At 67.9% G+C, this 56,554-nt stretch carries 56 protein-coding genes (2 of these 56 cut by a window edge); 39 read left to right on the plus strand and 17 right to left on the minus strand.

Annotated features, from left to right (window positions below):
• A protein-coding gene (locus ACGFI6_RS37220; RefSeq protein WP_393127202.1) for a LysR family transcriptional regulator crosses the window boundary here: on the plus strand, window positions 1-65 show its 3' portion. Its footprint begins 841 nt before the window's first position; the window shows 65 of its 906 coding nt (coding positions 842-906); the start codon falls outside the window, past its left edge; the stop codon is at window positions 63-65.
• Between the two features lie 32 nt (window positions 66-97).
• Here the strand turns inward: ACGFI6_RS37220 and ACGFI6_RS37225 are convergent, their stop codons facing one another.
• Window positions 98-649, minus strand: coding sequence for a dihydrofolate reductase family protein (locus ACGFI6_RS37225; RefSeq protein WP_393127204.1), 552 nt, complete (start codon window positions 647-649; stop codon window positions 98-100).
• Between the two features lie 275 nt (window positions 650-924).
• On the opposite strand from ACGFI6_RS37225, the gene ACGFI6_RS37230 reads away from it, so the two are divergent.
• Window positions 925-2,283, plus strand: coding sequence for an FAD-binding oxidoreductase (locus ACGFI6_RS37230; protein WP_393127206.1), 1,359 nt, complete (start codon window positions 925-927; stop codon window positions 2,281-2,283).
• 18 nt (window positions 2,284-2,301) lie between these two features.
• Here ACGFI6_RS37230 and ACGFI6_RS37235 read toward each other — a convergent pair whose 3' ends face one another.
• Genes ACGFI6_RS37235 through ACGFI6_RS37245 form a run of 3 tightly spaced genes read right to left on the minus strand, consistent with a single transcriptional unit; the run spans window position 2,302 to window position 4,222 of the window.
• Window positions 2,302-3,096, minus strand: a complete 795-nt coding sequence (locus ACGFI6_RS37235; protein ID WP_393127208.1) for a maleylpyruvate isomerase family mycothiol-dependent enzyme — start codon at window positions 3,094-3,096, stop codon at window positions 2,302-2,304.
• Window positions 3,097-3,106: 10 nt separating this feature from the next.
• Window positions 3,107-3,646 (minus strand): dihydrofolate reductase family protein, encoded by a 540-nt coding sequence (locus ACGFI6_RS37240; protein WP_393127210.1) that lies wholly within the window; start codon window positions 3,644-3,646, stop codon window positions 3,107-3,109.
• A 12-nt stretch (window positions 3,647-3,658) separates the two neighbouring features.
• Window positions 3,659-4,222 carry an NADPH-dependent FMN reductase gene (locus ACGFI6_RS37245; protein ID WP_393127212.1) on the minus strand — a complete coding sequence of 188 codons (564 nt, stop codon included), beginning with the start codon at window positions 4,220-4,222 and terminating at the stop codon, window positions 3,659-3,661.
• A 93-nt stretch (window positions 4,223-4,315) separates the two neighbouring features.
• Between ACGFI6_RS37245 and ACGFI6_RS37250 the strand changes: the two genes are divergently transcribed.
• On the plus strand, window positions 4,316-7,345 hold the full coding sequence (locus ACGFI6_RS37250; protein WP_393127214.1) for a BTAD domain-containing putative transcriptional regulator: 3,030 nt from the start codon (window positions 4,316-4,318) through the stop codon (window positions 7,343-7,345).
• A 76-nt stretch (window positions 7,346-7,421) separates the two neighbouring features.
• On the plus strand, window positions 7,422-8,933 hold the full coding sequence (locus ACGFI6_RS37255) for an LLM class flavin-dependent oxidoreductase (protein WP_393127216.1): 1,512 nt from the start codon (window positions 7,422-7,424) through the stop codon (window positions 8,931-8,933).
• 20 nt (window positions 8,934-8,953) lie between these two features.
• Here the strand turns inward: ACGFI6_RS37255 and ACGFI6_RS37260 are convergent, their stop codons facing one another.
• Window positions 8,954-9,580 carry a DUF6308 family protein gene (locus ACGFI6_RS37260; RefSeq protein WP_393127218.1) on the minus strand — a complete coding sequence of 209 codons (627 nt, stop codon included), beginning with the start codon at window positions 9,578-9,580 and terminating at the stop codon, window positions 8,954-8,956.
• Window positions 9,581-9,794: 214 nt separating this feature from the next.
• On the opposite strand from ACGFI6_RS37260, the gene ACGFI6_RS37265 reads away from it, so the two are divergent.
• From ACGFI6_RS37265 to ACGFI6_RS37295, 7 genes are all read left to right on the plus strand, one after another.
• Window positions 9,795-13,931, plus strand: coding sequence for a DUF6531 domain-containing protein (locus ACGFI6_RS37265; RefSeq protein WP_393127220.1), 4,137 nt, complete (start codon window positions 9,795-9,797; stop codon window positions 13,929-13,931).
• 545 nt (window positions 13,932-14,476) lie between these two features.
• Window positions 14,477-14,830, plus strand: a complete 354-nt coding sequence (locus ACGFI6_RS37270) for a hypothetical protein (RefSeq protein ID WP_393127222.1) — start codon at window positions 14,477-14,479, stop codon at window positions 14,828-14,830.
• Between the two features lie 59 nt (window positions 14,831-14,889).
• Entirely contained in the window at window positions 14,890-15,150 is a 261-nt protein-coding gene (locus ACGFI6_RS37275; RefSeq protein ID WP_393127224.1) for a MafI family immunity protein, read from the plus strand.
• Between the two features lie 16 nt (window positions 15,151-15,166).
• Window positions 15,167-15,622 (plus strand): hypothetical protein, encoded by a 456-nt coding sequence (locus ACGFI6_RS37280; RefSeq protein ID WP_393127226.1) that lies wholly within the window; start codon window positions 15,167-15,169, stop codon window positions 15,620-15,622.
• A 254-nt stretch (window positions 15,623-15,876) separates the two neighbouring features.
• Entirely contained in the window at window positions 15,877-16,200 is a 324-nt protein-coding gene (locus tag ACGFI6_RS37285) for a barstar family protein (protein ID WP_393127228.1), read from the plus strand.
• Window positions 16,201-16,577: 377 nt separating this feature from the next.
• Entirely contained in the window at window positions 16,578-17,186 is a 609-nt protein-coding gene (locus ACGFI6_RS37290) for a DUF4291 domain-containing protein (protein WP_393127552.1), read from the plus strand.
• 274 nt (window positions 17,187-17,460) lie between these two features.
• The gene (locus ACGFI6_RS37295) at window positions 17,461-18,030 is read left to right on the plus strand and encodes a LysE family transporter (RefSeq protein ID WP_393127230.1); all 570 of its coding nucleotides are present in this window, start codon (window positions 17,461-17,463) and stop codon (window positions 18,028-18,030) included.
• Between the two features lie 17 nt (window positions 18,031-18,047).
• On the opposite strand, the gene ACGFI6_RS37300 is transcribed toward ACGFI6_RS37295, so the two are convergent.
• Together ACGFI6_RS37300 and ACGFI6_RS37305 are read right to left on the minus strand one after the other, a co-directional pair.
• Window positions 18,048-21,566 carry a UvrD-helicase domain-containing protein gene (locus tag ACGFI6_RS37300; RefSeq protein WP_393127232.1) on the minus strand — a complete coding sequence of 1,173 codons (3,519 nt, stop codon included), beginning with the start codon at window positions 21,564-21,566 and terminating at the stop codon, window positions 18,048-18,050.
• A 45-nt stretch (window positions 21,567-21,611) separates the two neighbouring features.
• Window positions 21,612-24,683: a PD-(D/E)XK nuclease family protein gene (locus tag ACGFI6_RS37305; RefSeq protein WP_393127234.1), complete on the minus strand. Its 3,072-nt coding sequence runs from the start codon at window positions 24,681-24,683 to the stop codon at window positions 21,612-21,614.
• 123 nt (window positions 24,684-24,806) lie between these two features.
• Here ACGFI6_RS37305 and ACGFI6_RS37310 point away from each other — a divergent pair, with 123 nt between their 5' ends.
• From ACGFI6_RS37310 to ACGFI6_RS37340, 7 genes are all read left to right on the plus strand, one after another.
• Entirely contained in the window at window positions 24,807-25,223 is a 417-nt protein-coding gene (locus ACGFI6_RS37310) for a VOC family protein (RefSeq protein ID WP_393127236.1), read from the plus strand.
• Window positions 25,224-25,321: 98 nt separating this feature from the next.
• Window positions 25,322-28,054, plus strand: a complete 2,733-nt coding sequence (locus ACGFI6_RS37315; protein WP_393127238.1) for an FtsK/SpoIIIE domain-containing protein — start codon at window positions 25,322-25,324, stop codon at window positions 28,052-28,054.
• Window positions 28,051-28,728, plus strand: a complete 678-nt coding sequence (locus ACGFI6_RS37320; protein ID WP_393127240.1) for a hypothetical protein — start codon at window positions 28,051-28,053, stop codon at window positions 28,726-28,728. Before ACGFI6_RS37315 ends, ACGFI6_RS37320 begins: the two co-directional genes overlap by 4 nt.
• Before the next feature lie 17 nt (window positions 28,729-28,745).
• Entirely contained in the window at window positions 28,746-29,006 is a 261-nt protein-coding gene (locus tag ACGFI6_RS37325; protein WP_134114190.1) for a hypothetical protein, read from the plus strand.
• 19 nt (window positions 29,007-29,025) lie between these two features.
• A complete protein-coding gene (locus ACGFI6_RS37330; RefSeq protein WP_393127243.1) occupies window positions 29,026-30,162 on the plus strand; it encodes a hypothetical protein in 1,137 nt (378 codons plus the stop codon).
• 1,185 nt (window positions 30,163-31,347) lie between these two features.
• Window positions 31,348-31,593: a hypothetical protein gene (locus tag ACGFI6_RS37335; RefSeq protein ID WP_393127245.1), complete on the plus strand. Its 246-nt coding sequence runs from the start codon at window positions 31,348-31,350 to the stop codon at window positions 31,591-31,593.
• Window positions 31,590-31,985 (plus strand): hypothetical protein, encoded by a 396-nt coding sequence (locus ACGFI6_RS37340; protein ID WP_393127247.1) that lies wholly within the window; start codon window positions 31,590-31,592, stop codon window positions 31,983-31,985. Before ACGFI6_RS37335 ends, ACGFI6_RS37340 begins: the two co-directional genes overlap by 4 nt.
• 104 nt (window positions 31,986-32,089) lie before the next feature.
• Here ACGFI6_RS37340 and ACGFI6_RS37345 read toward each other — a convergent pair whose 3' ends face one another.
• Window positions 32,090-32,401: a hypothetical protein gene (locus tag ACGFI6_RS37345; protein WP_393127249.1), complete on the minus strand. Its 312-nt coding sequence runs from the start codon at window positions 32,399-32,401 to the stop codon at window positions 32,090-32,092.
• A gap of 188 nt (window positions 32,402-32,589) precedes the next feature.
• On the opposite strand from ACGFI6_RS37345, the gene ACGFI6_RS37350 reads away from it, so the two are divergent.
• Together ACGFI6_RS37350 and ACGFI6_RS37355 are read left to right on the plus strand one after the other, a co-directional pair.
• Window positions 32,590-33,579, plus strand: a complete 990-nt coding sequence (locus ACGFI6_RS37350) for an NAD-dependent epimerase/dehydratase family protein (protein WP_393127251.1) — start codon at window positions 32,590-32,592, stop codon at window positions 33,577-33,579.
• A gap of 11 nt (window positions 33,580-33,590) precedes the next feature.
• Window positions 33,591-34,082, plus strand: a complete 492-nt coding sequence (locus ACGFI6_RS37355; protein ID WP_393127253.1) for a metallophosphoesterase family protein — start codon at window positions 33,591-33,593, stop codon at window positions 34,080-34,082.
• Between the two features lie 112 nt (window positions 34,083-34,194).
• Here the strand turns inward: ACGFI6_RS37355 and ACGFI6_RS37360 are convergent, their stop codons facing one another.
• Window positions 34,195-34,350, minus strand: a complete 156-nt coding sequence (locus ACGFI6_RS37360) for a hypothetical protein (protein ID WP_166677970.1) — start codon at window positions 34,348-34,350, stop codon at window positions 34,195-34,197.
• Between the two features lie 18 nt (window positions 34,351-34,368).
• Between ACGFI6_RS37360 and ACGFI6_RS37365 the strand changes: the two genes are divergently transcribed.
• Window positions 34,369-35,001: a hypothetical protein gene (locus ACGFI6_RS37365; RefSeq protein ID WP_393127256.1), complete on the plus strand. Its 633-nt coding sequence runs from the start codon at window positions 34,369-34,371 to the stop codon at window positions 34,999-35,001.
• A 105-nt stretch (window positions 35,002-35,106) separates the two neighbouring features.
• Window positions 35,107-36,372 (plus strand): exonuclease domain-containing protein, encoded by a 1,266-nt coding sequence (locus ACGFI6_RS37370; RefSeq protein ID WP_393127258.1) that lies wholly within the window; start codon window positions 35,107-35,109, stop codon window positions 36,370-36,372.
• A 50-nt stretch (window positions 36,373-36,422) separates the two neighbouring features.
• Here ACGFI6_RS37370 and ACGFI6_RS37375 read toward each other — a convergent pair whose 3' ends face one another.
• From ACGFI6_RS37375 to ACGFI6_RS37390, 4 genes are all read right to left on the minus strand, one after another.
• Window positions 36,423-36,947 (minus strand): orotate phosphoribosyltransferase, encoded by a 525-nt coding sequence (locus tag ACGFI6_RS37375; RefSeq protein WP_393127260.1) that lies wholly within the window; start codon window positions 36,945-36,947, stop codon window positions 36,423-36,425.
• Between the two features lie 23 nt (window positions 36,948-36,970).
• Window positions 36,971-37,225 (minus strand): hypothetical protein, encoded by a 255-nt coding sequence (locus ACGFI6_RS37380; protein ID WP_393127262.1) that lies wholly within the window; start codon window positions 37,223-37,225, stop codon window positions 36,971-36,973.
• A 196-nt stretch (window positions 37,226-37,421) separates the two neighbouring features.
• Window positions 37,422-37,910: an FBP domain-containing protein gene (locus ACGFI6_RS37385; RefSeq protein ID WP_393127264.1), complete on the minus strand. Its 489-nt coding sequence runs from the start codon at window positions 37,908-37,910 to the stop codon at window positions 37,422-37,424.
• A gap of 92 nt (window positions 37,911-38,002) precedes the next feature.
• On the minus strand, window positions 38,003-38,521 hold the full coding sequence (locus ACGFI6_RS37390) for a hypothetical protein (protein WP_393127266.1): 519 nt from the start codon (window positions 38,519-38,521) through the stop codon (window positions 38,003-38,005).
• Window positions 38,522-38,699: 178 nt separating this feature from the next.
• Between ACGFI6_RS37390 and ACGFI6_RS37395 the strand changes: the two genes are divergently transcribed.
• The gene (locus ACGFI6_RS37395) at window positions 38,700-39,251 is read left to right on the plus strand and encodes a YceI family protein (protein ID WP_393127268.1); all 552 of its coding nucleotides are present in this window, start codon (window positions 38,700-38,702) and stop codon (window positions 39,249-39,251) included.
• A 77-nt stretch (window positions 39,252-39,328) separates the two neighbouring features.
• Here ACGFI6_RS37395 and ACGFI6_RS37400 read toward each other — a convergent pair whose 3' ends face one another.
• Complete coding sequence (locus ACGFI6_RS37400; RefSeq protein ID WP_393127270.1) at window positions 39,329-39,820, minus strand: hypothetical protein; 492 nt, start codon at window positions 39,818-39,820, stop codon at window positions 39,329-39,331.
• A 129-nt stretch (window positions 39,821-39,949) separates the two neighbouring features.
• Window positions 39,950-40,486, minus strand: coding sequence for a hypothetical protein (locus tag ACGFI6_RS37405; RefSeq protein ID WP_393127272.1), 537 nt, complete (start codon window positions 40,484-40,486; stop codon window positions 39,950-39,952).
• Window positions 40,487-40,715: 229 nt separating this feature from the next.
• Between ACGFI6_RS37405 and ACGFI6_RS37410 the strand changes: the two genes are divergently transcribed.
• Genes ACGFI6_RS37410 through pgm form a run of 5 tightly spaced genes read left to right on the plus strand, consistent with a single transcriptional unit; the run spans window position 40,716 to window position 46,274 of the window.
• Window positions 40,716-41,270 (plus strand): hypothetical protein, encoded by a 555-nt coding sequence (locus ACGFI6_RS37410; RefSeq protein ID WP_393127274.1) that lies wholly within the window; start codon window positions 40,716-40,718, stop codon window positions 41,268-41,270.
• Between the two features lie 20 nt (window positions 41,271-41,290).
• Window positions 41,291-42,490, plus strand: a complete 1,200-nt coding sequence (locus tag ACGFI6_RS37415; RefSeq protein WP_393127276.1) for a sensor histidine kinase — start codon at window positions 41,291-41,293, stop codon at window positions 42,488-42,490.
• Window positions 42,465-43,130 carry a response regulator gene (locus ACGFI6_RS37420; RefSeq protein ID WP_393127278.1) on the plus strand — a complete coding sequence of 222 codons (666 nt, stop codon included), beginning with the start codon at window positions 42,465-42,467 and terminating at the stop codon, window positions 43,128-43,130. The genes ACGFI6_RS37415 and ACGFI6_RS37420 overlap by 26 nt, the downstream gene beginning before the upstream one ends.
• A 34-nt stretch (window positions 43,131-43,164) precedes the next feature.
• A complete protein-coding gene (locus ACGFI6_RS37425) occupies window positions 43,165-44,628 on the plus strand; it encodes a fused MFS/spermidine synthase (RefSeq protein WP_393127280.1) in 1,464 nt (487 codons plus the stop codon).
• Between the two features lie 23 nt (window positions 44,629-44,651).
• On the plus strand, window positions 44,652-46,274 hold the full coding sequence (gene pgm, locus ACGFI6_RS37430) for a phosphoglucomutase (alpha-D-glucose-1,6-bisphosphate-dependent) (RefSeq protein ID WP_393127282.1): 1,623 nt from the start codon (window positions 44,652-44,654) through the stop codon (window positions 46,272-46,274).
• Here the strand turns inward: pgm and ACGFI6_RS37435 are convergent.
• A complete protein-coding gene (locus ACGFI6_RS37435) occupies window positions 46,271-46,645 on the minus strand; it encodes a DUF3037 domain-containing protein (protein WP_393127284.1) in 375 nt (124 codons plus the stop codon). The genes pgm and ACGFI6_RS37435 overlap by 4 nt on opposite strands.
• Complete coding sequence (locus ACGFI6_RS37440) at window positions 46,642-47,379, minus strand: HipA family kinase (RefSeq protein ID WP_393127285.1); 738 nt, start codon at window positions 47,377-47,379, stop codon at window positions 46,642-46,644. The genes ACGFI6_RS37435 and ACGFI6_RS37440 overlap by 4 nt, the downstream gene beginning before the upstream one ends.
• 41 nt (window positions 47,380-47,420) lie before the next feature.
• Here ACGFI6_RS37440 and ACGFI6_RS37445 point away from each other — a divergent pair, with 41 nt between their 5' ends.
• The 11 genes from ACGFI6_RS37445 to ACGFI6_RS37495 all read left to right on the plus strand — a co-directional run.
• Window positions 47,421-48,479 carry a glutamate--cysteine ligase gene (locus ACGFI6_RS37445; RefSeq protein ID WP_393127287.1) on the plus strand — a complete coding sequence of 353 codons (1,059 nt, stop codon included), beginning with the start codon at window positions 47,421-47,423 and terminating at the stop codon, window positions 48,477-48,479.
• A gap of 70 nt (window positions 48,480-48,549) precedes the next feature.
• Window positions 48,550-49,326, plus strand: coding sequence for a DUF1932 domain-containing protein (locus ACGFI6_RS37450; protein WP_393127288.1), 777 nt, complete (start codon window positions 48,550-48,552; stop codon window positions 49,324-49,326).
• Window positions 49,327-49,331: 5 nt separating this feature from the next.
• On the plus strand, window positions 49,332-50,426 hold the full coding sequence (locus ACGFI6_RS37455; protein WP_393127290.1) for a mandelate racemase/muconate lactonizing enzyme family protein: 1,095 nt from the start codon (window positions 49,332-49,334) through the stop codon (window positions 50,424-50,426).
• Between the two features lie 122 nt (window positions 50,427-50,548).
• Window positions 50,549-51,412 (plus strand): DUF6282 family protein, encoded by an 864-nt coding sequence (locus ACGFI6_RS37460; protein WP_393127291.1) that lies wholly within the window; start codon window positions 50,549-50,551, stop codon window positions 51,410-51,412.
• A gap of 37 nt (window positions 51,413-51,449) precedes the next feature.
• On the plus strand, window positions 51,450-52,451 hold the full coding sequence (locus ACGFI6_RS37465) for an ABC transporter substrate-binding protein (RefSeq protein ID WP_393127293.1): 1,002 nt from the start codon (window positions 51,450-51,452) through the stop codon (window positions 52,449-52,451).
• Entirely contained in the window at window positions 52,448-53,278 is an 831-nt protein-coding gene (locus ACGFI6_RS37470) for an ABC transporter ATP-binding protein (RefSeq protein ID WP_393127295.1), read from the plus strand. The genes ACGFI6_RS37465 and ACGFI6_RS37470 overlap by 4 nt, the downstream gene beginning before the upstream one ends.
• The gene (locus ACGFI6_RS37475; protein WP_393127297.1) at window positions 53,275-54,069 is read left to right on the plus strand and encodes an ABC transporter permease; all 795 of its coding nucleotides are present in this window, start codon (window positions 53,275-53,277) and stop codon (window positions 54,067-54,069) included. The genes ACGFI6_RS37470 and ACGFI6_RS37475 overlap by 4 nt, the downstream gene beginning before the upstream one ends.
• 53 nt (window positions 54,070-54,122) lie before the next feature.
• Entirely contained in the window at window positions 54,123-55,061 is a 939-nt protein-coding gene (locus ACGFI6_RS37480) for a DUF6282 family protein (RefSeq protein WP_393127299.1), read from the plus strand.
• Window positions 55,058-55,774 (plus strand): PIG-L deacetylase family protein, encoded by a 717-nt coding sequence (locus ACGFI6_RS37485; protein ID WP_393127301.1) that lies wholly within the window; start codon window positions 55,058-55,060, stop codon window positions 55,772-55,774. The genes ACGFI6_RS37480 and ACGFI6_RS37485 overlap by 4 nt, the downstream gene beginning before the upstream one ends.
• Window positions 55,771-56,409, plus strand: a complete 639-nt coding sequence (locus tag ACGFI6_RS37490) for an RraA family protein (protein WP_393127303.1) — start codon at window positions 55,771-55,773, stop codon at window positions 56,407-56,409. Before ACGFI6_RS37485 ends, ACGFI6_RS37490 begins: the two co-directional genes overlap by 4 nt.
• 2 nt (window positions 56,410-56,411) lie before the next feature.
• Window positions 56,412-56,554, plus strand: partial view of an ABC transporter ATP-binding protein gene (locus ACGFI6_RS37495; protein ID WP_393127305.1) — the 5' portion only. Its footprint extends 649 nt past the window's final position; 143 of the gene's 792 nt are visible here — the first part of the coding sequence; its start codon is at window positions 56,412-56,414; the stop codon falls past the right edge of the window.

Genomic DNA, 56,554 nt, shown 5'->3' on the forward strand with positions numbered 1-56,554 from the left:
CCCGAACGCCCGCCGTCGCCGCCGTCGCCGACGCACTCCGCGCCGCAGGCACCGGCCCCGCCTGAACCACCAACTCTGATTCTGGCGCGCGGACTGGTCAGACCAGGTCGTGGCGGAGGAGGACTGTCCGATTGTCGAATGTCTGCGAGTCGACCAGTCGAAGTGTCTGCCGTCCGGTCGGCTGGTAGACGGGCTTGCCGCCGCCGAGGACCACCGGGTGCACGATCACGTGGTACTCGTCGAGCAGCCCCCGCGAGGTCAGCGCCGCCGCGACGCTCGAGCTGCCGGTCAGCAGGATGTCCTTGCCCGGCTCGTTCTTGATCGCCTTGAGCTCGTCGGCGGAGCGGATGATCCGGGTGTTCCACTCGGCGGATTGAAGGGTTGTCGACAATACGATCTTCGACGTTCGCCGCCAGACCGGTGCGAACTCGATCGCGTGCTGGTCCGGGTTCATCGCCTCGGCGTTCGGCCAGTACGACGACATCATGTTCCAGACGGTCCGCCCGTACAGGAACAGATCGGCGCGCTCGGTCAGACCCATCGAGTAGGCGCCCAGTTCCGGACCGAGTTCGGCCCAGTCGAATTCGCCGTTCGGGCCCTCGATGAAGCCGTCGAGCGACTGGTGCACGTAGTACATGATCTTCCGCATGATGTCCTCCGGATGCTGGTTGCCTGTGCCCCTTGGTCGGAGCCGTCCGGCTCGGTTTGACATCGGTTATTGACGAATCCCGTCGGGCTTGGGAGATTCGGGGTGAACGGGCGGGTCTGGGGGAGGGCCGGCCGCCCGCCGGGGGTTCAGCCGCTCTCTGAGCTGATGTCTGGGGTAAAGGTTCTCGCGCTGCGCTGGACGGCGACGACCGGTCTGCGCGGTGTGCGTCACGTGCGTACGCCGATCTGCGACGGGACTTTCAGGGGAGCAGTCAGATGATCGACAACCTGCGGGAACGCACGCGCGGGCAGATCTTCACGGTGGGCGACGAGGGGTACGACGCGGCGCGCCGCGTCAACAACTGGATGCACGACAAGCGGCCGCAGGTGATCGTCCGGTGCGAGAACGCCGGCGACGTGATGGCGGCGATCGACTACGCGCGTACGAACGACCTGGAGATCGCGGTCCGCGGTGGCGGCCACAGCGTGCCCGGGTTCGGAACGGTCGACGACGGTCTGGTGATCGACCTGAGCGGGATGCGCAACGTCCGCGTCGACCCGGTGAACCGGACGGCGCGGGCCGGCGGCGGAGCGACCTGGGGCGACTTCAACGCGGCGACGCACGCGTTCGGGCTGGCGACGACCGGCGGCATCATCTCGACCACCGGTGTCGGTGGGCTGACGCTCGGCGGCGGGATCGGGTACCTCGCCCGCGGGCTGGGGCTGTCCTGCGACAACCTGGTCTCGGCCGACGTCGTGACAGCCGACGGGCAGTTCCTGATCGCGAGCGAGAAGGAGAACGAGGATCTGTTCTGGGGGCTGCGCGGCGGTGGTGGCAACTTCGGCGTGGTAACCGCGCTCGAGTTCCGGCTGGCACCATTGTCGACAATCTACGGCGGTCCGATGTTCTTCGAGCTGTCCGACGCGACCGCCGTACTGGCCGGGTTCCGGGAACTGATCAAGGACGCACCCGAGCAGCTCGGCGGGTTCCCGGCGTTCCAGATCGCGCCGCCGCTGCCGTTCATCCCGGAGAACCGGCACGGTGAGCCGTTCGCGGCGATCGTCGGCTGCTGGGCGGGTGATCTCGACGAGGGCGAGACCCAGATCTCGAAGTTCCGCGAGTTCGCGCCGGTGATGGCCGAGCACGTCGGCCCGATGCCGTACCCGGCGCTCAACGGCGCGTTCGACGCGTTGGTGCCGCCCGGCCTGCAGCACTACTGGAAGGCGAACTTCGTCACCGAACTCACCGACGAGGCGATCCAGGCGCACCTGCGGCACGCGCCCGGCCTCCCGTCGGTGAACTCGACCGTTCACATCTATCCGATCAACGGAGCCTGCCACCGGGTCACCCCGGATGCAACGGCGTTCGCGTACCGGGATGCGAACTTCGCGACCGTGATCGCCGGCATGTGGCCGGATCCGGCCGACAACGACGCCGGGACCGAGTGGGTCCGTTCGTACTACGACGACGTCGCGCCGCACTCCGAGGCCGGCGGGTACATCAACTTCATGGCCGGCGACGACCAGGGCCGGATCCGGGAGAACTACCGGCAGAACTACGACCGGCTGGCGGAGGTGAAGCGCAAGTACGACCCGGCCAACGTTTTCCACCTCAACCAGAACATCGTGCCGTAAAGAGCTGGTACGGCGGTGTCAGCCGGCGTCATGGGCCGTGTTGTCGAGCCAGTGCTCGGCAAGGCCGATGTCGCCGTTGACACTGATGCCGGTGGCCTCGCGATCGGTGAGCGAGACCCTCCGGGTCATGGTGAGCAGTAGCGAGGCAGCCGGCCCGCTGACCGTCACGTCGGCAGGCCGGGTGCCGCGCTGCCACATAGCTCCGTCCGGCCGGCGCTCGACGTGCCAGGCACCCGCCCCGTCCGCGGCAACCCACTGCAGGGTCTCCCCGGTGCCGCGGATGGCGTGGGCGGACTCGGACCGCATCAGCTCCCACGTGGGCGACGTGAGCATCGCGAGATGGTTGGTGATGAGTGCGGCAGCGATGTCCGCGTCGAGCTCGACTGCACGGCCGGCCACGCTCGCTGCGTCGTAGCCGTGCACAACTGCCTCGTTGAGTGCGCTCGACAACCAGAACTGCCCCCCGGTGCGCTCGTCGCCCGACGGGTTGAACACCGGCGCCGTGAGCGCGTCGTCCGAGAACGCGCTCGCCTGACGCTCCGCGGACTCCGACAGCCACGCCGGCCACGCACCCGGGTCGGCAGGGAGCACAGCCATCTCCGTAGGCAGCTGCGTGGGATCGGTGATGCGCCGCTCCACGATCTCAGCGACCCAGTGCTGGGTCTGGCCGATGTGTTCGACGAGGTCGGCGACTGTCCACGCGGGGGCTGTCGGCACAGTGGCGTCAGGGCGGGCCGCGACGGCCGACTCCGCCAGCCGGCGGGTGTGCTCGACAATCGCCTGCCGAGCACGCTCGGGGTGCAGTTCTGTCATCGGTCTGTCCTCAGGCCTTCGGGGCGAGCTTGTGGACGACGATGCCGGACTTGAACGTCGTCGTGCCGAGCAGCTCGAGGTGGGTCGGCTCGATGCCGGTGCCGTGGAACATGTTCACGCCCTCGGCGACCACCGGGAAGACCCAGAAGTGGTACTCGTCGACGAGCTTGTTCTCCAGCAGCGTCTTCGAGAACGACCCGGTGCCGTACTTGATCAGGTCGCCGCCCTCGGACTCCTTGAGCCGGCGGACCGCGTCGGCAGCGTCGCCCTCGAGCGGCTGCGCGTTCCACTTCCACTCGGTGACGGTGCGGGAGGCGACCCACTTCGGCATCGCGTTGAAGATGTCGGCGACCGGGTCGCCGGCCCGCGACAGCCAGGCGTCGGCGAAGCCCTCGTAGGTGACGCGGCCGAGTACCTGTCCCTCCACGCCTTCCATCAGGCTCTGGTTGTAGGCCATGTGCTCGTCGTCCCAGTACGGCGGGCTCCAGTTCTGCGGTTCCTCGATGACGCCGTTCAGGGTGACGAACGTGGACTCGATCAGCTTCCTCATGGGTCTTTCCTCTCAGGGTTGGTACGGACGCCGCTTGCGGGCGTCCTGTAGCGCTTCGGCCCACCAGACGAGCTGGTCGAGCATGAGTTTGGCTGCTGCCTCGTAGCCGGCGGAAGGTTTGGGCCAACCGCCGTCGGCCGTGAACTGCTCCCAGTAGCAGGGCAGTGCGACGGTATTGCGGATGGTGACGGCCTGGAGCTCGCTGAAGACCTGCCGCAGCTGGGCGGTGGCGTGGCAGCCACCGTGCTCCCGGCCGTAGCTGACGATCGCGACGGGCTTGGCGTGCCACTCTTCGTAGTACCAGTCCAGTGCGGTCTTCAGCGGAGCCGGGAAGCTGCAGTTGATCTCCGGTGTGACTACGGCGAACGCGTCTGCGGTTGCCAGCCTGCTGCCGAGTGCGTCGACCTCTGCGGGCCGCTCGTCGTCCGGGTCAGGCAGGCCGTCCGGCAGGCCGGCTGTCTTGAGGTCGAGGACGTCGACCTCGAACTGCTTGACTGCCTGCTGCGTGAGCCAGTCGGCCACTGTCGGTCCGAACCGGCCACGCCGGGTGCTCCCGATGATCACTGCCAGTCGCATCTGCCGTCCTCCTTCCGTCTGGCTCAGACTCTGCCCGATGGCGTTTACGGTTTCTTTCCGGTTCTTTGCCTGCGGCCGGAATAGGGTGCCGTCATGCGTTTCGGGGTGCTCGGACCGGTGACGGCGTGGACGGACGCGGGAACGCCCGTGGTCATCCAGGGGCTGAAGGTGCGCGCGCTGCTGGCCGACCTGCTGGTGCACGAGGGGCGTCCGGTGCCTGCTGACCGCCTCATCGACCACCTGTGGGGATCGGAGCTGCCTGGGAACCCGTCTGGGACGCTGTCAGCGAAGGTGTCCCAGCTGCGGCGCGCTTTCGAAGACGCTGAGCCCGGTAGCCGGTCTCTGGTGCAGTCAGGCCCGGCCGGCTACGCCCTGGCCGTTTCTGGTGCTTCGTACGACGTGCTGCGCTTCCGCGAGCTCCTCGATGCGGGAGCGGTGGACGAGGCGCTGGCGTTGTGGCGTGGCCCGGCGTACGCGGACTTCGCGGACGAGGCGTTTGTCGAGACCACGGTGGCGCGGCTGACTGACCAGCGGCTGGGTGCTTGCGAGCGGGCTGAGCTGTCGGTGACGGACCTGTCCGAGCTTGTCCGCGAGCACCCGCTCCGTGAGGGTCTCCGTGCTGCGCAGATGAAGGCCCTGTACCGGGCGGGTCGGCAGAGTGAGGCACTCGAGAGTTTTGACGAGCTACGTGAGCTGCTGCTGGAGGACCTCGGTCTAGATCCGAGCCCGTCGCTGGTTGCGCTGCAGCAGTCGATCCTGACGCAGGACCTGCCCCATGCGCGTAGCAACCTGCCTGCACAGATGACCGAGTTGATCGGCCGGTCCGATGCGCTGACTGACATTCAGTCGTGTTTGACCTCGTCGCGCCTCGTCACGCTCACTGGTCCAGGCGGAGTCGGTAAGACGCGGCTGGCGCTCGCTGCCGGCACATCCAGCGCTGATCGCTTCGCTGATGGCGTGGTGCTGGTTGAGCTGGCTGCCATCACACCCGACGCCCTGTCAGTTGCCAACGCACTCACCGACGCAGTGCAGGCCGCATTGGATCTCCGAGACACGGGCGAGACAGGTGCGGTCGTGGACCGGCTGGCAGCGGTGATGGGCTCCCGGTTGCTGGTGTTCGACAACTGCGAGCAGGTTGTCGAGGAGGTCGCCGTACTGACGGATCGCTTGCTGGCTGCAGCGCCGGGCCTACGAGTGTTGGCTACGAGTCGTGAGCCGCTGGGCCTTGCTGGCGAAGTGGTGTGGAGCGTGCCGCCGCTGTCGGTACCTCCACTGACAGCTGGCGTCGAAGCTGTTGGTGAATGCAGCGCAGCGCAGCTGTTCGTCACCCGCGCAGCTGCGGCCGCAAGGGGCTTCTCCCTGACGGAGGAGATCGTTGCTGACGTCGCAGTGTTGTGCCGGCGGCTGGACGGGATTCCACTGGCGCTGGAGCTTGCAGCTACTCGAGTGCGTGCCTTGGGAGTCCGTGGACTGGTAGCGCGGCTCGACGACCGCTTCCGATTGCTGGCGACGGGGCATCGTGGCGCTGCACCACGGCAGCAGACGTTGCACGCGATGATCGACTGGAGTTGGGAGCTGCTCGACGGGACAGAGCAGTCCGTTCTGCAGCGTCTCGCCGTACATGCAGATGGATGTACGGCCGAAGCTGCGGCAGCTGTTTGCGGCGAGGACGATGTACTGGATGTGCTTGTACGGCTGGTCGACCGGTCGCTCGTCGTACCTGTGGACGGCACTCGTTTCCGGCTGCTGGAGTCGGTGGCTGCGTACTGCGTCGACAAGCTGCGGGCCGCTGACGAGCTGGAGTCGTCACGTCAACGGCACCTGGAGTACTACGTGTCGCTGGCTGAGGCGGCGCGGCCTGAGCTCTTCGGTGCGGAGCAGAGCCGGTGGTTGCCGTTGCTGGACGAGGACACGGCCAACTTCCGGGTTGCGCTGGATCGCGCAGTGACCACAGGTCAGCTGGACTTGGCTGAACGGCTCGTGGACGCGCTGGGGTGGTACTGGTTCCTGCGAGGGCGCCACCTGGAGGCGCTGCGGTCGCTGGAGGCAGTTCCGGGGTCTGCACGCGCCGGCGCGTGGCGGGCCGGGTACATGTACCTGCTCGGGCAGCCTGATGCTGCGGCCGAGCGAGACCGCTGGATCGACACAGCCGATGCCATGGGGCTCTGGTGGATCGGGCACGCGGCCAGCGACGCCGGTGATCTCCCGACGTGCCTGTCATTGCTGGAGGCGGCCCTGAAGCGGTTTGAGGCCGACGGCAACCAGTGGGGCGTCGGAGCGGTGCTGGCTGCGCGCGCGAAGCATGCACACGTACGGGCGGACCTGCCTGCCCTGTACGACGACGCGTGCCAGAGCATCGCGATCTTCCGTGCGCTGGGGGATCGCTGGGGCGTACTGCAGGCAACGGGCTGGTTCGGCGCGCACGCGGAGCTCGTTGGTGATTTCGATGAGGCGGAGCGGCTGCACCTGGAGGGTGTGGAGGCCGCCGAGGAGATCGGGATGTGGCCCGAGGTCGCGGGCGCGCTCGGCATGCTCGGCTGGACGTCGATCCGTCAAGGGCACTACGAGTCGGCGCACATGTACGGCGAACGCGCGGTGCGGCTGGCAACGGAACAAGGACAGCGCTCCACCCAGGCGCTCGCGGAGATCGTGCTGGCGTTCGCAGCTCGGCGCAGCGGGAATCTGGACGAGGCGTCGACGCGGCTGCAGGAGCTGATCGACGCTGCGCGCCGGCAGAAGGAGGCCGTGCTCTACCTGACCCTCGTGCTGGACGAGCTCGGGGTCGTCAAGGAGCTCCAGGGCCGGCCGGCTGACGGCCTGGAGCTGCATCTGGAGGCGTTCCGGGTGTCGGAGGAGTTCGAGTCGCTGCGTGGCATGTGCTGGGCTCTGGAGGGTGTTGCCGCCTGTCACCCGGACAAGAGGCTTGCTGCCGTGTTGCAGGGGTGCGTGGCCGCCACACGGGCCACCGAGAACTACCTGATGGCGGCCAGCGAGACCGAGGACCTCGACCGCGCTGTTGCCGCGGCAACAGCTGCCCTGGGTGAGGCCGGGTACGAGGCAGCACATGCACGCGGCGCGGAGCTGAGTCCTGCAGAGGCGTACGCGCTGCTCGTCCGGCAGTAGATGTTCTGTAGTTGAGATTATTGGCGTAGCGAAGTAGTTTGGCTCGCGACGCTCTCTCAACAGGTGAAGGTGAACCATGGACTACGGCCACGAGCTGGTCTTCGGCACGTTCCTGACTCCCGCGGTCGAGACTCCGGACCGCGTGATCGCGCTGGCGCAGCTGACCGAGCAGGTCGGGCTGGACCTGGTGACCTTCCAGGACCACCCGTACCAGCCTCGCCTGATGGACGCGTGGACGCTGCTGTCCGTCGTTGCTGCCCAGACCCAGCGCGTGAAGGTCAGCACTAACGTGGCCAACCTCCCGCTGCGCCACCCTGTCGTGCTGGCGCGCAGCGTCGCGACACTTGACCTGATCACTGGCGGCCGGGTTGAGCTCGGTCTGGGTGCGGGCGGGTTCCTGGACGCGGTTGCGGCCAACGCCGGGCCGCGGCTGACAACCGGGCAGAGCATCACCGCTCTGGAGGAGGCCATCGCGATCATGCGCGAGGTCTGGACGCCCGGTGCCGGCGGCATCCGGCTGTCCGGCAAGCACTACACGGTGGCGGGGGCCAAGCGCGGTCCCGTGCCTGCGCATGACGTGTCCATTTGGCTCGGTGCGTACAAGCCGCGGATGCTCGCATTGACCGGACGGCTTGCGGACGGCTGGCTGCCGAGCAGCGGGTACGCAGGGCCTGAGGAGCTGGCCGCTATGAACAAGCTGATCGACGAGGCGGCTGTCGACGCAGGCCGGGACCCTGCCGCGGTACGGCGGCTCTACAACATCTCTGGCCAGTTCAACGGCAGTGGCGGGTTCTTGCAGGGGCCTGAGGAGCTGTGGATCGACCAGCTGACCGAGCTGACGCTGGGGGAGGGCATGAGCACGTACATCCTTGCCTCCGACAACCCTGACGACATCAGGCGGTTCGCTGAGGTCGCAGCTGGGGTGCGTGAGGCGGTTGAGGTGGCACGGTCTGGTGCTGCCGTTGCTGCCGCTCCCGCTTCTGTGGCCGGGGGCTTCGGGGTCGTACCGACACCACCACCTGCTGTACGGCGTAGCGCAGTACAGCTCCTGGACGAGTCGGAGCGGCCGACCGGTCCGACGCAGGATCCGTCACGGACCTACACCCCGTACCAGCTACAGTCCGGCCAGCATCTGGTCGACGTACACGACCACCTGCGTGCTGAGCTCGACCAGGTGCGTGATCTGGTGGAGCAGGTCGCGGCCGGGACGCTCGGAGTTGGGGCGGCGCGGTCGCACATCAACACGATGACGATGCGGCAGAACAACTGGACGCTGGGCACGTACTGCGAGTCGTACTGCCGGCTCGTCACGACGCACCACTCGCTGGAGGACGCGTCGCTCTTCCCGCACCTCCGCCGTGCTGACCCGGAGCTGGTCCCAGTCGTGGACCGGCTGCAGGAGGAGCACAAGATCATCCACGAGGTGCTGGAAGGCGTCGACAAGGCACTCGTCGCACTGGTTGACGGCTCAGGCAGCATCGACGGTCTGCGAGCAGCTGTGGATCTGCTCGACGACACGTTGCTCTCGCATCTGTCCTACGAGGAGCGCGAACTGGTCGAGCCGCTCGCGCGGCTCGGAGTCCTCTAGGGCTACTTGGCCTCTGGGGCCTACTTCGCCTCGCCCAGCAGCGAGGCGAGGATGTCGAGGAGACGGAGCGTCGGCACCTCGCCGAGCAGGCGGGCGGCCGACGTGGCCGGCTCCGCGATCAGGCGGACCTGGAGCAGCTTGAAGTCCCGGACGTTCGCCGGGTTCACCAAGTCGTCGCGGACCGCGGACAGGAAGTCGGCGCCGGCCGACGCCGTGCCGTAGGTCATCCGGATGAAGCTGTCGGTCACCGGGTAGAGGTACGGCCGCTTGAGGTGCAGCAGCTTCGACTTCTTCGCGTGCCCGAACCCGCGGTGTCCGGTGAACAGGTCGTCGAGCGCCATCGCCGCCGTGAACAGGTCGCTCCCCGCGCCGGCGTCCTCGAGGCGCGCGTCCACCGGGATCGCCGCGAGCGCCTTCTCAGCCTCCACCTCGAGCAGCCACGGAATGTCCAGCGCCCGCAGGTCGGAGCCGATCACCATCGTTCGGGCCAGATCCTCGAGCGTGATCCGGTTCGGGTCGGAGCCACCGACGGTGGTCAGCCCCGGCAACCCGTCGTAGTACTGCAGCACGGCGCCGTTCGTTTCGGCGTACAGCCGCAGCTGCGCGATCGCCTCGTCGACGACGATCTTCCGGGTACCGATGTTCATGAGCCACACCCTCACACTCGTGGTGGCAAACCCGCCAGCGGGCGGACCATCATTCGAACGTTCCTCACACTGTTTCCGCAGATCGTAGCGAGTCCGCGGCCCCCGCGACGCCTGGGTCACTGCCCGTTATCCACAACCTGTAATCATCCGCTCCGTTGACGGCCCGATCTCCGTAAACTCTCTGTCACAGGCCATCAACCGAGCGGAGGCGATCATGCGGCACCGGCTGCTCGCGCTCGTCCTCGCAGTCCTCCTCCTCGTCCCCTTCACACCCGCTTCCTACGCCACACCGCCGGACGCCTACACCTGTCTGCATCCCGATGTTGCGGTCTCCGCCGGCGGCGAGCTGCTGAGCGAAGGCGACGAAATCGCTCTCGACGGCGGCATGGCACACGCCGGCACCGGGCTCACCTTCAGCTTCCAGGCCCGGACGTTCAATCCGACCATCGACCTGTGCAACCTCAAGATCACCGACGCCCGCACCTGGCAGGTCAGCCACTGGCCGTGTGACAACCATCCGAAGCCCAAGCCGGCGCGCACCCAGTCGCTCGCATGGTCCGTCGCAGTGCCCCTCGACTGCAAGTTCATCGGCTCACCCAACCTCCTGACCGTTTCCTTGACAAACGGCAAGGGTTCCGCGGTCGCGAACGTGATGATCTATGCCGGTGCGCCCGGGTTCGTGTTCCCGGACAAACAGGCGCGCGCCTTCTTCGGGCCGTTCGCGATGCAGTCCGACCCGGTCAACTCGCTCACGGGTGCGCTGGCTGCCGTTGAGACCGACGCGTCGGTGACAGCTCTCGGGGTGCCGCTCTCCGTGACCCGGACGTACAACTCGAATGACGCATCGACCGGTCCGCTCGGCGTCGGCTGGCGTTCGTCGTACTCCGACCGGCTGGCGCTATCGCCGACCGGCGCCCGGTATCTGGCCTCGGACGGGCGAGAGATCGGGTTCACGCGGACGGGAACCGCCTTCGCGGTGGAGCCCGGCAGTGCTCGATTCACGCTCACGCAATCAGGGTCTACCTATGTGCTGACGAGCGTCGACCAGATGCGGATGCAGTTCTCCGCGGCGGGTGAGCTGCAGTCGATCCGCGACCGCAACGGTCAAGGCGTGACGATCGAGCAGGTCTCGGGCCGCGTCCGGACCGTCACGAACGGGCGACGCTCGCTGTCCTACGACTACAACGAGCAGGGCCAGATCGCGTCGGTGCGGTTGTCAGGTCCGGCCGAGCCTCGGACAGTGCGGTACTCGTACGCCGACGGTCGGTTGACGGAGGTGACGTCGGCCGGCGGGATCCGGACGCGGTACTCGTACGTCGATGGACGGCTCAAGTCTGAGTCGGTGGGAGACGCTGCGCCGGCGTACGTGACCGAGTACGACTCAACCGGGCGCGTCGTCGCGCAGACCGACGCGAAGGGCGGCCGATCCAGTTGGTCGTGGGACTCCGAGGGCATCCGCGGGACGTCCACGATGACGGACCCAACGGGCGGGAAGTGGATCAACGAGTACGAGCGGAACTGGCTCATCCGCCAGACCGACCCCACCGGCGCGACCGCGACGTTCCACTACGATGCCGACGGCAACCTCATCCGGGTCTTCGACAACCTCGGCCATGGCGCCCGGCACTCGTACGACGCGTTCGGCCGCGACATCGCCTCGACCGATGCCGTTGGCGCGGTGACTCGGCGGACGTACAACGGCCGCAACGACGTCGTGACCTCTACCGACCCGCTCGGGCGGCGAACGACGTACATGTACGACACCCGCGGCAACCTGACTGCTACGTCGTACGGCGGTCGTACGTCAGCGGTGACCTACGACGCGCGCGGGCTTGTGACGGCGTCCCGCGATCCGCTCGGACGAACGACGCAGTACGCGTACTCCGTCGACGGCGATCTGGTACGGGTCACGGGTCCGCTGCGCCAGGTGACGCAGATCGGGTACGACGGCTGGGGACGACCGGCGAAGGTGACCTCCCCGCGTGGTGCGGTCAGCACCGTCACGTACAACGACGACGATCAGCCGCTGACGCAGCACGGCCCGTTGGATGTCTCCACGAGCCAGACCTACGACGCGCAGGGCCGCGTGTCGACGTTGGTCGATGCCCGCGGCGGCACCACCAAGCTGCGGTACGACGACACCAGCGCAGTGGTCGGGGTCACCAGACCATCGTTGCCCGAGGCCACCATGACCTACGACGGGTCGGACCGCGTTACCAAGACTGTCGACGCGAGTGGTCGTGAGCAGACCTTCACGTACGACGGTGCAGGCCGGACGACCGCTACGACCTACGGCGGCCGCACCTGGCGGTTCACGTACGACAAGGCCGGTCGCCTGATCCGAACCACGCTCCCGTCGGGCAAGACCGCCTCGTTCACGCTCGACCCACGCGGCGCGCCGCTGCGGATCGCGTACTCCGACAAGACTCCTGCGGTCAGTTACACCTGGGACGCTGCGGGCCGGCGTACGTCGATGACTGACGGCCTAGGTGTGACCCGCTTCGCTTACGACGCCTTCGACGAGTTGACCTCGTCCACCGGGCCAGCCGGCGCGGTCAGCTACCGCTGGGATGCCAACGGCAACCTCGCCGGCCGGACCGCGGTCGGCCACACGGAGTCCTACACCTGGGATGCCGTCGGCCGCCTGGCATCAGCGGTGGCTGACGGAAAACCGCTGGCGTCGTACGGCTACGACCTCGCCCACGGCACGATCACGACGACGCAGCCCGGCGGATTGGTCAAGACCGAGAAGGTGGATGTCCGCGGTCGCACCACCTCGCTGTCCGTCACGCGGGGCGCGCACGCTCTCCGCACGATCACCTCTGCTTACGACCCAGCCGACAATGTGGTTCGTTCGGACGACTCAGTTGCCGGTAAGACGTCGTACAACTACGACCCACTGAACCGGCTCACCGCGGCCTGCTACGGCGTCGATCAATGCACGGACGATGCGCGCGACTACATCCGCTACAACTACGACGCCAACGGCAACCGCATCTGGGAGCAGCGCCCGACCGGCAGCACCTGGTCCTTGTACGGCTCGGGCAACGAACTCCAGGCGTCCATCACGTCTCCACCGGACTACCCGCTCGACGTACCGAGCGCTCGCACCTACAGGTACGACGCCGACGGCAACCTGACCTCCGACGGTACAACCACCTACACCTGGTCCGCCGCAGGGAAACCCATCACGTCGACGGCGGCTGGTGCCACCACCACATACACGCACTCAGGCGACGGTCGCCGAACCTCCGCAACCAGGGGCCGCAGCACCACCCGTTATCTCTGGGATCCGCTCTCACCCCAAGTCCTCAACACCACCAAGGACTCGAAACCGACGCGCTACCTGTACGGCGCCGGCATCCTCGCCCAGCAAACGCCCAGCGCGCTGACCCCGCTCACCACCTCGCCGAACGGCTCGATCCTCGCAACGTCCACCGCCAAGCCAACCCAGCACGCCTACGAGCCCTACGGCCAGACCCGAGTCGGCCCCGCAGCCCAGACCCCCTCCGACAAGCCGGCCGCCGACCCGTCGAGCGCACCCGCACCCGGCTACATCGGCGGCCTCCAGCTCCCCAACGGCAACTACCTGCTCGGCCAACGCGAATACAACCCCACCACCGGAACCTTCCTCACCCCCGACCAAGCCGGCTCCGCCAACCCCTACGCCTACACGACCGGCAATCCTCTCAAGACCACAGACCTCCAAGGCCTCGACGACGTCGAAGGCACCCTCACCGACGTCTCCCACATCTCCGGCTACATCTCCACAGCCGCCCTGGTAGGCGCCGTAGTCTGCACCCTCGCCCGCCCCTGCGCCCCCGCCGTCCCCATCTTCCTAGAAGTCTCATCAGCCACCGGCGTAATCTCCGCCGGCGCCGCCGGCATCCTGGACTCCCAAGCCTGCATCCTAAAAGGCAACTGCTCCCAACTGGCCGCCGACGTAGCAGTAGGCCTCGTCGCCAGCCGCTTCCCGGCCATCGGCCGAGCACGTGCTGCGACAGAAGGTGCTGTCCCGGCGCTTGGTTATGCAGAAGGCACGGGCATCAGTGCCTTGACACCGAACCGTCTGCAGCATGGAACTAAGCATCTGGTGACGGCGGGGCTCCTGCCGCAGTGGTCCGGCAAGAAGAGCCCTGAAATCATCAGACGCGAACTGGTTCCGATTTTGGAGCACCCAGATGCGACAGTTAACCACCAATTGGGCGACTATCAGGTCAAGGGGTTCCTTGGTGTGATCGACTCGAAGCTAGTCGCGGTCTTTGTCTACAAGGACGGGCCGTACGCGGGACAATTGGCCTCGTCTTCGGAACCGACGCTGAACCAACTGAAGAAGTGGGGGATCGGATGAGTTCGCGACTCGCCCGGGAATCGCTCGTGGTTGTCGTCGATGGCGATGAGGTACCTGGTATCACGATCTACGGGCTCGCCGGACTCGGCGGGTCGCGGCGGGCGGTCTTTCCCGCTGACGCGTGGATTGGGGCACCGCTTGTTGACGAGTTCATCTTGCGGGGAGACTCGTGGGAGATCGTTACGTGGGATGTCCCGATCCTTGTCTGGCCAAGAGTTGAAGAGATGCGGACTGCCGTTCGCGTCTCACTCGCTGCGCTCGTCGATGCGGGTTGTTCTGTTTCGTGGATCGGGGCTGAGGGCCTTCCATTCTGCGATCCTCCGCAGTTGTTCGACCCTGACTGCATGTCGGGGGGAGTGTTGGCTTGGATGACTGCGCAACGCGGGTTCGACTGCGCCTTGAACCCGGACGATCCGATAACGCCAATCTCAGACCAGCACCTGTCGATGCTGAGGCAGTACGCGCGCGGGCTTGCCGATGCCACTTAACCTCTGCAGTTCACGATCCGGCGAGGAATGGTGCTGGCTAGATGCACGGAACAACTGATGTACGGGCTCCCTAGTGCGGATGTTCCGGACGGATTCTGGTATCCGGCTTCGTTCGTTCGCGTGGTCGAGCTTGGACTGGTCGATCTCGAGCCGTGGCGAATCCTGGAAGGTGACTTGCTGTCCGCGCGGTTCCGTGGGTTGGCGGCGCGATATCCGGGGCGGCGGTTGGTGCCGTTCGCGCGGCGGCAGGACAACGATGACGTTGCTTGTTGGCAGGTTGGTGGCCGTGAGGTCTTGATCATCCACGACTTCGACTCCTCCGGTGGTGAGCTTCGCGAGACGCTCCCGTCGTTCTACGACTGGCTGCGACGCGCGATCGACGACCTGATCGAGTTCGAACCTGATGACTGACGACTCGCCCCTCGGGCGGCCAGGCGACGACGGGTCCTACCTTGTTCTGGGAAGATCAAATGAATCAAGATGAGCTGAATTTCCAGCTGCGCGCGGTTGTGCTGGAGTTGCAGAGACACATACGGACCGCGGGAGTAGAAGATATTCTTGACTACGTCGATCACAATGAGGCGGGCATGGCATTTGAGATGTTATGCAGTCAACTGGATGAGTACGACGTAGAACTTAGCTCTCATTTAGTGGAGCGGATCGCGGAGTTGGGGTCGGTAATGAGTCTGCCGGCTCGAAAGTGGAAGGTTCTTCGGGTTGCCAACGGATGATCGCGTCCCGGGTGCCTTGGAGATCGAGAGTGCCGACCGGTCGGACGAGACTGATACGCGGGAGTTCCTTGAGGCGTATCGGGATGTGATGGATTCGATGGGGCGTGGGCGGCCGCTGTCGCCGATGGCTCTCGTCGACCAATGGAGGTCGTTCGTCCAGTGGTGTGAAGAAGGATATGGCCAGGACATCTACGAATACGAGAACGACCTGAGCGTCAGGGAGACAGTGGAGCGAGTCCTCCGGTCCGAGCGGCTGCAGCGCTTCGACCAGATGGTGTGGGTTCGCGAACAGGTCGCCGAGGCCGATGAGCGCTTCCGTCGGTTGCTGTCCGATGAGAAGGTGCGTTCGCAGGGTCCTTGGTGGAAGGTTCGTCTGCCACGGATTGCCGGCGCGGTGCTGGCCGCAGATGTGCGGGACAACTACAACGTCGACATCCCGCTTCCCGGAGAGGACACCGCCACAGATGAGTGATGGCTGGCGCGGTCGGCGGACAGACGGGCCGTACTTCTAGTTGGACAGTTTGATCGGTGTTGTCCGGATGTGGAGGTACGAGGTGACCGCAATCGCTGGGTATGGGCGGCGCTGGGAGTGTGATGAGTCGCGACGGCGACCTGACTGGTCCTGATGGTCCATGGGTTCATGAGATCGGGCGGCTGGGCTTGAGTCGGTTGTTGTCTTCGACTTCTGCGAGCGATGGCGTGCGGATGCTTATGGATGGTAGGCGGATGCGTACGGTTGACGATCTCTTCCAGCAGTACGTCAGGGAGTTCAGGTTGCCTGAGTACTTCGGGTGGAACTGGGCGGCGTTCGATGAATGCATGACTGACCTGGCGTGGATGCCTGCGAATGGGTACCTGACGGTTATTGACTCCGCGGACCAGGTGCTGGCGGACGAGTTGGATGATCGGGCAACGTCTCTGCGGCATTTGCGGGGCATTGGCAGGTACTGGTCGCGCGCGTTCGCACTCGGTCCGGCCTGGGGTCGAGGCGAGGTGGCCTTTCACACGGTGCTCGTCGATTCCGACGACGTAGGTACGGTCGGCGACTGATCGCTCGTTCCGCGTGCACGGATGGCTTTGTCGTGGCTGGACCGAGGTCATCCTGCGGGTCCGTACCCGTCGAGTCGTGAGTTGTGGTTGCGGATCTCAGCCCTTATCCACGACTCGGCGAACACCTTGGGAGCCATTCGCCACGACTCGGCGTGGTGCGGGCCGGATCCGGGGGAAGCTGCGGGCCGGTTCCGAGCGGGTGAAGGTGTCAGGCCGTCGGTGGTGCGAGCGGCAGCGCGCGCACGACACCGTCCGCGCGGCATCAGATCCGGCGCACAGGATGGGCTTCGAATAGGGTTCGATGTGTTGTTGAGGTGGGGGAGTGGCGGGGGGGCGTTCTGGTCGGTGGGCTTTAGGATCCGGGTGTGGATGCTGGGGTGTTTCGGCAGGTTCGGGCTTTGTATGACGGGGCTTCGGTGGCGGTCTATCAGGCGTACTCGCCGGAGATTGCGGAGGCGGCGTTGCGGGCGGGGACGTTTGTGGAGCCGTTCGGGATGGCGAGGATGACCTGGATCAAGCCTTCGTTCTTGTGGATGGCTTATCGGTCGGGGTGGGGGACGAAGCCGGGGCAGACTCGGGTGTTGCGGGTTCATCTCGCGCGGGACGGGTTCGAGTGGGCGTTGGCGCGTGGGGTGCTTTCGCATTATCAGGCTGGGTTTCATGAGTCCGAGGCGGCTTGGAAGCAGTCGTTGGTGGGGGCGCCGGTGCGGATCCAGTGGGATCCGGAGCAGACGGTGACCATGACGGCGCGGCCTCAGGTGCGGTCGATCCAGATCGGGTTGTCGGGGGATGCGGTGCGGCGGTACGTGAACGAGTGGATCGTGCGGCTCGAGGACGTCACTGCGGAGATGCAGCACGTGCGGGATCTGGCGCGGACATCGGTGGAAGCGGCGGAAGCGGAGTTGCCAGTCGAGCGCCCGTACCCGATCTCCGACGAACTGGCGGCGAAGATCGCCACAACCCCAGGCGTCCATCCACCGCGCTAAGGCGGGAGTGCGGTGGTCGTGGGTCGGTGGCGGGCGGGTTGTGGGGGACTGTGGTGATCCCCCGGGTGGATGGTCGCGGGGGTAATTGGGTTGAGGGGGTCTGGTGGTTTGTTGATGATGGGTTTATGACTACGACTATTGGACTGTTGCTGATCGAACCTGTGGCCTTGGCGGCTCGGGTTCAGCAGCAGGCCGGTCGGTGGTGGGGGTCGATGCTCGGTCCGTTGTGATCGGGGTGGTGGTCGCGGGGCTCTTGGCTGGGTATGGCGTTGCTGTGCCGGTTGGGCCTGTCGGGACCTATCTGGTTGCGTTGACTGCTCGGAGTTCGTTGCGGATCGGGGCGTTCGCGGCGCTCGGGGTTGCCACAGCTGATGGTGCGTATGCCGCGGTGGCAGCCGGAGCGGGTACGGCGTTGGCTCCGCTGCTGGTGCCGATTGTCGGACCGTTGCGCTGGGCATCGGTTGCCGTACTGATCGGGCTCGCGGTGATGGGTACGGGCAAGGCGGTACGGCGCTATCGCGAGCGGCGGATCGATGCGTTGCAGCAGGAGACTCCGGTGGCGGCGCGGACTGCGTTCCTCGGGATGCTCGGGATGACGATGCTCAACCCGTGGACGGTGATCTACTTCGCTGCGCTGATTCTCGGGGGATCGGGTGTCGCGGGCGTTGGGGAGCGGATCGTGTTCGTCACTGCGGCGTTCGTGGCGTCGGCGAGTTGGCAACTGCTGCTTGCGGGCGGTGGTGCTCTGCTCGGGCGGATCCTGACCGGGCCGCGTGGCCGGCTTGGTACCACGCTGGCCTCGAGCGCACTGATCGTCGTACTCGCGATCCGATTGGTTGCCTAAGGCACCAGCTGCCGGGATCAGCTCGTCGGTACGAGGCGCTCGACGGCTGCGGCCGGGTTGAGGAAGAGCAGTACCGGCGGGCCGGTGTTCGGGAGAATCTCTGCGTACGCGCGGAGTTGTGGCGCGTAGTACGCGACGCGGCTGTCCAACGCTGCGGTGGGGATCGCGTCGGTCTTGTAGTCGAGGATCGTCAGGCGGCCGTCGTCCTCGCGGTAGATCAGGTCGACGAAACCTTCGAGTACGGTGCCGTCGGGCTGGACGGTGCCGACGTACGACTCGCGCCAGTGTTCGCGAGCGGCGGCGCGCCGCACCACGTCGGACGCCAGCGCCGAGCGCACCAGCGCGGTGACGACGTCGGTGTATTCGAGGACGCCCTCGGCCAAGCATTGGGTCGACACAGCGGACTCGAGGCCGGCGCCGGTGGAGAGGTCGACGACCTGGAGTACGGCATGGACGGCGCGACCGATCGCGGTGCCGTACCGGCCCTTGGACCACGGTGGGAGCTCGAGGTCCCGGGCGGCCTTCGCGGTGCCGGGGTCGATGCGGTCGGCCGATCCGGTGTCATTGTCTGCCTCAAGGGCAAACTCAGGGCCGGTGCCTTCCAAGCCGGAGGCTGACTGGGCTGACGGCGTTCGGCTGGCGGTCCGGGCGGCGTCGGCACGGGATTCCCATTCGGTGCGGGAGATGGGCGGGGTGACGTCGGGCACTGCGGTGGGCTCGCGGTCGGGGACCGGCAGGCCGGTGAAAAGGGTCGAGTGTGGTGCCTCGACGCCGCCCGCGGTGGCGAGGAGCTCCGCGTTGCTGGTGTGGCGGCGGTTGCCGGAGCGATGCAGCGACACGATCAGGTGGTCGCGGGCGCGGGTCGCGGCGACGTACAGCAGGCGGCGGCGTTCGTAATCGTCCATCTGCTCGTCGACGGGCTGCACCAGGTCGAAGTCCTCGGTCTGCACGGAGGACTTGAGCTTCACGGCGTACCCGCCGGACTGCGGCCACAGGACCTGGACGCCGCGTTGCCGGTTCGGCGAGGCGGTCATGCCGGACAGGATCACGATCGGGAACTCGAGGCCCTTCGCGGCGTGGATCGTCATCACCCGGACCGCGTCGGCGTCGGTCTCGGGAAGAACAGCCTCGGCGACGCGGGAGGTTTCCTCGCCCTGGTGTGCGGCCCAGGCGAGGTACGAACGCAGGCCGCCGTGCTCGACCTCGGACCAGGCGCGGGCCTGGTCGACGACGAACCGGATCCGCCGCCAGGCGTCGCGGGCGCGCGGGCCGATCGCGGCGACCTCGAGCATCCGGCGGTCGGCGACGATCTTCGCGAGCACCTCGCTCGGGGTCAGCCAGCGGGCGGCGTAGTACGTCCGGCGGAGCCACTCCATCGCGTCGCCGACCGGGTGGGTGAGGAGCTGGTCGGGCACCTTTGCGGTCAGGGTGAACGAGCCGCCGTTGCGCTTCCAGGTGTAAAGGTCGTCGTCGCCGCAACCGAACAGTGGGGAGCGGAGGGTGGTGACGAGCGCGAGTTGGTCGCTGGGGTCGCCGAGCGCGCGGGCGCAGGCGAGCAGGTCGCGGACCTCGGCGGTTTGGTAGACGAGAGAGCTCGCTTCGGCGCGGTACGGGATGTCGGCGCGGTCGAGGGCGTCCTCGAGGAACGGGAGCGAGGTGCGGGCCGGGACGAGTACGGCGATGTCGCCGGCTTCCGCGGGGCGCCAGGATTCCGAGCGGTCGTCGTACACCAGCCAGCCGTCGCGCAGCGCTTCCTCGATGACGGATGCGACGTCGGTGGCTTCGCGTTCGCGGAGGACGGAGGCTTGGGCGCGGGGGAGGTCGTCATGCGGGACCGCGCCGAGGATGGTGACGGCGGGGCCGGCTGCTGGATCCTCGGGCTCGTCGGATGGTGGTTCGATCGGCCCAGGATCCGCGCTGCCCGCATCGTCGCGCCGCCGGAACGGAAGGACGGAGGCCAGATCGTTGACCTGCTCGCTCGTGTCGGATTCGTCGTCGGTGTCGAAGAGCGTCGGCTCGTCGAACATCGAGAGCTGATCGCCCTCGACCGAAGTCGGTTCATCGGCCGGCGGTGCACTGCGGCGCTTCGGTGCGAGCCCGCCGGCAACGGCTCCAGCGGAGGCGCTGGCTGCCGTTGGGTTGGTGCGGTGCGGGGCGAGGGCTTGGTACGACGGTTGTGCGGCTTCTTGAGGTTGGATCAGCGTCGCGAAGACCGTGTTGATCCAGGTGAGGATGGGCGGCACGGTACGGAAGTTCGTCGTGAGGGCAACCGTCTCGCCGAGCAGGTCCTGAGCGGTCAGGTACGTTGCGATGTTCGCGCGACGGAACCGGTAGATCGACTGCTTCGGATCGCCGACCACGAACAGCCGGCCCTCCGGCACCTCGACGTCATGCCAGTCCGGGGCGAAGGCTTCAGCGCCGCCCGCGATCCGGACCGCGAGCTCGATCTGGATCGGATCCGTGTCCTGGAACTCGTCCAGCAGCAGCCGCTCGTATCGCTCCTGCAGATCGTCACGTACGTCGGCGTCGCGGCGCAGCAGGTCCCGCGCGAGCACCAGCAGGTCGTGGAACTCGAGCCGCCCGTCGGCGCGTCGCAGCTCGGCCGACTCCAGAACCCGCTCCGCGATCCAGTGCGAAAGGTGCCGAAGGCAAGCATCGAGCAGCAGCTCGACGAGCGAGCCGGCCACCTCGACGACCTCGGTGCAGTCCGCGCGGACGGAGCCGATGTCCGGCCAGTTCTCCTTGCGGCCGATCCGGCCGATCTTCAGCCCGCGGAACGTCTGCAGGATCGCGAGCTGCGTCTCCTGGTCCGACGCCGCCTCCAACATCAGACCGAGTTCGCGGAGCTGTACGACCTTCGGCAGCAGGCGGTCCTCGGGGTCGCGGCAGCTGTCCGCCGCGCCACCGATCTGTGCCGCCGCAGCGATCAGCCCGGTGAGATCCGGCATCGCGACCAGGTCCGGTGGGTCGACGAGCACGCGGTCGGCGATCAGGTCCCAGTCGTTGCCGAACAACCGCGCCAGCGAGCGGAGATGTTTCAGCTCGACACCGACCGCCATCGCGAGCAGCAGCGGCTCGGCGATCGAATCGTCGTCGAGCAGTTGCTGTTGCAGCTCGGCCCAGCGTTCCTCGAAGGCGACCGACGAACCGACCTCGTCGAGTACGTCGATGAGCGGCGGCAACCCCGCCTCGATCGGATGCGCGAGCAGGATCTGTTGCGCGAACGCGTGCAGTGTCCCGATCGACGCCGAGTCCAGATCGTCCAGCGCCGCGTCCGCGAGCTGCCGGTCGTCGCCCTTGCGTGCCTTCTCGAACTCGACGCGCAGCCGGTCGCGCAGCTCGGCGCCGGCCTTCTCGGTGAACGTCACGGCGGCGATGGTGCGCAGCGGCACCCCGTCGCGCAGGACCAGCGTCGTGACGCGATCGACGAGCGCGTGTGTCTTCCCGGAGCCGGCCCCCGCCTCCACGAAGAGCGTGGTGTCGGTGTCGGTCCGGATCCGCTCCCGGGCCGCTCCGTCGAGCAACTGCTCACTCATCAGCAGCTCCCCTCGATCGCAGACAGCACCGTAGACGGGATGCGCCTACTCATCCGCAACCTCCAACGCCGTGGGGTCGATGAGCCGGACCAAACGCTCAAGCATTGGGTCATGGCGTTTGCGGTCCCAGCGAGCGCGCACCTCGCTGTGCCCCAGACCGTCGGGATTGCAGTAGTGGCATTGCACCCACAGGAAGTCGGGGACCTCGGGCGCCTTCGGCGGGAAGTATCCGGAGGCGATCGAGGAGACGATCACGTCGAGCGTGTCGACGTACCGGGCCTCGACCTCCGGGGTCAGTGGGACGGGGATCCGCTTCCCGCCGCGGCGGACGAACCAGTACGACGCCTCGACCGGAGTAGCGGTCTCGCCGAGTCGTGCGCGGGCAGCGTACGCATAAACGGGGAGTTGCAGCTTCGTCCCGCCGGCGACCGGGTCGGACTCGATGCCTTCGTACCGCGAGAAGCCGCCGGTCTTCACGTCGGTGACGTAGATCGTGCCGTCCGCACCGAGGTCGACCTTGTCCGCGGAGCCGCGCAGCAGCACCCGCCCGGACGGGACCGGGATCTCCACCGGAGGCTCGCCGTCGAACCCGAACCGCAGCTCGCTTGCGACCACCGAGGCGGATCGTGATGCGCGCCACCGGTCGTCGTCGGTGAGCAGCACCATCAGATCGCCGAGGATCCGCAGCCGCTCGCGCTGCCACAACCGCGGATGCCCGGTCAGGCCCTCGGCCTCGAACTGCTCCGCGAGATCCGCCCCGATCGCGAGCAGCAGCGACCGCTGCTCCGCCGTCCACGGCTCGCCGTACCCGGGGAGCGAACCGGACAGCCGCGAAACGAACGCGTCCAGACTGTTGTGGATCAGGTTCCCGATCTGAATCGGTGAGATGACGAGCAGGTCCTCCGGCGCCTCGAGCGGCTCCACCTGAAGCAGCCGCTCGACGAAGTACGCATGCGGACAGGTCGCGTACGACTCGAGGGACGTCGGCGACGCGATCCGGTCCTCGACCGCGAACTCGGGCAGCCCCGGCACCCCCGACAAGTCGCCGTCGAACCGCGTGAACGCCATCGACGCCCGCCCGCGCAGCAGCTCCCGAGCCTTGACCAGTACGCCGTCGTGCACCCACAAACGCGCCGCGGCGGCCCGTGTCTGCCACTCCTGCTCGGTCGCCGGCATCGTTGCTGTCGTCAACGAACCGGCGAACGACGCGGAGGTCTGCAGGACCTGCTCGTACCTGTCCCACTGGGTCGCCGGCAGCGCATGATCACCGGTCAGCTCACGCAGCGAACCGAGCAGCCACCGCGTCGGCAACCGTCGCGACGACCGCCGCAGATCGCCGCGCGGGAACGACGCCACGACGCGCGCACCCGCCGAGAACGCGACCAGCAGATGCCGCTGCTTCTCATCCAGCCGATCCCGGAACGACGCCAGCTCCGGCGCGGCCGCCTCACGCACCCGATGCGGGAGCAGCGCGTCCTCATGCACCCGCCCGGGATACAGGTCCTCCGACAGCCCCACGACATAGACGATTTCCGCGGACAGCCCGATGCTCGCGGAGAGCGGTGCCACGAGCACACCGGTACCGAACGTCCCGACGCGCGGCAGCGACTGCTGCAGCTCGAGGTCCAGAACGTCACGCAGCACCGCGAGGCTGGCCGGCGTGCCGAGCTCGTCAAGCGTCGACAGGCCCTTCAACGACCCCTCGACGGCCGCAGCGGCGTACTGCTCCTCGATGGGCAGGGCGGAATAGTCACCGAGCAGATCGTGGAACAGTTGCAGCACGCCCTCCGACAGCGATGTCCAGGTCTCCAACTCGGCAAGGGCCTTCAGCCGGCGGCGCAACGTGGACGCGAACGCGTGCAGCCGCTCGGCCTTGGAGGCGTTGTACTGCGCGCGCCGTACCGCAGCAGGTCGTGGATCCTCGGCGGCCTCCTCCTGGTCGGCCGTCCGCCGCTCGGACTCCGCGTACCGCGCCAGCCGGGTGTCCCAGTCGTCTCCGCGCACCACGCCGGCCACGCGCGACATCCGCTCCCACTGCGGCACCGGGATGCGATCGCCCGCGAAGTCACGCGTCGGAGCATTCGCCAGCGCGCGGAACACGTCCGCACGCGGCAGATCCTGGTCGATCAGCGCCAGCACCTCGAGCAGCGTCCGCGCGATCGCCCGCTCGTGCACGGGACGCGTCCCGGGACCGTTCACCTCGATGCGCGCCGCGGACAGGTGCTCGTGGAGCAAGCGCGCGTACGGCGAGGCGGCTGCGTACAGCACCGCGATCCGATGCGCGGGTGTGTGCTCCAGCGCCGCCACGACGTCGCGGACCACGCACCGCACCTCGTCGTCGGCGTCCGATGCATTCAGGATCTCGGTCGCGACCGGGTAGTTCTTGGAGATCGAGGTCGGCAGGTCGATACCGATCCGCTCGAGCGAACGCCGGACGGCGCGGTCGGCGCGACGCACATCGGTCAGGCCGACGATCACGGTGAGATCGGCGGAGGCATCACCGAGCGCGGCCACGAACGCCGCCTCGGACTGGGTCAGCTCCTGCGGCAGGTACAGCACCAGGGCGCCCAGCTCCTGCACCGTTGACGGCACAGCGGCGATCCGGGATGCGGCAGCACGCAGCAGGTCGGTCTCGTCGTACCAATCGGCGGCGAGCTCCGTTGTGACGTGACGATGCAGGCGGATCAGATCGGGACCGAGCGCGGACGCCTCCGCGACCTTGCCGAGCGCGGGCTCGCTCAGGTCGCGGAGCTCGTTGTGCGCGGAGGCAAGCGCTTGGATGGTCGACGGGTGCTCGGCCACCTCGTCGAAGATCCCGGGCGCCTTCGCGAGCGCCGTCCGCCAGGTCGCCGCCACGATCGGCCGGGTCGCGGGCCGGCGCGGGGCGAGCTCGCCCGCGGCGATCTGCTCGGCGAGTCGTTCCAGGGTCGCCAGGTACAGACCGCCGATGGACGTACGGGCGAGGTGGCGGCGCGCGACGACGCCGGACAGGTTGTTCGGCAGGAGGAGCGTGACGGGGCTCATCGGGTCGTCGGCCTTGAGCTGCGTGACGACGGCCTGCAGACGCTCCAGAGCCGCGGCGCCGTACGCCGTGCTCTCGATCCGCGTGCTGCTCATCAGGAAACTCCCGCCGTTCGACTGTCATCGAAGACGGTAGACCCTGCCACGGACAGAAAGCTGAAGGGGCGCGAAACGCCAAGGTTTCTGCGGTGCCGGCGGCGGCTCTCGCACAATATAGAAATGGCGAGCACCGATAATGCTCCGATGGCTGCCGCGGTGCATCACGTCGAGATCTGGGTCCCGGACCTGTCCCGGGCCGTTGCGTGTTGGGGCTGGGTCCTCGACCGGCTGGGCTGGAAGGACGGTGACGGCTGGCCGGGTGGCATGACCTGGATTGCTCCTGATGGCTCCTATGTCGTGGTCGAGCAGAGCCCGGCGATGTCGGCGTCCGAGCACGACCGGATGCGGCCCGGGATGAACCACCTCGCGCTGAACGCCGGCAGCCGCGCGGAGCTGGACAGCATCGTCCTCGAGGCCGCCGACCACGGCTGGACGCTGATGTTCGCCGACCGGCACCCGTACGCCGGCGGGCCGCAGCATTACGCCGCCTTCCTGCACAACACCGACGGCTACGAGCTGGAGCTCGTCGCCCCTTGAGACGACTGATACCTGGAGTGACCACTGGGACCACTGGTGTGACACGATTGCACCAGGCGTAAACGTAGTCGCGGGGCAAGTGTGGAAGGACGATGCTCGTGCCGGAGAAGTCTGGCGGAGATCCGGCCGCACCGGAGCTCCTGGAAGCGCGGATCCGCGGCTTGCAGCACGCGCTCGGGCAGCTGCTGGACAACGCGCGGCGGCTGACGTACGGCGAGCATCAGCGCGCCGTCAAGCTGCATCGTCAACTGCAGGAACAGACCGCGGCGGCCCGTCGTGAGTCGCGTTCGCTGGTCGACGCGAAGACCGCCGAGGCGTTGTCCGCGGCCGAGCCCCAGGCACGGCTGCTCGCGGATCGCCTCGCACCCGGTCTGGCAGCCGTCCCGCCGAACGACGCCCGCTGGCGGTCGCGTCAACTCGTCGGCGCCGGCGTCCCGTCGTACGTGCGGGTCGGCGAGCTCGATTCCGGTACGCCGGTGGTCGCGCCCCTGCTCCGTACGAACGGCTGGAAGGTGACCGGCGACCGCAACGAGACTGCGCGCCGACTGCTCCAGAGCGTTGCCCTGAGACTCGTCGCGGCCGCCGAGCCGTTCCGTCTGCGCGTCGATGCGTTCGACCCGAAACTGACCGGGACGATGGGGCTGCTCGGGCACCTGACCACGAAGTACCCGCAATTGGTGCCCAGGGCAACGCATACCGCGGAGCAGTTGCACACAGTGTTGTCCGGGTTGGTCGACGTGTCGTCGCTGCGGGCCAGCAGGCAGGCGCAGCTCGGGCACGAACGCTTCGAGGACCTGCTGAAGGAGACCGGGCAGGTGACCGATCCATACCGGATCGTCGTCCTCTTCGACTACCCGTTCGGCATCGACACGCTGGCGCAGCGGGATCTGCTCCGGCTCGCCGCGACCGCGGGCAAGCGCGGCATCTGTTTCCTCGTGCACTACGACGCCTCGACGGCCGCCGAGCTGGACGTCGAGGCGAAGCAGTTGCTCGAGCTCCTCAATCCGGTTGCCGTCATCAACGATCGCGTCGAGGTCGCGCAGCTGCCGCCGGCCCGGCTGGATCCGCCGTTCGACGCGACCATTGCCGCGGGCATCTGTGACGTGATCGCGGAGCAGGCCGACATCGCCGTACTGCCGACGATCGACTTCGACCGGACGCTGCCGGACCGGTTGACGTGGTGGCGGCCGGTCAAGGACGAGATCGGCACGGTCATCGGGTACGACGACCGCACGCCGGCGCTGGTGCGGTTGCGCAGCGGCAACCCGGCGCTCCCGCACGTCCTCGTCGGCGGCGCGGTCGGTCAGGGCAAGTCGAATCTCCTGCTCGTGATGATCCACGGTCTCGCCGCGCGGTACTCCCCGGCGGACCTGGAGATGTACCTGCTCGACTTCAAGCACGGTGTCGAGTTCTCTGCGCTCGGGCCGGGACCGGATCGGCCGCACTGGCTGCCGCAGATCCGCGTCCTCGGGGTGCACAGTGACCGCGCCTTCGGCCTCGCCGTGCTGCGTCATCTGTCCGACGAGTTGGCGCGGCGTAGCGAGATCTTCAAGTCGCACGGGAACGTCGCCGACATCGCCGAGCTCGAGCCGGGTCCCGATCGGCCGCCGCGGATCCTTGTCGTACTGGACGAGTTCCAGGTGCTGCTCGAGGACGACGACGAGCTGGCGGACGAGGCGGCGAAGCTGCTGGAGCGGTTGGTGCGGCTGGGGCGCGCGTACGGCGTGCACGTGGTCCTCGCGACGCAGACGATCGAGGGCGTGAAGCGGTTGTCGACGCGACGGGACTCGATCTTCGGCCAGGTGCCGTACCGGATCGCGCTGAAAACGACGCCGGCCGACTCGCAGGCCATCCTGCGCAGCGGGAACACGGCGGCGGCCGAGCTGCAGTTCCGCGGCGAGGCAGTCCTGAACGCGAACTTCGGCTCCCCGGACGACAACCAGCACGTGCTGGTCAGCTTCGCGGACAAGGCTGTGCTGGACTCGTTGCGGGCGGAGCTGTGGTCGCGGGCCGGGGACGAGGTGCATCCGCCAAGGGTGTTCCACCTGGCCGAGCCGGCGCGGTTGACGGACACTGCGACGGCAGTGCAGCCCGAGCTCGGGCGGCCGTGGACCGGGCTGCCGATCGCGGTGACCGAGGAGCCGGTCGCGATCGAGGTGCAGCCCGAGCCCGGCGCCGGCGTGCTCGTACTGGGGGACGGCCCGGTCGATGCACTCGGCGTGCTGACCGGCCTCGCGGTCTCGACAGCGGCTGCTGCGGTGGATCCGCCGCGCTTCGTCTTCGTCGACGGTACGAACTCCGCGCCGGCCGTTGCTGAGGGCAAGGATGCGTTGGTGCAGGTGCTGCGTCAGCTCGGCTGTGAGGTCGAGACTGTCGACAAGCACGACGACATCGCGCCCCGGCTGTTTGCGCTGCGGGATGCGATGCGAGAAGGGCAGGCCGCATCGACGTACCTGCTCGGCTTCGGGTTCCATGGCGTACCGCGGATGCAGGTGCACGCCGAGGGGTACTTCGAGAGTCCCGCGAATGCACTGCAGGACATCGTGCGCGACGGGCCGGCGCAGGGCCTGATCACGTACGGCTGGTGGAACCGGCTGCACGTCTGCACCGAGCAGCTCGGGTACGGGCGGGGCAATGTCGCGACGCACTTGTTCCTCCGGCACCCGCAGGACGGCGTTCGCGCAGTCGCTGGGCCGCTCGTGCGATGGGCGTCCGAACCGCACCGCGCCTTGTTGTGGGACGGTCTGCATCCCGAGGCACAGGTTGTCGTACCGTTCGCCGCCCTGCGGTCGGACGAGGTGGATCGTGCGCTGGAGTTGGTACGGCGATGAAGACCGAAGAACAACAGTGGTCCGAGTACGTTCGCGCGCTGCGGACCGTCGCGATGGCGCGGACCGACGCGCAGCAGGCGCAGGACCGGGTGACTGCGCACAAGTCGAAGGCCGAGGCGACCGCGGCCGCCGAAGCCGATGCGATGGCCGAGCGCGGGCGAAAGCTGCAGACCAGGCTGAACGCGCTCGCCGAGAAGGCGGCGCAGAGTCTCGAACGCGCCGGTCTGCCGGCGGAGGGCAAGCGCGCGAACCACACGCTGCCGGAGATCCGCGCGCTGAACGACATCGAGACCGTCGCGGCGCGGATCACCGAGCAACTGTCGGAGTCCGTGGACCAGTTGGAGGACCTGCGGACCAAGGCCCGGTCGCTCCAGGAGCTGCGCAAGCGGCGTACCATCAGCGCGGTTCTGGCGCTGGTCGGGTTCGTGCTCGTGTGGGTGCTCAGCGGATCGTTCCTGGCCGGGGTCGAGGCCGCGGCGATCGCTGCTGTCACGATGCTGGCCGCCTCCCGGGTGCTCGGGCTGCCGCGGTTGCCGGTCGCGCGCTGGTGGGGCTGGGGCGGGGCCGCCCTGGTCTTCGTACTGATGGCTGCCGGGCTGCCGTGGTGGATCGGGATTCTGGTGCCGGTCGTGGTGGCCGGTACGGCGATCGTGCTACCGAAGAAGCGCAACTAGTTTGGGAGTGTGTTGAGGTGTCCGACGTACTGCGGCTCAAGGAACAGCTGCACCAGGTCTCGATGGAGGCCAAGCAGGCAGCGGGCGGGCTGGCCGGGTTCAAGCTCCGGTTCACGCAGCACAGCCAGCTCGTGGAAAGCTTGATCGCGGGCACCGCCACCGGCATCGACCGCGACATCACCGAGATCCTCGAGGCCGCGGGCAAGGCGGTCGAACAGGCCGCCGAGGCGCTAGAGATCGCGTCCGCCGGCTGCAAGAACTACGCCGACCAGATCTGAGGATTGTGGGGGCGCCGGGATGCCGTCGGAGTTGCAGCGGGTCGCGCGCGGTCTGGTCGACTGCTTCGACGAGATCCCTCGTGTCGTCGACCAGTTGATGCGTACGGCGGCCCGATGCCGCGAGAACGCTCAGGTCGCGCTGATCGCCTCGCGTGGTCAGGCGACGGTCGCCGCGCAGCAGCTCGATGCGGCGGCGCAGGCGTGCGAGGCGGCCGCGCACTTCCTGTCGATGGCACCGCCGAAGGCGCGCGGCTGGGCCGAGGGGCTGCTCGGTGACGGTGGTCCGTCGACGAACAGGCCGTCGTCGGACTCGGCCGATCGCACCAAACTGGCCGGCGTGGAGATCCGTACGAGCCGCCTGACCGCGACGTACGAGGACCTGGAAGTTGCCGAGGACAACGAGCCGCCGCTGGTCGCGGTCGCCCGGAAGGCGTTCGAGAAGTACCGCAAGACCCGCGAGAAGGACGACGAGGACCAGGACCCGCAGGAACCCCTCGAAGTCGAGATCACCCTCACCGAAACCGGCGAGATCATCCTCCAGGAACGCGACCAAAAGGAAGAGCAGAAGCGCGCCGACCGCCTGAGCCGCGACTTCGGATTGACGCCCGACCGCGCCGAGGACGAGGACGAGGATCGTCCCGGGGTCGAGGAGCGGGACGAGAAGGAAGAGCGGAAGCGGGTTGAGCGGCTGACTCGCGACTTCGGGTTGACGCCTGATCGCGCCGAGGACGAGGAGCGGGACGAGAAGGAAGAGCAGAAGCGGGTTGAGCGGCTGACTCGCGACTTCGGGTTGACGCCTGATCGCGCCGAGGACGAGGACGAGGCTCGTCCCGAGGTGGAGGAGCGGGATGAGAAGGAAGAGCGGAAGCGGGTTGAGCGGCTGACTCGCGACTTCGGGTTGACGCCCGATCGTGAGGACGAGGATGAGGATCGGTCCGAGGCTGAGGAGCGGGATGAGAAGGGTGAGGCGGAGCGGGTTGAGCGGTTGAGCGGTGGCTTTGGGATTGGGGTCGATCTGGAGGAAGCGGTCAGGGCGCTTCTCGACTCGATGCCAGAAGAGCAGCAGTGGCAACACGCCACGATCACGATCACCGCGAACCGCGCCGACGCCACGTTCGACCACCCCGACCGGCCCCGCCACCGCCCCGCCGGCTGACCTGGATCTGGGCCGGGAGATCGGCAGCTCAACAGGACGCATAACCCCAGCCTGACCCACCCAGCGCCACCGCCCCACGCCACCAGCACCCCACATCACCACCACCCCGCACCACCACCGCCCCGCACCACCGCCCCGCACCACCGCCCCGCACCACCGCCGCCACCCGCCGCCGGCATTTGGGTGGTTCACCTCTGAAGTTGCCGCTTCGCCGTCTGCCTGCATGGGGGGAAGGGGCAACTCGCGAGGTTAACCAGTCGTGTTGAGGGTTCTCTGCTGGTGTGCGAACGAAGAACCCCCAAGAGCAGTGGATGTCCACCTTTGTGGCGCATGTGCGGACGCACGCCTGCCGGTCTTCAACGTGCCGGTCTTCAACGTGCCGGTCTTCAACGTGCCGGCCTTGAACGTGCCGGTCTTCAACGTGTCGGCCTCGACGGGTTGGCCTGCCTGGCCGCGTACTGCCTCATGTTTCGTCGAGTCGTGGATTATGGCGGCCGATTGCCGCCTCGATCCACGACTCGGCGATCCGGGGTCCAGCCACACGCCACGACTCGACGCTATGGGAGGGCGGCGGGTGCTGGGGGCAGGCGCTCGTGAGTTCGTACGGCGTCGACAGTGAAGGGCCGGAACCGCGGCGTTGACACTGGAGGGCGGAAGGCGGGACCAGGCTCCGACTCACGACCACCTGTCGCACCACCGCGAACCGCGTCGACGCCACCTTCGACCACACCGAGCAGCCCCCACGAGCAGCCCGCACGAGCAGCCCGCACGAGCAGCCCGCACGAGCAGCCCGCACGAGCAGCCCGCACGAGCAGCCCGCACGAGCAGCCCCCACGAGCAGCCCGCACGAGCAGCTCCACGGGCAGTCCCACGAGCAGCGAACTGACCTGGACCTACGCCGCGGATCGGCGAGCTCGACAGGGCATATACGTCCGTTAGCAGCCGGGTGGACGGGATCTACGCCTGGCGGGTCCGGCAGTGGGCATGTATGTCACGTCGAGCTTGCACGGGGACGGGTCTTCACCGGGTGTGAGATTTTTCTGCGAAGTTGCGTCATGAACGGCGCGGGGGGCCGTCACTTCCTGTGAACCCATCCCCACAGGGAAGTGGAAGTGATTGACGTGAAGGGTTGGCTTGCGAGGTCGCTGATGGGATCCGGCTCGACTCGGTGCCGGGTGTATTGAGATGGGCGACGATGGTGATCCGCACCCGGCTGTGGTCCGGGTGGAGCGTCGTCGCGTACGGGTCTGGTTCGGGGACCATGTGGTCGCCGACTACCGGGCCGAGGCGGAGTTGGCCGAGCGGTACGCGGCGGCCATGTCGCGCCGGTTCGCCGGACTGCGTGTGACCAGCGATCCGCTCCCGGAGCAGGACCCGGGACCGGGCCGGAAGCTGCCGGGGGAGCGGCTCTGGGAGGTAGCACCGAAATGAGTTCTCGTCGCTTCCGCCTGATCCGGCATCAGGACGTCTCCGGTGTCAGCGGCACCGGGCCCGTCGCCGAGGGTGTGCAGTTCACCGACGGTGCGGTCGCGCTCCGCTGGTACGGCGACTATCCGACCACGACCGTGTGGGACGGCATTGATTCCGTCGTCGCCATCCACGGCCACGGCGGGGCGACCGTGATCGAGTGGCTGGACCCCGAACCGGGCCCCGACCCCGATCTCAAACTGCCGCCGCGCGAGTCCCTCCCACCCCGTCCGTGGCCCGATCTGCACTCAGCTCCCGAGCCACAGGACCCCGATCCGTTGCACTCCGAGCGGGACCTTGGTGCGCACGGCGCAGCGCCGCCGTCGACCTGGTCGTCGTACCGCGTGTTCCGTTGACCACCTGATCCACCGGCGCCGGGCTTCATCCCCCTCCCCGGCTCCGGTCACCTCGGTACGGCGTACTCCTGGGCGAGCCGGAGTACGCCGTACCTGAGGATCTCTCAGCTGTAGCTCATCCGGTCCAGGACGTCGAGGTTGTAGAACTTCCCGGGACCGTCGCACAGCGCCATCATCTTCTCCGACATCTCGGTGGTGTCGGGGCGTTGCGAGTTCGCCATTGCCTCCTCGTAGGAGTCGAACTCGACGATCGCGAAGTAGCGTCCCGCCTCGTCGCGATCGGAACAGGCGAGCCCGCGTACCGGCGCCGGCCCGTCACCGTCGGCCTCGCGCTTGGCGCGGAACTCCTCCATCAGCGCCGCGACCTCGTCCGGCTTCGACGTCCGGTACTCGATGATCTGAACGAAACCAGCCATTTCTCCCCCTGGTTCTGACGACACTCACCCCTGGGTGTCTCCTGCTCCGACAGTGCGCCCGGATCGCCTGCCTGGCAAGGGGATACGGCTTACGGTGACCTGACGAGCGCGCCGGATCACGGCGTGTTGCTTCTGCCCTCGGCAGAGGTCTCTGGGAATTGTCGGCGGGGCCTGATTTGCTGGCCCGCATGGAGATTCTGATCCTCGGTGGTACGGCGTTCCTCGGTCGTGAGCTCGCGGCGCAGGCGCTCGCGCGCGGTCATTCGGTCACCTGCTTGGCGCGCGGCGAGAGCGGCGCGGTGGCCGACGGCGCGACGCTGGTCGCCACCGATCGCGGCCGTCCGGAGGCGTACGACGCGGTGCCGCAGCGGGAGTGGGACGCGGTGTTCGAGGTGTCGTGGCAGCCGGGGTTCGTGAAGGGTGCGCTGGCCGCGTTCGGCGCCCGGGCGAAGCACTGGACCTATGTATCGTCGGCGAATGCCTACCTGAAGTACGACACGCCCGGCGCGGACGAGACCGCGGTACTGCGGGAGCCGACCGAGCTGGACGAGGCCGACCGCGAGTTGTACGGCGAGGCGAAGGTCGCGTGTGAGGTCGCGTCGCAGGAGGCCGTCGGGGATCGGCTGGTGATCGCGCGGGCCGGGCTGATCGGCGGGCCGGGGGATCCGAGCGATCGGGCCGGCGCGTGGGTCGCGCGGGCGGCGCGGGCACCACACGAGCCGATGCTCGTGCCCGACACGCCCGAGCTGGCGACGGCAGTCATCGACGTACGGGACCTGGCGGGCTGGTTGCTCGACAACGCAACGGCCGGCCGCACCGGGACGTACGACACTTTCGGGCCGGTTGTGCCGTTCGGGGAGTGGATCGAGTTGGCGCGGGAGGTCGGCGGTCATACCGGGCCGGTCGTGCTCGCGCCGCGTGAGTGGTTGGAGGAGCAGAAGGTCGAGCAGTACATGGGGCCCGATTCGTTGGCGATGTGGATCACTGAGCCGGGGTACGAGGGTTGGTCGTCGCGGAGTGGCGCAGCCGCGCTGGCGGCGGGGCTGACGCATCGCCCGCGGCGCGAGCTGCTCGTGGATGCACTGGCCTGGGAGCGCGAGCTCGGTCTGGAGCGCGAACGCCGCGCTGGGCTGAGTGATGGCAAGGAGAAGGAGTTGATTGCGTCGCTGAGCCAGTAGAGGGTGGGCCTATGCGCCTGGTGCTGATGTCGGACACTCACCTGCCGGTGCGGGCGAAGAAGCTCCCGGACCCGGTCTGGGACGCGGTCGACCGTGCCGACGTGGTCATCCATGCGGGGGACTGGGTGAGCGTCGGGCTGCTGGATGAGTTGGAGTCTCGTGCTGCCCGGTTGATCGGGTGCTGGGGCAACAACGACGGGCCGGAGTTACGCGCGCGACTGCCCGAGGTCGCGCGGGAGACGCTCGACGGTTTGTCGGTGGCCGTGGTGCACGAGACCGGTCAGTCCACAGGGCGTGAGCTGCGGTGCGAGGCGGCGTACCCGGGAGTGGAGCTGCTCGTGTTCGGGCACAGCCACATCCCGTGGGACACGACGAGCCCGGGCGGGTTGCGGCTGCTGAACCCCGGCTCCCCGACGGACCGCCGGCGACAGCCGTTCTGCACCTACCTGACAGCAACCATCAACGCCGGTCGCCTTGAAGACGTTGCCCTGCACAACCTCTAGCGCCCGTAAGCGAAGGTTGCGTTCTGCAACGACAGACGGCCGGGCAGATGTGGTCGGCGCCGTACCACCGAGTTACGGCGCACCCACACCTGCCCGGCCGACATCGGTCGGGTCAGGCGTTTGCTGCTTCCTTGACCCTGGTCTTGAGGCGATCGCGGACCTCTTCCGGTGTGTACGCACGGCGCTTCCGCTCGCCCCGTGCGACCACAACGCCCGTGGCAGCCACGCCGACGAGCCCCGCAAGCCCTACCACCTTCCATACCTTCATGCCGACTAACCTAGCGACGTGAACAGCCGGATTGCACTGGATGACGCTACGGAACTGACACGAACAGGTGACATTTGGCTGTTCCGCGGTGCGAGTGCGGCGGATCGCGCGATCCAGCTGACCACCAACAGCCCGGTCAACCACGTCGGGATGGCGATCGTCGTCGAGGACCTGCCGCCGCTGATGTGGCACGCCGAGCTGGGCCGTTCGCTGCCGGACGTCTGGACGGGCACGCATCACCGCGGCGTCCAACTGCACGATCTGCGCGACGCGGTGCTGGTGTGGGGACGCAAGTACGGTCAGCAGGCGTGGCTGCGGCAACTCGATCATCCCGTCACGCGCGCGATGGAGGACGCTGTTCTCAAGACCGTCGCGCGGCTCGACGGCACGCCGTTCCCGTCGACAGCGCGGCTCGCGTCGCGCTGGGTGCGCGGCCGCGTTCCTGCGGTCCGCAAGGGTTCGCGGGAGCTCGAGCTCGAGTCGGCGTACTGCGCTGAGGTGGTTGCCTTGACGTACGAGGCGATGGGACTGCTGCGCGGCCGGCAGCCGAACTGGTACGACCCGGGGCGCTTCTGGAGCGGCGACGAACTGCAGCTCGCGCACGGCGCGAAGCTGGGCGCCGAGCTCGCCGTCGACCTCCCGGAGACGTGACGGGTTCCCTGCGCGGATTCCTGAACTGATTCCTTGGTTGACGGAAACTGTCGGCGGCTTGTGATTGGGTTGTTTCAGTCGGTCATCGACCGGAGGAGGACCCGGATGTACGCCGTCATCGACACCGAGACGACCGGCCTGCTGCCGAGCCATCGGCATCGGGTCATCGAGATCGCGGTCGTGCTGCTGGACGCCCGCGGGCAGGTCGAGCGCGAGTGGGTGACGTTGCTGAATCCGCAGCGCGATCTCGGACCGCAACACATCCACGGGATCCTGACGGCCGACGTGCTGGCCGCGCCGGAGTTCGGCGACATCGCTCGGCAGTTGGGAGAGCTGCTTGCGGGGCGGATGGTTGTCGGGCACAACGTCGAGTTCGATCTGGGGTTCCTGCGGGCGGAGTTCGCGCGGCTCGGTGTCACGGTGCCGCTGATCACCGAGCGGTCGATGTGCACGATGGCGCTGGCCGGCTACCTGCATCCCGGTGCCAAGCGGACGCTCGGCGCGTGTTGCGCGGCGGCCGGGATCTCGATCGAGGGCTGGCATTCGGCGCTCGCGGACACGCGGGCGACCGCCGAGCTGTTCGCGCAGTACCTGGGTGCGTTCGCGGCGCCGTTGCCGTGGCAGTGGGCGTACGAAGAGGTTCGCGAGCTGCCGTGGCCGGAGCTGCCCGGGTCCGATGTCGCGCCGACCGTCCGGCCGGTGCATGCGGGTGGGCGGCACGGGTGGATGAGTCGGCTTGTCGACCAGTTGCCACGGGTACCGGAGCCGCCGCAGGCCGACTCGTATCTCGTACTGCTGGACACGATCCTCGGCAACCGCGAGATCACGGCGGCGGACGCCGATCAGCTCGTGGCGGTGGCGACCGAGCTGGGGCTGACTCGCCCGCAGGTCGACCATCTCCATCGGTTCTACGTTTCCGCGTTGGCGGACGCCTCGTGGGCGACCGGTGACATTACGCCCGACCAGCGCAGGGACCTCGACACCGTGGCGGTGATGCTCGGGCAGCGTGCGTCCGACGTGGACGACGCGTTGTTGCGCGCGAGCAGCGGGCGGTACGTCGTACCGGATCGTCCTGGGGTGCGCGGGTTTCCGCGGGGCAGCACGCTCGTGTTCACCGGCGACATGGTGGAGCCGCGCGAGGTGTGGTGGGACCGTGCGGTGGCGGCCGGGTTCGCGCCGCAGGAGGCGGTGCGTCCCGACACCACGTTCGTGGTCGCCGCGGACGTGGACAGCCTGTCGATGAAGGCGCGCGCAGCCCGCGAGCTCGACGTACCCATCATCTCCGTCGACGACTTCCGCAGACTGCTCCCACAAATCCAGCCCGCCGAAACTCACAACCCATCCCCAGAACACCAACGAAGAGCCGGCTGAGCCACCCGTCACCGTCAGAAGTGCGGGCAGCGGGGGGTGGGCGGGCTTTGTTAGGTGGTGGGGTTCAGGTGTTGGGGGGTGAGGAGGGGATGGAGGGTTAGGCCGGCTTCGGTGAGGGGGGCGGGGGTGGTGGGGTTGCGGTTGATGACGCAGATGGCGGTGGTGATCGTGGCGCCCAGGGTGCGGAGTTCGTTGGTGGAGAGAACGATTTGGCCGCCGGTGGTGACGACGTCCTCGACGATCGTGACCCGGCGGCCCTTGGTCTCGGCGCCTTCGGCGAGCCGGCAGGTGCCGTACGTCTTCGCCTGCTTGCGGACGAACGCGCACGGCAGACCGGTGTGGCGGCCGAGGGCCGTGACGACCGGGATGCCACCCATCTCCAGACCGGCCAGAACCTCGGTGTCCTCCGGGACGAGCGGGATCATCGCGGCCGCGAGCTCGTCGAGCAGTACCGGGTCGGCCTCGAAGCGGTACTTGTCGAAGTACTCCGTCGTCGTCTGCCCGGACCGCAGGAGGAACTCCCCGGTCAGATGTGCGGTCGCATGTACCCGACGTCCCAGCTCAGCAAGATCCACGCCCGCACCCTATCCGGGCGCACTTACTCGTCGTCGGGGGCAGGCTCGATCTCGAAGTGGAGCTGCTTGCCGGCGCGGATGCGTTCGATCGCGGCCAGGCAGGCGTCCTCGCTGATCTGGACGCCGATCTCGCCGAGCTTGTGGCGCAGTACCCGGGCCGCGTCCTCGGGGGAACGGGCGCTCGACTCGTTGACCGCCTCGATCGTGGTGGCGGTGAGCCGCTCGCGGATGTCCGGATGTGCCTGGGCGATGTCATGTGTGATGCGGAACTCGGTCATGCGCGACTCGCTCCCTCTCGTTCACCGCTCATCCACCGCGGGTCGTCCGTGCGCCCAGCATAATGCGACCGCGACGGCTGCCGCGCTGTTTCACCACTAGCCTGCTGCAACCCGCCATCCGTCAAACAACCCGCCATCCGTCAAACAACCCGCCATCCGTCAAACGAAACCCACCATCCAGCTTGCGAGCGGTGGGCTAGGCGAGGACTCGGTCTGCGAAAGCGTGCAGGCGGGTGGTCAGGCGTTCGGCCCGGACTTCGGGGGTGGCGGTTTCGCCTTGGGGTACGTCGAGTTCTTTGAGGCCGCGGATGTAGAGCGAGCAGGCGAGGTCGGCGCAGATGTACGTGCCGACGGTGTTCCCCGCCCGGCCTGCGGAGCCGGCGCGCTTGGCTGCGAACAGGGCGACGTCGCTCACGTGGTGTGTGGTGTTGCACAGGTCGCAGAGGCCGGCGAAACGGCGTGCCTTGCCCGACGCCTGGGTAGTGACGGCGATGCCCGTGACCTCGGCGTCCCGACGTACGACGAGGTAGCCGCGGTTCGGCGCCTTCGGGTCGCGCCAGCCGAGGAAGTCGAGCGACTCCCAGGGGAGTTCGGCGAAGTTCTGTGGCAAGGTCAGCGCCTTGACCTGGCTCTTGGTCGAGTTGACGAACGAACGCCGGATGTCGTCGGCGCTGAGCGGTTCCACGGTGGTTCCTCCGATCCTTCGACCACCTATGAGAACTGCTCGGCGGGGCGTCCGCAACCCGTTAATTATGTTGCTCGGGGCAACAGATGGGGTCAGGAGTCGGCGTACGCGGTGGTGCGCCGGGCGTCGTGGTTGCGCAGATCGACGCCGAAGTCCACGAACGCCTTCAGTCGCAAGAGCAACGAAACAAGCACTCCCGAGTCAACCTCACCGTCGGCGGTGGTGGGGGAGGCGTCGGACGGACCGGCTGCGGCGGGCGCGATCGCGTCGGCCGGTGTGGTGAGGGTCAGGGTCAGGTCGGTGCCGCCGGTTGGGGTGGGGGCGAGCGCGTCGGCCGGTGTGGTGAGGGTCAGGGTCAGGTCGGTGCCGCCGGTTGGGGTGGGGGCGAGCGCGAAGGTGAGGGTTTGGCCGAAGTGGCGGAGTTGGTAGAGGCGGTCTTGGACGGCTTGTTCGATCGGGCTCTCGTCGGTGCGGCCATCGGCCAGTACGAACGAGATCACCCCACCGGATTCCGGTGCGGACTCGGCCCAGAACCGCTCTCGCCCGAGCACCGTACTGACCGCTCGGTAGACGTCGCTCGCCGCCGAAGCGCAGTTGACCATCCGCTGCACCGACCCACACCCCTCCCACCAAACACCGTCCCACCACACCTGTGGACCTTCCGGGTCCATTCTCCGATCCGATCGGGTCCATGGGCCGGACACGCCGGGTGGGGGGTGGACTTCTGAGCGTCAAGGGTGAAATCTGTACTGTGTAAAGTTCAACTAGTTAACTCTGGAGGAATCCTCGATGTCCAGCGAGTACGCCGCTCTGAGCGGTGACTACACCCTCGATGCCTCCCACACCCGGATCGGCTTCAGTGCCCGGCACGCGATGGTGACCAAGGTCCGTGGTGCGTTCGACGAGTTCGAGGGCTCGTTCCACATCGACGGCGAGAACCCGGAGAACTCCGCCGGCAAGGTGACGATCCAGGCGAAGAGCATCACCACCCGCAACAGCCAGCGCGACGACCACCTGCGCAGCAACGACTTCCTGGCGATGGACGAGCACCCGGAGATCGTTTTCGCGTCCACCGCAGTCAAGAAGACCGGCGACGCGGAGTTCACGGTGAGCGGTGACCTGACGATCCGCGGCGTGACGAAGCCGGTCGACGTCGAGTTCGAGTACACCGGTACGGCGACGGACCCGTTCGGTAACCAGCGGCTCGGACTGGAGGGCAAGGTCGTCATCAACCGCAAGGACTTCGGCGTCAGCTGGAACGCGGCGCTCGAGGGCGGCGGTGTGCTGGTCAGCGAGAAGGTCACGCTGGAGCTCGAGGTCTCGGCCATCAAGAACGCCTGATCCGCGCAAGCTCGGCAAGATCAAGCAGCCTGAAGAGGGACCTTGGGTATCTCCGAGGTCCCTCTCGCATGCGGCGGTCAGGGGTGGCGGGTGGTTTGGTTCAGGAGGGCCTCGACGGCTTCGTGGAGGTCGGTGTCGTGGTGGGGGCCGGACCAGACCACGATGCGGCCCTTGTCGCCGAGTTTGTCGGTGATCAGATCGCGCGCCGGGGCGGGATCGCCCTGGTTGACGAGCACGACCAGGCGCCGGCCGTCGCGCTGCAGGCGGTCGAGCAGTGGTGGCAGCGTGGAGCCGCGGAACACCCCGGGATCGCTCTTCACCTTGGTCTCGATCATCACGCCGCGGCCGCGTACGACCAGGAGGAAGTCCGCCCGGTCGCGGGTGAACTCGCGGTCGTGGTAGATCCGCGCCTTCGGCCACAGGCGTTGGAGCGCGGCGTCGACCTCGGCGTCGTACTGCGCGGCGAGCCGGCTGACGCGGGAGCTCGTACCGCGTGCGCGGAACGCTTCGGCCGCGCCACGGTGGCCGAGCCACGAAGGCAGCCAGTCACGAATGTGTGTGTCGATCATCGGTGGACCCCTCGACCTCGTCGGCACTCATCTCGGAGTCTGCCCGGGGTGACCGCGCGCAATCCGGTGACCACCCGATCGTGATCGACCCGCCACAAACCTGCGGGCATACCCGCCACAAACGGGCAGTCAGCAGGTGGTGGTCGGGGTCGTGGTGCCGCCGTCGACGATCCAGCGGGAGTCCTCGTTGACGACGCGCATCTGGTCGAGCCAGCGGGTCGGGGTGGTGTTCGGGAGGACGCCGCGCCCGCGGACGTTCACGGTACGCGCGGCGGTGGTGTCGTAGCAGGCGCTGACCAGGACGCCGTTCGAGGCGAGCATGCGCTTGGCCCAGACGACCTTGGTGAGGCCGGTGTTGTGCAGCTTCTTCGTCCGGAAGTACTTCGCCTGGGCGCTGATCGCCTGGTACATCTTCGGCGTCATCACCGGCTGCAGTTGTTCGGTCTTGCTGCCGCCGCTGCGCATCATCACGTCCAGCGCGACGCGGTACGTGTAGTAGGCGTTCAGTACGGGATCGTCGGAGCCGATCGGCTCGTCGGCGGTGACCGGCCGGGCGGCCTTGTGAGCGGCGGGCGCCGCAGCGGCCATCCCGGAGTCGGTGCCACAGCCCTGGAGCAGCAAAACCGGGAGCAGCGTCGCTGCCAACGCCTGGTTCCGCTTGCGCATCAGTACCTCCTGTTGGACGAAGACCCCCGTCCCCGTACGGCCGGCGCGATTCCGCGGCGCCAACCAGCACTGACCGTGTAACGCGGCGACACGCATCGTGGTCACTGTGAACTGGATCACAGTGCACCCCCTACCGGAGTACTGCATCCGGTTCGGCTCTCTGGCTGGAGGCGCCGGGGCTGTGCGGTTCCTAGCCTCGATCTCAGGACTTGAGACCCGAGGAGAGACGATGGCGCAGACGCTCACCAAGCCGGTGGCCGACGTATGCAAGCACGGGATCCAGTGGCGTTCGGTGGTGTACGACGCGCTCCTGCTGCCCGTCGGCGTACTGACGCTGGCCGACGCGATCGGCGACGAGCGCGAGACGGCGGCGCGCCGCTGGCGACGGCTGGGGGAGTACCGCGTGGGTAGCGGCTCGGTCGTGCAGCCGATGACCAACGCGCAGGTCTTCGGGTACGGCCTGTTGAGCGCGGTGCTCGGACTCGTCAGCCTGTTCTTACTGTTCCTGACTGTGCTCGCCGTCGTCCGCGGGCCGTTCTGGGGCTTCGTCGAGCACGGTCCGGTCCAGCCCGGTACTTGGGGCGGCCCGTCCCGCGCCGGCGCCTGGATCGCGCACGGGCTGATCGCTGTGCCGTGCATCGTGATGTTCCTGTTCGTACTGCGAGGTATCGCCGCGCTGCAGGCCCTACTGGTCCAGGGGACACACAAGTGGGTGCTTCCGGCAACCATCATGCTGGCGGCCGGTGCGCTGGCGTTCTTCTGGGCCTGGCTGCAGCAGGTGTGAGTAGGGTCCAAACTGTGCAGATGCCGAACGGGTGGCCGCGGGGCCGGTGGGCGTGGATCGCCGGCCTCGGCGTAGCCGCACTGTTGTTTCTGACGATCCTGGATCTCGGACAGCACTACGAGGTGCAGCTCGGGGCTGTACTGGCGCTGGCGATCGCGCGTGGGTTGGCGCTGAGCCTGTCGTGGCTGCGGCCCCGTACGGCGGTGATCGTCTCGCTCTTAGTCACAGCTGTCACGGCTGCGCTCACGACGCCGGTAAGCTCCAGCGAGCCCTGGCCGTGGGGTACGACGGCAGCGTTCGGGCATGCACTTGTACTGGCGATCGCAGGTGCTCGCGGACTGGGCCGGCGCGAACAGGTCGGCTGGTGGGTCGCTACGGAGGCATTGGGCGTCATAGCGATCCAGCTGTCGCCGGACCGCGGCGGCTGGGGTGGTCTGATGACCATGGCTGTCCTGTCGGCTGTCGCCGTGGTGGTCGGAGATCTCCTGCGTTCCCGCAGCGAGACGAGTCGGCGCCTCGTCGAGCAGGAGACGATCAGCAAGGCAGAGCGTGCTGAGCGGGAGCGGCTGCAGGAGCGGGCCCGGATCGCCCGCGAGCTGCATGATGTGGTGGCGCACCACCTGTCTGTGGTGGTCGTCCGCGCCGACAGCGCGCCGCACCGGCTGCCTGACGTACCGGATGCGGTGCGGGAGGAGTTCACTGGCATCGCGGACGAGGCACGTGCTTCGCTGACCGAGATGCGTCGGGTACTGCGGTTGCTGCGTGAGCCTGAGGAACGACCTGCTGAGCTGGGTCCGCAGCCCGGCCTAAAGGACGTGGCGGCGCTGGTGGAGAGCACCCGACGTGCTGGTGCCGACGTACGACTCGTGAGTGGCGACATCCCGATCCCACTGGATCCCGCGGTGGAGCTAACGGCGTACAGGGTGGTGCAGGAAGCTCTCAGCAATGCAGTACGGCATGCGCTGCATGCGACGGTGGAGGTGGCGGTACGTCGTACGTCGGCCGAGCTCGAGGTGACGGTGCAGAACGAGAAGCCGCCACGTCCTGTCGTACCGGCTCCAGGTAGTGGGCAGGGGTTGCGGGGGATGTACGAGCGGGTGGCGCTCGTGGACGGGACGGTCAGCGCCGGGCCGACCCCTGAAGGCGGTTATCTGGTGCAGGCAGTGATTCCGGTCGGAACGGAGGTGGTGGCGAGTGGCGATCACGGTGCTGGTGGTTGACGACCAGGAGATGGTGCGGGCCGGGTTCAGCGCATTGCTCGACGCACAGCCGGACCTGCAGGTGGTGGGTCAGGCCGGCGACGGGGAGCAGGCAGTCGAGCTGGCCGCGCAACTGGAGCCTGACGTCATCCTCATGGACGTACGGATGCCTGTGCTCGACGGTCTCGCCGCGACCAAGCGCATCCTCGCCAACTCGGCACCGGGTGAGCCCCCGCGGGTCGTGATGCTGACGACGTTCGACCTGGACGACTACGTGTACGCGGCGCTCCGGGCTGGTGCGAGCGGCTTCCTGCTGAAGCACTCGACCCCGGACGAGTTGGCTGCTGCTGTACGCGTCGTGGCTGCGGGGGATGCGCTGTTGGCCCCGTCCGTCACCCGTCGGCTCGTGGAGGACTTCGCACGGTCCCAGCCGGTCGTACCGACCACGCCGGCCCGTCTGACCCCGCGGGAGACCGACGTGCTGCGACTGCTTGCAAGGGGACTGTCCAACCGGCAGATCGCCGAGGAACTCGTGCTGGCCGAGCAGACCGTGAAGACCCACGTCAGCAACATCCTGACCAAGCTGGACCTCCGGGACCGCGCACAGGCCGTCGTCTACGCCTACGAGTCAGGCGCCGTAGTCCCCGGTCCGCGACACTGACGCGACAGGTCCCAGGCGTCTATAGGGTGACGTGGTGAACAAGGTGGTAGGACAGAAGCTGGCGGTCGGGCTGGCGTTCGGGAGCTCGGCGGCGGTCATGGTGCTGGAGCTGGTGTCGCTGCGGCTGGTGGCGCCGTACATCGGGCTGACGCTGGAGACCAACACCGCCGTCATCGGAGTCGCACTGGCGGCTATTGCGACCGGTGCTGCGCTCGGCGGCCGGTTCGCGGACGTGGTGCCGCCGCACCGGACCCTGGGCCCGCTGTTCCTCGTTGGTGGCGCGCTGGTGATGGTGATCCTCCCGGTGGTCCGCTGGACCGGGGAGGCACTCCGAGGCGACGCGAACAACCTGGTGTTCCTCGTACTCGCCATCACTCTGTTCGCACCGGCGTCCCTGCTGTCCGCTGTCACGCCGATGGTCACCAAGCTGCGGCTGGCAACCCTGGAGCAGACAGGTACGGTCGTCGGCCGGCTGTCCGCGTTCGCCACCGTTGGCGGCATCGTCGGCACTGTGCTGACCGGGTTCGTCTTCGTGGCGACTGTTCCGATCAGCACGATCGTCCTGACCCTCGGCGCGATCCTGGTCGTCGTCGGCGGTGTGCTGACCGTTCTGCTGCGAGGAGTACAGGCAGCGGTCAAACCGGTCGTTCTGGCGGTCGTCGGCGCCACGTTGACGCTGGTCGCACCACGGCCGTGTGAGGTCGAGACGGCGTACCACTGCGCGCGTGTGGTCGCGGACCCGAACCGCGACGGTGGCCGGACGCTGTACCTGGACCAGCTGCGGAACTCGTACGTCGACCTCAAGGACCCGACGTACTTGGAGTTCGAGTACATCAAGAGCTTCGCGGCCGCGATCAACGGCAGCCGGCCGGAGGGACAGCCGGTCAGCGCTCTGCACATCGGCGGCGGCGGTCTGACGATGACGCGCTACCTGACGGCGACTCGTCCGGGCAGCAAGCACCAGGTGTACGAGATCGACCCCGCGGTGGTGGACCTGGACAAGCGCGAGCTCGGCGTCCGGACCGGACCGGATCTGAGCCTGACCGTGAAGGACGGCCGGCTCGGCGTCCGCGACGAGGCGACGGAGAGCCGCGACGTCGTCCTGATGGATGCGTTCAGTGGAGTGTCCGTGCCGTGGCACCTCACGACGCGGGAGCTGGTCGCCGACGTACGACGGGTCCTGCGGCCGGACGGGATCTACGTGATCAACGTCATCGATCACGGGCCCGCGAAGTTCGCGAAGGCCGAGATCAGGACCGTGCAGGCCGAGTTCAAGTACGTCGCTCTGATCGCGCGTGCGGACGAATTCTCCGGCAAGAGCGGCGGCAACTTCGTCGTCGTGGCCTCTGATCGGCCCATCGACGTACCGGCGATCGCGGGCAAGCTGGGGCCGGCCATGCAGATCCGCGACCAGCTCTCCGGGTTCGTCGGCGATGCACCCGTACTGACCGACGACTACGCACCTGTGGACCAGCTGCTCACCCCGTACGGCAGCTGACGAACTTGTGGTTGCATGTGGTCATGCACCCACGCGCAGGCCAGCCAGCACAGCCCGAGGACCTCGTCGACGTCGACGCCATGCTGGCGGCGTACGGCGACATCACGCCGGACGTGGACAACCCGGCCCAGAAGGTCGTTTTCGGTACGTCGGGACACCGCGGCTCGAGCCTTGACGGCGCATTCAACGAGGCGCACATCCTCGCGATCACGCAGGCCATCTGTGAGTACCGCGCCGGTCAGGGGACGACTGGTCCGCTGCTGGTCGGGCGCGACAGCCACGGTCTCTCGGAGCCCGCGTGGCGCACTGTGCTCGAGGTGCTGGCCGGTAACGACGTGCAGACGCTCGCGGACAGTGGCGACCGCCTGACGCCGACGCCGGCCGTGTCGCACGCGATCCTGCGGCTCAACCGCGGTGCGGGCGCGGACGCCGACGGCATCGTGATCACGCCATCGCACAATCCGCCGCGGGACGGCGGCATCAAGTACAACCCGCCGCACGGCGGTCCGGCCGACTCCGACGCCACCAGCTGGATCGCGAACCGGGCCAACCAGTTGATCGCCGGCGACAACCGCGAGGTGCGCCGCAAGCCGTTCGAGCAGGCCCGGGAGAACGCCGGGGACTACGACTTCGTCGGGCACTACGTCGACGACCTACCGTCGGTGCTGAACCTGGCCGCGATCCGCGACGCCGGCGTGAAGATCGGCGCCGACCCGCTCGGTGGTGCGAGCGTGGACTACTGGGGAGCGATCGGCGAGCGGCACGGTCTCGACCTGACCGTGGTGAACCCGCGGGTCGACCCGGCCTGGTCGTTCATGACGCTGGACCACGACGGCAAGATCCGGATGGACTGTTCGTCGCCGTACGCGATGGCCTCGCTGGTCGCGCAGCGGGACAAGTACGACGTCGCGACCGGGAACGACGCGGACGCGGACCGGCACGGCATCGTCACGCCGGACGCCGGGCTGATGAACCCGAACCACTACCTGGCCGTCGCGATCTCGTACCTGTTCAGCAACCGTCAGTGGGGTCCGGACGTCGCGGTCGGCAAGACCCTCGTCTCGTCGTCGCTGATCGACCGCGTGGTCGCGGACCTCGGCCGCCGGCTGTGGGAGGTACCGGTCGGCTTCAAGTGGTTCGTGCCTGGTCTGGTCGACGGCTCTGTCGGCTTCGGTGGCGAGGAGTCCGCGGGTGCGAGCTTCCTGCGTTTCGACGGCACGGTGTGGACGACGGACAAGGACGGGATCCTGCTGGCGCTGCTGGCGAGTGAGATCACCGCGGTGACGGGGGAGACGCCGTCGAAGGCCCATGCCAAGCTGGTGGAGCGTTTCGGCGCCTCGGCGTACTCACGGGTCGATGCGCCGGCCACCCGTGACGAGAAGGCCAAGCTGTCTGCTCTGTCGGCGGATGCGGTCACGGCGACCGAGTTGGCCGGTGAGCCGATCGTCGACCGGCTGACGCGGGCACCGGGCAACGACGCCCCGATCGGTGGCCTGAAGGTCACCACCGAGTCGGCGTGGTTCGCTGCGCGCCCGTCGGGCACCGAGGATCTCTACAAGATCTACGGGGAGTCGTTCAAGGGCGCCGAGCACCTGGAGCAGGTCTTCGAACAGGCCCGCGACGTCGTGTCCGCAGCGCTCGCCTAACGCACGAACGAGTCCAGCAACCGTTCAAGGTCCGCAGCGGGATCCTCAGTGATCCCGCTGTGGATCGGCCCAGGATGTACGACGGTACTGCGGGGTGCAGCCAGCCATCGGAAGCGCTCGCTGATCGTGGTGCCCGCAGCCGGTCCGCCAACCGCTTCGCCCGCGCAGATGGCGCGCACCTGCTCGAGTGACGCGCAGACGACGTCCACGTCGACGTTGGGATCCAGGGCGCGCAGGCGATCCGGCTGCACGTCCCAGGCCGCACCCAGGTAGTCCAGTGCGCGGCAGTACAGTACGGCGCCGACGTTGATGAACTCACCGCGCTGGATGCGGGGCGCCGCGCGCAGGATGACGTAGTCGAACGGCTTCACCGGACACCTCCCGGCACCCACGCGGCGCGGTGTTCGAGCCGTGCTGTCAGGTGACCGAGGTAGCGTTCCCGGTCGCCGTCCTCGATCCATTGTGAAGGCACCAGCCCGATCACCTCTTCGAGCAACTCGGGAGTGATCGCGGCCGCCAGTTCGGCGTCGACCTTCGTGACGCCCGGCATCGCGACCGAGAAGACGTGATCGCCGGCGTCGTACGGCAATGAGGCGAACTTCTCCGCGGACATCCACGAGTGGTGGAAGTACAGCGCGGCGCCGTGGTCGATCAGCCACAGGTTCTTGTGCCAGACGAGCATGTTCGTGTTGCGCCACGAACGGTCCACGTTGGCGACGTACGCGTCCAGCCAGAGGATCCGGGCCATCGCGTCGTCCCCCGGGTTGCCGGCCGAACCGTCGTACCCGAACGAGCCCGGCAGGAAGTCGACCGCCAGGTTCAGCCCGGCGCTGCGGATCAGCAGCTCCTGGATCTCGAAGTCCGGCTCGGACCGGCCGATCGCCGGATCGAGCTCGATCAGCTTCAGCTCCGGCACCCGCAGCCCGAGCCGCCGGAACAGCTCGCCGACGATCACCTCGGCGACCAGCGCCTTCGGCCCCTGCCCGGCGCCGTGGAACTTGATCACGTACGTCCCGAGATCGTTGCCCTCGACAACACCAGGCAACGACCCACCCTCCCGCAACGGCAGCACGTACCGGGTCGCGGTCACCACAGGCAAACTCACGCCGCAGAGCCTAGCCGGTTGCTGCTGGGTACCGGGTAGGGGTGAAGCCTCCCTTGATCGGAGTGGAGGAGGAACTACTCCTCGTGTCCACCGACGGACATCCGCTCCCGCGTAACAAAGCCGTCCTCGAAGACCTCGGTGACGAACTGGATGTGGCGCTCGAACTGACCAGAGCCCAGGTGGAGATCAACACCCCGGTCTGTGCGACAGCGGACGAGTTGTCCGGCCACCTGAACGACATGCGCTCGGCCCTGGCCGCGGCTGCCGCGGAGGAAGGCGGCAGGCTGTTGGCGATCGCCGTGCCTCCGCACGGGCGGCCTGCTCAGCTGGTGACCCTGAAACCGCGCTATCAGGAGATGGCTGCGCGCTACGGACAGTTGGCACGGGAGCAGGGTGTGTGCGGCTGCCACGTGCACGTTGACGTACCGGACAAGGACGCCGCGCTCTCTGTCTGCAACCACCTGCGGCCGTGGCTGCCGGTGCTGCTCGCCCTCACCGCGAACTCACCCGTGTACCTGGACCAGGACACCGGCTTTGCGAGCTGGCGGTGGATCATGTGGTCGCGCTGGCCGTGCTCTGGTCCGCCCCCGTACTTGGAGTCCAGCGAGCACTACGACGCACTGGTCGCCATGCACCTCGCAGCGGGCACCTTGATGGACGAGCAGATGGTCTATTGGGACATACGCCCGTCAACGCACCTCCCGACAGTAGAGGTGCGCGTGAGCGACGTACCGCTCACAACGGACGAGACTGTGCTGCTTGCCACGCTGGCCCGGGCCTTGGTCATGACAGCTCTGGCTGACGGCGGCGGGGGACCACGGGTGGACTCCGAGGTGCTGCGAGCCGCGTACTGGCTGGCAGCTCGCGACGGAGTCACAGCGGGTGCTGTCGATGCGCGTACGGCAGAAGAGCTGTCGATGGCAGAGCTGCTCGAGCGGCTACAGCGGGAGGTCGCGCCCGCGCTGACGGAGTTGGACGCGGTCGACCTCGTGCGCGACGGCATCGAACGAGCTTTGCGCGACGGCAACGGCGCAGTACGCCAGCGCAGGGCGTTCCGTGAGGGCGCAGACTTCGTCGCTCTCACCCAGGTACAGCCGTAGCCGGCCTCTTGACGTGCGCAAGATGGGAACCTAGATTGTCACCAATCTTGCGCACAACAATGGAGGCAGTATGCGTGTCTCAGTGCTTGGCTACGGCGAAGCCGGACGTCGGCTGGCCGCAGATCTACTGGCCGCGGGCGCCGAGGTACGCGCCTTCGACATCCGGCGGGTGGACCTCGCCGCCGGGATCGCCGGCGCTCCGACGATTGCCTCGGCGGTCGAAGGAGCCGACCTGATCCTCAGCCTGACCACCGCCGCGGGCGCGGTCGACGTGGCGCAGGCCGCCGGACCGCACCTCGGCCCGGATGTCGTCTATGCCGACATGAACGCCTCGTCGCCCGAACGCAAACAAGAGGTCGGCGCGGCACTCGGGGCCGGCCTGTACGTCGACGTGGCCATCCTCGCCCCGGTGCAGCGCGCCGGGATCCGTACCCCGGTGATGGCCTGTGGTCCGGGCGCCGAGCGGTTCGCCGAGCTTCTCGGCCCGTTCGGCGCTTCGGTCGACCTCGTCGACGGCGATCCCGGGGTCGCGACAGCGCGGAAGCTGCTCCGCAGCATCTTCATGAAATCGCTCGCCACCGGTGTGCTCGAGGCGCTCACCGCCGGTCGTGCCGCCGGTTGTGAGGACTGGGTGCACGGCCAGATCGTCGCCGAGTTGGGTAGCGGTGGTCCGGCGCTCGTCGACCGGCTCATCTCCGGCACGTACCGGCATGCCCGCCGGCGGCGCCACGAGATGGAGGACGCGCGCGACTACGGACGCCGGCTCGGCACGCCGCACGAGATGACGCTGGCGTCCATCGCCTGGCTGTCCGCGATCGAACGCGGCGAACGTCACGCGACGGGCTGACGACGGTGACGACAGCGACGGCCGCGATCACCGATGTCAGAACAGAACTGCTCGTGGTCCCGGTGGAGCCGAGGCTGCGCGCGTACGGCTCGGACGTGGTCAACCTCGTCCGGGTACTCGTCCAGGATGCCGACGGCGCCTGCGGCACCGGCTTCACCTACACCCTCGGAGCCGGCGCCGGCGTCGTCTGCCGGATGATCGACGACCTGATCGGACCGGCGATCGTCGGCGGGCGGACCGATGAGTGGGACGAACGCCGATCAAAGATCGCGGCGAGCACGCGACGGCTCGGCCGGTCGGTGTTCACTCCGGCACTGTCGGCCGTGGACATCGCCGTCCGGGACCTGCGCGGACTTCAAACCAACCAGCCGCTGTACGCCTTACTCGGCGGCCGGGCGCGGGCGATGCCGATCTACGGTTCGGGCCGGGGGAGCAACGGCCTCGAACTCGACGAGCTCGTCGAGCAGACTCTCGGCTACCTGAACGACGGGTATCCCGCGGTCAAGGTACGAGCCGGCGCCCGATCGCCGGAAGCGGACCTCGAACGACTGCGTGCGGTCCGCGCCGCGGTCGGCGACGACGTGCCGTTGATGGTGGACTGCAACGAGCAGCTCACGCTCCCGGATGCGTTGTGGTTCGGTCGCAGGCTGACCGACCTCGGCTTCCGATGGCTCGAGGAGCCGCTGATCGCGGAGGACATCGAGGGCCATGCGGTGCTGGCGGCCCAGCTCGACGTTCCGATTGCCGTCGGCGAGCACCTGGTCGGCCGGTACGAGTTCGCGCACCACCTGCGGACGACGCCGATCGGTATCTACCAACCCGATGCCGCGCTCACGGGTGGGATCGGGGAGGCGATGCGGATCGCCGCGCTCGCCGAGGCTGCCAACCGGTCCATCAACTTCCACTCGCTGCCGGAGCTCCATGTCCACCTGGCCGCGGTGTGCCCGAATGCCTGCTATGTCGAGGATTTCGGCATCCTCAACGCCGTTCTCGGCGAGGTGCTGCGGCCGCACGAAGGCAGTGTCGTACCACCCGACCGCAGCGGTCACGGGATCGTCTGGGACGACGACGCGGTACGCCGCTTCACGCAGCCGTATTGACCGGCCGTCAGCTCTTGACAGGCCGAACCTTGTAACTAAGATTGTGCACAATCTGGTCAATATAAATGTTGACGATCTCGTCGGGATTGCCGCCGGCAAGCAGTTCGCTCAGGAGGTTCATCGTGTTCACACTGGACGCAGCCATCGACCTGCATGTGCATGCCGGTCCCGATGTGCTCGGCCGGGTCGGTGACGACATCGAGATCGCGACCGGTTGCCGCGACGCCGGGATGGCCGGGATGGCTGTGAAGGCGCATCTGGAGAGCACGTCGAGCCGCGCTTACCACACCAACAAGGCGGTTGCGGGCTTCCGCTACATCGGCGGGGTCTGCCTCAACTACCCGGTCGGCGGCATCAATCCGGCCGCTGTGGACGCGTGTCTGCGACTCGGGGGCCGCGTGGTCTGGATGCCGAGCGGCCACTCCCGATTCCACGCCGAGGTAACAGGTGCCCTGGGCAACTGGGGCTACTCGGACATGAACATCTACAACCCGGTCGAGGCGGCAGGTATCACCGTGCTCGACGACGCCGGCGCCCTCACTCCCGCCACCCGGGAGGTCGTCGCCCTGGTTCGTGACCACGATGCCCTGCTGGCGACGTCACACCTGTCGCCACAGGAGATCCTCGCGCTCGCCGCGCACTGCCGGCCGCTAGGGGTGAAGCTGATCGTCACCCACATCCGCTGGACCCCGCAGTACGACCTCGAGCTGGCGCGCCGGGCCAGCGAGCTCGGTGCCTTCATCGAGATCGCCGGCTCGACCGTCGGCGGGTACACGAACCGGTTCCCGATCGACGAGGTCGTTGCCACCATCAACGAATTCACCCCGGACCGGCTGGTCCTGGCCTCCGACGCCGGTGGCGTCCGGCATCCCCGGCCGCACGAGGCCCTGCGGGTGCTGGCCAGCAACCTGTCGGAGCGCGGTGTCGGCGACGCCGCCCTGAACACCATGTTGAAGGACAACCCCGCCCGCCTGATCGCGGGCTGATCCGGAGCACGCTGCACTCCTCGAAAGGACAGCGCTCATGTCGTACCTTCGTAATCTTCCGCGCAGCCGTCTGCGCGTCGCGGCGATCCTCGTCGCCGGCCTGCTCGCGGTGACCGCCTGCTCGCCGGGTGCGAAGGACCAGCAGACCAGTGCCTCCGGTCTGCGTACGGTCAACCTGATCAACACCAAGTACGCCGCCGAACTGCTGCCGGTGACGGCAGGACTCTCGCGCGGCATCTTCAAGGCCCACGGCATCGATCTCAAGGTGACCAAGGCCAAGTCGAGCGACGTCGCCACCTCCGCCCTGGTCTCCGGCCGGCAGGACCTCGCGTTGCTGCAGCAGGCCTACGTCGTCTCGGCCTCGGCCTCGGGAGCGCCGTTGGTGATGGTCGGCAACGTTCTCGACCAGCTCGACTACCACATCATCACGAGCAAGGACGTCACCAGCCTGGATCAGCTGGCCGGCAAGAAGTTCGGCGGCCCGGGACCCAACAACGGCAACACCGCGGTGATGCGGTACGTGATGGACAAGGCGGGCGTCGGCCAGGACAAGCTGCAGTACGTCACGGTGGGCGTCCAGGCCGGCATCCTGGCGGCGATCCAGGCCGGGCAGGTACAGGTCGGTCTCCTTGTCGCACCGTTCGACCTGCAGGCCAGGAAGGCCGGGTTGCACGACCTCGGCACGGTGCAGAAGTACCTTCCGGGTGCTTCCGCGGCGGTGATCGCCGGTGTGCAGAAGACGATGGCGAAGAAGCCCGATCTGGTTCGCGACTTCCTCGCGGCCCTGGTGGAGAGCACCCGGTGGGTCGCTGCGAACCCTGATGCCGCGATCAAGCTGCTGGCCGAGTCCGAGAAGATGCCGGCCGCGGACGCCAAGGCGTCGTACGACGAGGTCGCCGCGATCTACGCCAAGGACGGCACGATGGACTCCGCGGCGCTACAGACCTGGATCGACGTCGCGGTCAAGTACGGCGTGATGAAGAAGCCGGTGAAACCCGCGGACATCTACACCGCCGAGTACCTGAAGCCGTCGTCATGACCGCCGGACCCGCCGGCCGGCGCGATGATGCCGTCGGCAACGACTCCCCACTCGTCGAGGTCGAGCGTGTCTCGTTCGCGTACCAGGACGCTGCGATCCTGGAGGACATCAGCTGCACCGTCGGCGAGGGCGAGTTCGTCAGCGTGATCGGAGCGAGCGGCTGCGGGAAGAGCACACTGCTCCAGATCCTCGACGGCGCGCTGCGCCCGGACAGCGGCCAGGTGCGGGTCGCCGGCCGTCCGGTGGCGACGAACCGCTCGGACCGCGCGATGGTGTTCCAGAGCTTCGCGCTGCTGCCGTGGAAGACCGTGCTGGACAACGTACGGCTCGGTCTCGACTACCGGCGGCGCGACCTGAGCAGGCGGGAGCGCAACGAGCTCGCCGCCGAGTATCTGGATCGGGTCGGACTCATCAGGGCCGCCAAGTTCTACCCGTACCAGCTGTCCGGCGGCATGCAACAGCGCGTCGGCCTGGCGCGCGCGTTCGCCGTCCGGCCGAGGCTGCTGCTCATGGACGAACCGTTCGGGGCGCTCGACGCGCAGAACGCCGAGCTGCTCCGCGAGGAGGTCCGCGCCCTGGTCGCGCTCGAGCAGCGCAGCGTCGTACTCGTGACCCACAACCTGGACGAGGCGTTGGAGCTGTCCGATCGCATTCTCCTGCTCCGCGCTGCCCCCGGCCGGGTCGAGGAAGAGATTCCGGTCCGCGAACTGCGTGCCGACACCGCCGGCTGGCGGCAGTCGTACGACGAGCACCGGGAGCGCCTCTGGTCGTTCCTCAAGGGCGAGGTGGCCGCGGCGCAGGGCCGGGATCTGGAGGACGTGTCATGAGCGGCCGGTCGCGCCGGCACTGGGTCGCCCGGAACCAGCAGAGGCTGTTGCCGCTGGCAACGGTGGTGGTGATCCTGGCGCTCTGGGAGATCCTCGGCCGGGTCGCGCACTGGAACCCGTTGTTCTTCAGCTATCCCTCGCAGATCTGGTCCGGGTTCGTGGAGCTGGCCGGCGGGCCGCTGTGGAGCGACCTGCGGGTCAGCGGCAGCGAGTTCGTCCTCGGGATGGTGCTGTCGGTCCTGATCGCGGTCCCGGCCGGGCTCGTACTGGGCAGCAGCCGGCATCTGTACTGGGCGTTCGACCCGATCGTCGGCGCGCTGTACTCGACGCCGGTGCTGGTGCTCGCCCCGCTGCTGGTGATCTGGTTCGGACTCGGGATCGCCTCGAAGGTCGCGATCGTGGTGATCCTGTCCACCTTCCCGATCATGATCAACCTGACCGAAGGCGTCCGCGGTACCGACCGGGTGCTGCTGCGCGCGGCCAGATCGTTCGGCGCCACCCGCCGGCACCTGTACCGCGACGTCGTGCTGCCGTCGGTGACGCCGTTCTTCATCACCGGACTGCGGCTGGCGGTCGGGCGGGCCATGATCGGCGTCATCGTCGGCGAGTACATCGCCTCGACGCAAGGCATCGGCTTCCAGATCAACGCCGACGCCGAGCTGTTCGCGACCGCGCGCTACCTGGCCGGCGTGATGGTGATCGTGGTGTTCTCCGTCGCCGTCATGGAACTGCTGAAGCTGCTCGAGAAGCGGATGGCGCCCTGGCGCCACCAGTTGCTCGCCCGGGAGTGACGCCCGGTGTCCTTACCACTATCCAACCAATTCACTGTTACCTGGAGATCCTGATGAGCGAGCACCCCCGTCCCAGCGACGCCGATCGCGAATTCGTTGCCGGAGCCTACGACCTGCACGTCCACGTCGCGCCGGACGTCGTACCGCGTTCGGTCGACGACCTGACGCTGGCCCGCCGGTTCGCGGAGGTCGGCCTGGCAGGCTTCGTCCTCAAGTCGCACTACGTGCCGACGACGGAACGCGCTGCTGTGGTCCGGGCCGCCGTTCCCGGTGTGGACGCGCTCGGCGCGCTGGCCCTGAACGTCGCGTCCGGCGGCATGAACCCGACCGCCGTCGAGATCGCTGCGCGCGGCGGCGCGCGGCTGGTGTGGTTCCCCACCGTCGACAGTGTGAACCAGCGCGAGACCAAGGCCAAGGAGCCGGAAGGCGCGACGCCGCCGATGTGGGCGGCTCTGCAGGCCGAGCTGCGGGCCCAGGGCATCGATCCGCCGCCGGTACGCGTGGTGGACGAGACGGGTGCGGTCGGTGACGACGTACTCGCAGTACTCACCCTGATGGCCAAGCATGATCTTGTCCTTGCCACCGGCCACTTGGCCGCGGCGGAGATCCTCGCGGTCGTCCGCGCGGCCGCCGAGACCGGCGTCCGGCGGATCATCGTGACGCACCCCGAGTTCACGTCGCAGCGGCTGACCGTCGACCAGCAGCTGGAGCTGGTCGACCTGGGTGCTTACCTGGAACGTTGCTTCACCACCCCGTACACAGGCAAGGTGGAGTGGGAGGTGATGGTCGAGAACATCCGGCGTACCGGTCCGGCCCACTCTTTCCTGTCCAGTGACCTCGGCCAGCCGGTGAACCCACCGGTCGAGGACGGACTGCCGCTGATGGCCCGGGACCTGCTCGCGGCAGGATTCAGCGAGGAGGACGTTCGCACCATGGTGGTCGACAACACCCGGTTCCTGGCTGCGCAACCGGTCCTGGCAGGTGCCCGGTGAGCGCCCGCCGGATGCTCGTGGTCGGTGCGCACAGCGCGGACTTCGTCTGGCGCGCGGCCGGCGCGGTGGCCCGGCACGTCCAGAGCGGCGGTCAGGCACGGGTCGTCGCATTGTCGTACGGCGAACGCGGCGAGTCCGGTGAGCTGTGGAAGGAGCCAGGGCAGACCGAGGAGAACGTCAAGCGGATCAGGCACGCGGAGGCATCGCAGGCAGCGGACGCGGTCGGCGCGGAGTTCGAATGCTTCGATCTCGGCGACTATCCGCTGGTCGTGGACGACGCGGCCGTGGAGCGGCTGGTCGAGCTGCTCCGGGACTTCGCTCCGCAGGTCGTACTGACCCACCCGCCGGTCGACCCGTTCAACCCCGACCACCCACTCGCCTTCGAGGCTGTCCGCCGGGCGCGGCTGCTGAGCTCGGGAGCCGTTGTGGCCAGCGGTTTCCGGACCGCGCCGCCGTCGGAGTTCCTGGTGTTCGAGCCGCATCAGCCGGATCTGTGCGGATTCGTCCCGAGCGTCTTCGTCGACATCACCCCGGTGATGACCGCCAAGGTCGAGGCCATGCAGGCGATGCAGGCGCAGAAGTACTTGCAGACGTACTACGCCGAGCGGGCCGACCATCGCGGCAACCATGCGCGCAAGGTGACCGGGGACAGCTCGATCCGCCAGGCCGAGGCCTTCCAGCGGATCATCCCGAATGTGGTGACGGCGCTGTGAGCGGCGTACCGCAGGAGACCGTGAGCACGCTGCGCGAGCTTGGAGTTTCGACGGTGTACGAGGCGTCCGGCCGTAACGGACTGGTCGAGGCCGACTACCACCAGTTGGTGGCCGGATCGCGCGCTGCCGGTCCCGCGCGGATCGCGCGCTGCGGCCAGGACGACAACCGCGCGGTCCACGAGGTGATGGACCGGTTGCAGCCGGGCGAGGTCCTGGTGCTGACGATGCCGGAGCCCGCACCGGTCGCCCTGGTCGGCGAGTTGCTGCTGACCCAGGCAGCCGCGCGCGGTGCGGCGGCGGTCCTCGTCGACGGCGCCGCTCGCGACATCGAGGTACTGCGGGAGTTCGAAGTGCCGGTGTGGACGCGCTGGATCCGGGCCCACGGCGCCACCAAGACCGAGCGCGGTGAGCTCGACGTGGCGGTCGAGGTCGGCGGCACCAGGATCTGCCCGGGTGATCTCGTCGTCCTGGACGCGGACGGCGTGGTCGTCGTCCGGCCGGACGACGCGGAGACCGTCCTCGAGGCGTCGAGGGCGCGTTTCACCAAGGAAGAAGCGATGCGAACCCGGCTGCAGGCCGGGGAGCTGAGCTACGACATTCACGGCCTGCGCCGTGAGGACACGAAGGCGAGCTGACCATGACTGCGGTGCTGCGGGTCCTCGATCTGGACAAGTCCTTCCTGAAGGGGGACAAACGAGTGGTCGCGCTCCAGGGCCTGAACCTGGACGTGGAGGAAGGAACCTTCCTCACAGTGCTCGGCCGCAGCGGCTGCGGCAAATC

It is taken from the genome of Kribbella sp. NPDC048928, from assembly GCF_043197975.1.
Classification (GTDB): Bacteria; Actinomycetota; Actinomycetes; order Propionibacteriales; family Kribbellaceae; genus Kribbella.

Coding starts and splice junctions, on each gene's coding strand:
- ACGFI6_RS37340 (WP_393127247.1), top strand. CDS start 31,590: ATGAGTTCTCGTCGCTTCCGCCTGATCCGGCATCAGGACGTCTCCGGT.
- ACGFI6_RS37370 (WP_393127258.1), top strand. CDS start 35,107: ATGTACGCCGTCATCGACACCGAGACGACCGGCCTGCTGCCGAGCCAT.
- ACGFI6_RS37470 (WP_393127295.1), top strand. CDS start 52,448: ATGACCGCCGGACCCGCCGGCCGGCGCGATGATGCCGTCGGCAACGAC.
- ACGFI6_RS37320 (WP_393127240.1), top strand. CDS start 28,051: ATGAAGACCGAAGAACAACAGTGGTCCGAGTACGTTCGCGCGCTGCGG.
- ACGFI6_RS37230 (WP_393127206.1), top strand. CDS start 925: ATGATCGACAACCTGCGGGAACGCACGCGCGGGCAGATCTTCACGGTG.
- ACGFI6_RS37260 (WP_393127218.1), bottom strand. CDS start 9,580: ATGAACATCGGTACCCGGAAGATCGTCGTCGACGAGGCGATCGCGCAG.
- ACGFI6_RS37465 (WP_393127293.1), top strand. CDS start 51,450: ATGTCGTACCTTCGTAATCTTCCGCGCAGCCGTCTGCGCGTCGCGGCG.
- ACGFI6_RS37285 (WP_393127228.1), top strand. CDS start 15,877: ATGCGTACGGTTGACGATCTCTTCCAGCAGTACGTCAGGGAGTTCAGG.
- ACGFI6_RS37355 (WP_393127253.1), top strand. CDS start 33,591: ATGCGCCTGGTGCTGATGTCGGACACTCACCTGCCGGTGCGGGCGAAG.
- ACGFI6_RS37240 (WP_393127210.1), bottom strand. CDS start 3,646: ATGAGGAAGCTGATCGAGTCCACGTTCGTCACCCTGAACGGCGTCATC.
- ACGFI6_RS37250 (WP_393127214.1), top strand. CDS start 4,316: ATGCGTTTCGGGGTGCTCGGACCGGTGACGGCGTGGACGGACGCGGGA.
- ACGFI6_RS37350 (WP_393127251.1), top strand. CDS start 32,590: ATGGAGATTCTGATCCTCGGTGGTACGGCGTTCCTCGGTCGTGAGCTC.
- ACGFI6_RS37410 (WP_393127274.1), top strand. CDS start 40,716: ATGGCGCAGACGCTCACCAAGCCGGTGGCCGACGTATGCAAGCACGGG.
- ACGFI6_RS37360 (WP_166677970.1), bottom strand. CDS start 34,350: ATGAAGGTATGGAAGGTGGTAGGGCTTGCGGGGCTCGTCGGCGTGGCT.
- ACGFI6_RS37310 (WP_393127236.1), top strand. CDS start 24,807: ATGGCGAGCACCGATAATGCTCCGATGGCTGCCGCGGTGCATCACGTC.
- ACGFI6_RS37335 (WP_393127245.1), top strand. CDS start 31,348: ATGGGCGACGATGGTGATCCGCACCCGGCTGTGGTCCGGGTGGAGCGT.
- ACGFI6_RS37265 (WP_393127220.1), top strand. CDS start 9,795: ATGCGGCACCGGCTGCTCGCGCTCGTCCTCGCAGTCCTCCTCCTCGTC.
- ACGFI6_RS37475 (WP_393127297.1), top strand. CDS start 53,275: ATGAGCGGCCGGTCGCGCCGGCACTGGGTCGCCCGGAACCAGCAGAGG.
- ACGFI6_RS37405 (WP_393127272.1), bottom strand. CDS start 40,486: ATGCGCAAGCGGAACCAGGCGTTGGCAGCGACGCTGCTCCCGGTTTTG.
- ACGFI6_RS37330 (WP_393127243.1), top strand. CDS start 29,026: ATGCCGTCGGAGTTGCAGCGGGTCGCGCGCGGTCTGGTCGACTGCTTC.
- ACGFI6_RS37270 (WP_393127222.1), top strand. CDS start 14,477: ATGTACGGGCTCCCTAGTGCGGATGTTCCGGACGGATTCTGGTATCCG.
- pgm (WP_393127282.1), top strand. CDS start 44,652: ATGCACCCACGCGCAGGCCAGCCAGCACAGCCCGAGGACCTCGTCGAC.
- ACGFI6_RS37345 (WP_393127249.1), bottom strand. CDS start 32,401: ATGGCTGGTTTCGTTCAGATCATCGAGTACCGGACGTCGAAGCCGGAC.
- ACGFI6_RS37245 (WP_393127212.1), bottom strand. CDS start 4,222: ATGCGACTGGCAGTGATCATCGGGAGCACCCGGCGTGGCCGGTTCGGA.
- ACGFI6_RS37480 (WP_393127299.1), top strand. CDS start 54,123: ATGAGCGAGCACCCCCGTCCCAGCGACGCCGATCGCGAATTCGTTGCC.
- ACGFI6_RS37235 (WP_393127208.1), bottom strand. CDS start 3,096: ATGACAGAACTGCACCCCGAGCGTGCTCGGCAGGCGATTGTCGAGCAC.
- ACGFI6_RS37395 (WP_393127268.1), top strand. CDS start 38,700: ATGTCCAGCGAGTACGCCGCTCTGAGCGGTGACTACACCCTCGATGCC.
- ACGFI6_RS37255 (WP_393127216.1), top strand. CDS start 7,422: ATGGACTACGGCCACGAGCTGGTCTTCGGCACGTTCCTGACTCCCGCG.
- ACGFI6_RS37415 (WP_393127276.1), top strand. CDS start 41,291: ATGCCGAACGGGTGGCCGCGGGGCCGGTGGGCGTGGATCGCCGGCCTC.
- ACGFI6_RS37225 (WP_393127204.1), bottom strand. CDS start 649: ATGCGGAAGATCATGTACTACGTGCACCAGTCGCTCGACGGCTTCATC.
- ACGFI6_RS37380 (WP_393127262.1), bottom strand. CDS start 37,225: ATGACCGAGTTCCGCATCACACATGACATCGCCCAGGCACATCCGGAC.
- ACGFI6_RS37275 (WP_393127224.1), top strand. CDS start 14,890: ATGAATCAAGATGAGCTGAATTTCCAGCTGCGCGCGGTTGTGCTGGAG.
- ACGFI6_RS37300 (WP_393127232.1), bottom strand. CDS start 21,566: ATGAGTGAGCAGTTGCTCGACGGAGCGGCCCGGGAGCGGATCCGGACC.
- ACGFI6_RS37305 (WP_393127234.1), bottom strand. CDS start 24,683: ATGAGCAGCACGCGGATCGAGAGCACGGCGTACGGCGCCGCGGCTCTG.
- ACGFI6_RS37400 (WP_393127270.1), bottom strand. CDS start 39,820: ATGATCGACACACACATTCGTGACTGGCTGCCTTCGTGGCTCGGCCAC.
- ACGFI6_RS37450 (WP_393127288.1), top strand. CDS start 48,550: ATGCGTGTCTCAGTGCTTGGCTACGGCGAAGCCGGACGTCGGCTGGCC.